Origin of the sequence: Serratia sp. CY33802, assembly GCF_052169095.1 — a bacterium.
Taxonomy (GTDB): domain Bacteria; phylum Pseudomonadota; class Gammaproteobacteria; order Enterobacterales; family Enterobacteriaceae; genus Serratia; species Serratia bockelmannii.
In genome coordinates this window covers 55,482-111,616 of record NZ_JBJNLL010000010.1, presented here as the reverse complement: position 1 = coordinate 111,616, position 56,135 = coordinate 55,482, and the positions used below count along the sequence as shown (strand labels likewise).

Here is a 56,135-nt window from a genome sequence, read left to right as displayed (position 1 = left end):
GGTCGAGAAAGCGGACCTGGGCTTTGGCCCTCGTTCATGGCGCTACTCGATGCTGGTGCGCAACGGCGTGGTCGAGAAAATGTTCGTCGAGCCGAACAAGCCGGGCGACCCGTTTGAAGTGTCCGACGCCGACACCATGCTGAAATACCTGGCGCCGGAATTCAAAGTGCAGGAATCGGTCTCCCTGTTCACCAAACCGGGCTGCCCATTCTGCGCCAAAGCCAAACAGATGCTGCAAGAGCGCGGCATTCAGTATGAAGAGATCGTCCTGGGCAAAGACGCCACCACCGTTAGCCTGCGCGCCGTCAGCGGCCGCGCCACGGTGCCGCAGGTGTTCATCGGCGGCCGTCACATTGGCGGCAGCGACGATCTGGAAACTTTCCTGTCAGCTTAATAAGTAATAACAAAGCCAACGTGAACTTTGGCGGGCTACGGCCCGCCCTTTTTTTACCTTTCAGGAGCGGATATGAAACTGTTGAACGTTGATGTTGCGGTCATCGGCGGCGGCACCGCAGGGCTCGGCGCCTATCGCGCGGCCAAACTGTCTACCCCCAGCGTGGTGATGATTGAAGGCGGGCCTTACGGCACCACCTGTGCGCGCGTTGGCTGCATGCCATCCAAATTATTGATCGCCGCCGCCGAAGCGGTGCATCAAATCGAACGTGCGCCGGGCTTTGGCGTGCACCCAACCGGCAAAACGCGTATCGACGGACGCGAGGTGATGGCGCGCGTCAAACGCGAACGCGATCGTTTCGTCGGCTTCGTGCTGGAAGGCGTGGACGAGATCCCGGCCGCCGACAAAATTCAGGGCTATGCCCGCTTTATCGACGACAACACGCTGCAGGTCGATGACCATACGCGCATCGTGGCGCAGCGCATCGTGATCGCCACCGGCTCTCGCCCCAGCTGGCCGGCGCCGTGGAACGAACTGGGCGATCGCCTGATCGTCAACGACGATCTGTTCAACTGGGATGACTTGCCGCAGTCCGTGGCGGTATTCGGCCCCGGCGTCATCGGGCTGGAGCTGGGGCAAGCGCTGCACCGCCTCGGCGTCGACACCAAGGTCTTCGGCATCGGCGGCGCCGTCGGGCCGCTGACCGACAGCGCCGTGCGCGATTACGCTGCGAAGGCGTTGGGAGAAGAGTTCTACCTCGACGCCGACGTGAAAGTGGAGATGATGCAGCGCGAAGGCGACCGCGTATTTATCCGCTATCAGGATCTGCAGGGCCAGTCGCAGGAGATCCTGGTGGACTACGTGCTGGCCGCCACCGGCCGCCGCCCCAACGTCGATCGGCTGGGTCTCGAAAACACCGACCTGCAGCTCGACGCTCGAGGCGTGCCGCTGGCCGACCGCCTGACGATGCAAACCAGCGTGCCGCATATCTTTATCGCCGGCGACGCCAGCAACCAGCTGCCGCTGTTGCACGAGGCCAGCGATCAGGCGCGCATCGCCGGCGCCAACGCCGGCAGCTTCCCGGAGATCAATCCAGGTCTGCGCCGCAGCGCGATTTCGGTGGTGTTCTCCGATCCGCAGATCGCCATGGTCGGCTCGACTTTCCGCGAGCTGAGCGAGAAGTTCAGCGCCTGCGGCTGCTTTGAAGTGGGCAAAGTCTCGTTTGAGAATCAGGGCCGCTCGCGGGTGATGCTGCGCAATAAGGGCATTTTGCACGTCTACGGCGAGCAAGGCACCGGCCGTTTCCTCGGCGCGGAAATGATCGGCCCCGACGCCGAACACATTGCGCACCTGTTAGCCTGGGCGCACCAACAGCAGATGACCGTCGATCAGATGCTGGACATGCCGTTCTATCATCCGGTGATCGAAGAAGGCTTGCGCACCGCGCTGCGCGATCTGCAGGCGAAGCTCAAACTCGGCACGGCCGAAATCGAGCGCTGCCAGCGCTGTCCGGGTGAGTAACCTCTTATTCTCCGTTTATATCCACCGGGCCTTCAGGCCCGGTTTTTTTGCGCAGCACTTTCCACAATTTCCTCCCTCCGCTTGCCTCACGGCCCGCCCGCGCTCATTTTTTATGCTTTGGCATTGAAGTGATACCAATAACGATACTAAAATGGAGGCGGCATGAACGAGATCAGGGATGACATCGCTGATTTGCAACAGCGGCAGAACAGCATCAAATTCGCCGAGTTAGCGAAAGTCTGCGTGTGATGGTTTGGGCCGCCGCGCATAAACGGTAGCAGCCATCACGTTTATCGCATGCCCTGGCCAGGCGATCCGCGCATCAATATCCAACGCGGCAACAACGGCGCGGCCAAGGCATATCAGGTTAAGCAGGTCATCGCCGCACTGGCCAGAATGGAGGAAGAACATGGAAAAGCATGAACACTATACCTATCGCATCACCTGGTCAGCGGAAGATCGTGAATATGTCGGGCTGTGCGCCGAATTCCCCTCGCTGTCCTGGCTAGCCGCCACGCGTACCGGCGCACTGGAGGGTATCGAAAAAGTCGTGAGCGAAACGATCGCCGACATGCTGGCGCAAGGTGAAACGCCGCCGCAGGCGCTGGCGGAAAAGAACTTCAGCGGAAAACTGGTGTTACGCATGACGCCGGAACAGCATCGCCGGCTGGCGATCGGCGCGATGGAGGAAGGCGTGAGCCTGAACCGTTATCTGTGCGCACGCCTGGCGGGGTAGAGGTGCAAGGGCGGCACCAGGCCGCCCTTATCGTCCTCAAGCTAAACGCTGTTTCGCTGCGGCGATTGCCGCGGCCACCTGCTGCGGCGCGACGCCGCCTTTGGCCGCACGTTTGTCCAGGCAAGATTGCAACGCCAGGATCGGATAGACGTCGTCGCCAATCGTCGCGCTGAACTGCTGCAAATCCGCCAGCGGCAGCGCTTCCAGCGGTTTGCCCTGGCGAATCGCCTCTACCACCGCCTCACCGACGATATGGTGCGCTTCGCGGAACGGCACGCCCTTGGCGACCAGGTAATCCGCCAGCTCGGTGGCGTTGGCATAGCCCTGCTCCGCCGCTTCCTGACAGCGCGGGCGCTTCACCTGAATGCCGTCCAGCACCAGCGCCGCCATCTGCAGGCAGTCCATCCAGGTGTCGAGCGCGTCGAACAGCCCTTCTTTGTCTTCCTGCATGTCTTTGTTGTACGCCAGCGGAAGGCCTTTCAGCGTCATCATCATGCCGGTCAGCGCGCCCTGTACGCGGCCGCACTTGCCGCGGATCAGCTCCAGCGCGTCCGGGTTTTTCTTCTGCGGCATCAGCGAAGAGCCGGAGGTCACGCGGTCAGACAGCTCGACAAACGCCGCTTCGCCGCTGTTGAAGAAGATCAGATCTTCGGCGAAGCGCGACAGGTGCACCATGCTGATGGCGGCGTTGGACAGCAACTCCAGCACGTGATCGCGATCGGATACGCTGTCCAGGCTGTTGCGGGTCGCCGAGGCGAAGCCCAGCCAGCCGGCCAGTTGCTCGCGATCGATAGGATACGCAGTGCCGGCCAGCGCGCCGCTGCCCAGCGGGCTGACGTCCAGCCGTTTCAGGGTATCCTGCAGTCGGCTCTCATCGCGCGCCAGCATCTCGACATAGGCCAGGCACCAGTGCGCGAAAGTCACCGGCTGCGCGCGTTGCAGGTGGGTATACCCCGGCATCACCGCATCCTGATTGGCTTCGGCGGTCTCCACCAGCGCCTGCTGCAGCTGGACGATCGCCTGATGCAGATCGCCGATCTGCTGTTTGCACCACAGCTTCAGATCGGTCGCGACCTGATCGTTGCGGCTGCGGCCAGTGTGCAGCTTCTTGCCCAAATCGCCGACCTTCTCGATCAGCTTCTGCTCCACCCAGCTGTGGATGTCTTCGGCATCGCTTTGGACGATCGCCAAAGGATCGGCCTGGACTTCCGCCAGCAAGGCATTCAGCGCCTGCTCCAGCTGCTGTTGCTCCGTTGCCGTCAACACGTTAACGGTCACCAGCGCCTTCGACCAGGCCACCGAGCCCACGATATCCTGCTCCGCCAGGCGATAATCGAACCGCAGCGAATCATTGAGTTGCTTGAACCGCTGATCCGCCGCCTGAGTGAACCGTCCGCCCCAAAGTGCCATACCTTTACTCCTGAATTTTTATGCGAAAGGGCGCAGCATGCTGCGCCCTTGCAGAGTCACGCCATCGGTTATTTATTCTTTTTCTCGTTCAACGCGCGGATGCGTGAAGACAGAGAGAACAGGCGGATAAAGCCGCCCGCGTGGCTGTGATCGTAAACTTCGTCTTCGCCGAAGGTGGCGAACTCTTCGGAGTACAGGCTGTTGGCGGATTTTTTCTGGGTCGCCGTCACCTGGCCTTTGTACAGCTGCAGCACGACTTCGCCGTTCACCTCTTCAGCCAATGCTTCGGCAGAGGCCTGCAGCGAGCGGCGCAGCGGCGCGAACCAACGGCCGTCGTACACCACATAGGACATCTCCAGGCCCAGCTGCTCGCGCCATTTGAAGCTGTCGCGATCCAGCACCAGCTGCTCGATGGCGCGCAGCGCCGCCACCATGATAGTGCCCCCCGGGGTCTCATAGCAGCCGCGGGATTTGATGCCCACCAGACGGTTTTCCACGATGTCGATCCGGCCGACGCCGTGCTTGGCGCCCAGCGCGTTCAGGGTTTCCAGGCACTGGTACGGCGACAGCGCTTTACCGTTAACCGCCACGACGCGGCCTTTCTCAACGGTAACGGTCACCTGCTCAGGCTGATCCGGCGCTTCCTGCGGATCGACGGTCCATACCCAGCAATCCTTGTTTGGCGCGTTCCACGGGCTTTCCAGCACGCCGCCTTCGGTGGAGATGTGCCAGGCGTTCTCATCGCGGCTATAGATTTTTTCCAGCGACGCGGTGGTCGGGATGTTGCGCTCTTTCAGGTAATCCAGCAGCGCTTCACGGGAACGCAGGTTCCACTCGCGCCACGGCGCCACCACTTTCAGCTGCGGCGCCAGCGCGGTGTAGGTGGTCTCGAAACGCACCTGGTCGTTGCCTTTGCCGGTCGCGCCGTGGCACAGCGCATCGGCGCCCACTTTCAACGCCAGCTCGACCTGCGCCTTGGCGATGATCGGCCGCGCCATCGAGGTACCCAGCAGGTAGCTGCCCTCGTACAGGGCGCCGGTCTGCAGCACCGGATAAACGTAATCGCGGATAAATTCTTCACGCAGATCGACCACGTGACATTCAGAGGCACCGGACTGCAGGGCTTTTTGCTCCACGCCTTCCAGATCGCTGCGCTCCTGGCCGATGTCCGCCACGAACGCCACCACTTCACAGCCGCCGTAGTTCTCTTTCAGCCATGGAATGATGGCCGAGGTATCCAGGCCGCCGGAGTACGCCAGAACGATTTTTTTGATGCCTTGGTTTTGCATGATCTATTCCTTTCTAATTCTAAAATTAAGCGAGGATCCGGGTGCCAATCGACACGCCGTTAAACAAAGCAGGAAGCTGATCGGCATGGCGCCAGCTGGCGATATCCACCGGGCGGCCGAGGGTGCGGGCGGCGTCGAGCGCCGCATTCACCTTCACCACCATACCATCGGTGATGATGCCTTGCGCGATCAGTTGTTCCGCTTTTTGCGCCGTCATTTCCGCAATGCGTTGCCCCTTGCCGTCGAGGATGCCGCTGACGTCCGACAGCAGGATCAGGTCCGCCCCCAGCGTCGCCGCCAGCGCCGTCGCCGCCTGATCGGCGTTCACGTTCATTAACTGCCCTTCGGCGGTGATGCCGATGGAGCTGATAACCGGCAGGTAGCCGGCGCCCAGCAGGGTATTGAGCAGCGCGGGCGAACCGGGCTGCGCGTTGCCGACGTGGCCCAATGCCGGATCGAGCGGGGTCACGACCGCGCTGCCGCCGTCCGCCAGGCTCAGGCCGACGGCGTTGATTTGATGTTTAATCGCCCACGCCAGCAGCGTTTTGTTGGCGGTGCCGGCCAGCGCGCCGGTGATGATGTCGATCTGATCGGCCGGCGTGACCCGCAGGCCGTTCTTTTTCACCACCGGCAAAGCGAGCTGCTTCATCAGTTCGTCCACCACGCAGCCGCCGCCGTGCACGATCACCAGCGGACGCTGATGCTGCTGGCGGTAGCTGTCCAGCGCGGTAAACAGACGCTCCAGCGCTTCTTCACTGTCTAATAACACGCCACCTAACTTGATAATTAACGGGTTCATTGCTGTTTACTCACGCTGGTTTAAAGGAGTGACTGGGTTTCCGGGAAGCCGAAACGGATATTCAGGCATTGCACCGCCTGCGCCGCCGCGCCTTTCAGCAGGTTGTCTTCCACCGCGACGGCGATCAGATGCTCGCCCTGCACCGCAAAACCGATATCGCAGAACGGCAACCCCACCACCGCTTTCAGCGCCGGCACGCCCTGGTCGTACAACCGCACCAGCGGCTTGTCGTCATAGGTGGCATGATAGGCGGCCGCGACGTCCTGCGCGGTCACGCCGGCCTTCAGGCGGCAGGTGATGGTTTCAAGGATGCCGCGCGGGAAGTTGCCCAGGTGCGGCGTAAAGATAACCGGCACGCCCAGGTGCGCGGCGATCTCCGGCTGGTGCCGGTGAGTGAAAATACCGTACGGCTGCAGGCTCACTTCGCAGAAGCTGGTGGTCATGCTGGCCTTGCGCCCGGCGCCGCTAACGCCGCTGGTGGCGTTGATCACCGGCCACTGGTCGAGGTTCAGCAGCTGTTTTTCGATTAACGGTTTCAGCGCCAGCTGCGCCGCCGTCGGGTAACAGCCCGGCACGGCAATCAGTTGCGCCTGTTTGATCTTGTCGCTCTGCCACTCCGCCAGGCCGTACACCGCCTGCTCCAGCAGGGCGCCATGCTGATGCTCGAAACCGTAGTACTGGCTATAAAAACCGGCGTCCTGCACGCGAAAGGCGCCGGACAGATCGAACACCACGCAGCCCGCCGCCAGGAAGGCCGGTGCGATATCGTGGCTGACTTCATGGGCGGTGGCGAGGAACACCACGTCGATGCCCTGCGCCGCCTTGGCAACGTCGGTCAACGGTTGCAGCGGCAGATCGACGATGCCTTTCAACTGGGGATGGAGATCGGAAAGCAACTTTCCTGCATCTGCACTTTGCGCTGAAACCGCTAAAGCGGTTATGTTCATGTGTGGGTGGCGATTCAGGTAAGCCGTGAGCTCCGCTCCGGCGTAACCGCTGGCACCAACGATCAGCGTATTCAACATGTGGCCTTTCACCTTCTAAACTGACGTGCGGTCGCTTGCGACCCAGGTAACAGGGCTAGCCAGCGTTGTTGCGCCGTTCACCCACGGAGCCAGGCGTTGATGCTTTTATAAACATCCGGGTATCGGGTTCCCTTACGCGTCGGCTTACTGTATTTTTATTCAAAATAAATGCATGAATATTGATACTATCCTAACCAAAGGCTGTCAACAGTGAAGATGAAATTACCTCCATTTATTGAGCTGTACCGGGCGTTGATCGCAACGAAGTCAATCAGCGCCACCGATGCCGGCCTCGATCAGAGCAATGAGGCGTTAATCAACTTGCTGGCCGGATGGTTTGCCGACCTGGGCTTTCGCGTCGACGTACAGCCGGTGCCGGAGTCGCGCCACAAATTCAACCTGCTGGCCAGCATCGGCGAAGGCAGCGGCGGCCTGCTGCTGGCCGGCCACACCGATACGGTGCCTTACGACGAAGGCCGCTGGACGCGCGATCCCTTCACCCTGACCGAGCACGACAACAAGCTCTACGGGCTAGGCACCGCCGACATGAAAGGCTTCTTCGCCTTTATTCTGGATGCGGTGCGCGATATCGACGCGAGCAAATTGACCAAGCCGCTGTACATTTTAGCCACCGCAGATGAAGAAACGACGATGGCCGGCGCGCGTTACTTCGCCGCCTCTACCGCCATTCGTCCAGATTTCGCCATCATCGGTGAGCCGACCTCGCTGCAGCCGGTGCGCGCGCACAAGGGCCACATGGCCAACGCCATTCGCATCGTCGGCCAGTCCGGCCACTCCAGCGATCCGGCGCGCGGCGTCAACGCCATCGATCTGATGCACGAGTCCATCGGCCGCCTGATGGAGCTGCGCAAAACCCTGCAGGAGCGCTACAACAACCCGGCGTTCGCCGTGCCTTATCCCACCATGAACTTCGGCCATATCAGCGGCGGCGACGCGGCCAACCGCATCTGCGCCTGCTGCGAGCTGCACCTGGATATCCGCCCGCTGCCCGGCATGACGCTCGACAACATCAACGAACTGATGCATCAGGCATTGGAGCCGGTGAGCCAACGCTGGCCGGGCCGCCTGACCATCGAAGAGCTGCACGCGTCGGTACCGGGCTACGAATGCCCGACCGACCACCGCATGGTGGCAGTGATCGAGGAACTGCTGGGCACCCGCACGCAGGTGGTCAACTACTGCACCGAAGCGCCGTTCGTTCAGCAGGTCTGCCCGACGTTGGTGCTCGGCCCCGGTTCCATCGATCAGGCCCACCAGCCGGACGAATACATCGACACCGCGTTTATCGAACCGACGCGCAAACTGTTGGGCCAGCTGATCAATCACTTTTGCCAGCAATAAACCCGACATTTAGCAGGGGAAATGCTTTATGCTTCCCCTAACTCAAAATAAGTAGAAGGCAGCGAAATAAGCCACGCTGATAACCCACGAGGCGTAATTAAATTTCAGAAAATGCGCCGATTTTGATGTTTTTTTGCTAAAAATAGTGTCAATTGACGATTGGACAGGAACGCGATGTGATCAGGCAGGCGGTCTGCGCCTGACGCGTGAAATTTATTTACAAGATAAAAATCATACAGAACTGGGTCAGGGGTTATATGAACGAACAATATTCGGCAATGCGCAGTAATGTCAGTATGCTCGGCAAATTGCTCGGCGATACCATCAAAGAAGCGCTGGGCGAGCATATTCTCGATCGCGTTGAGACCATCCGTAAGCTTTCCAAATCCTCACGCGCCGGCAACGAAGCGCATCGCCAGGAGCTGCTCTCCACCCTGCAGAACCTGTCCAACGACGAGCTGCTGCCGGTGGCGCGCGCCTTCAGCCAGTTCCTCAACCTGACCAACGTCGCCGAGCAGTACCACAGCATTTCGCCCAACGGCGAAGCCGCCAGCAATCCGGAAGCGCTGGCTCAACTGTTCAGCCGCCTCAAAGACAAAAAGCTCAGCGACAAAGAGCTGCAGCACGCGGTGTCGCAACTCTCCATCGAGCTGGTGCTGACGGCACACCCGACGGAGATCACCCGCCGCACCCTGATCCACAAGCTGGTGGAGGTCAACACCTGCCTCAGCCAGCTCGATCACAACGATCTGGCCGACTACGAGCGCAACAAGATCATGCGCCGCCTGCGTCAGCTGGTAGCCCAGTCGTGGCACACCGATGAAATTCGCAAACACCGCCCTTCTCCGATCGACGAAGCCAAATGGGGTTTTGCCGTCGTGGAAAACAGCCTGTGGGAAGGCGTGCCGGCGTTCCTGCGCGAATTCAACGAACAGCTGGAAAACTCCATCGATTACAGCCTGCCGGTAGAAGCGGTGCCGGTGCGCTTCACTTCCTGGATGGGCGGCGATCGCGACGGCAACCCGAACGTCACCGCCGAAATTACCCGCCATGTGCTGCTGCTCAGCCGCTGGAAAGCCTGCGACCTGTTTACCCGCGATATTCAGGTACTGGTCTCCGAGCTGTCGATGACCGAGTGCACCCCTGAGCTGCGCGCCCGCGCCGGCGGCGATGAGGTGCAGGAGCCTTACCGCGAAATCATGAAGCAGCTGCGCAGCCAGCTGATGAGCTCCCAGGCCTATCTGGAAGGTCGCCTGAAGGGCGAGCGCGTGCTGAAACCGCACGACCTGCTGGTGAACAACGAGCAGCTGTGGGAGCCGCTGTATGCCTGCTACCAGTCGCTGCAGGCCTGCGGCATGGGCATCATCGCCAATGGTCAACTGCTGGATACCCTGCGCCGCGTGCGCTGCTTCGGCGTGCCGCTGGTGCGTATCGACGTGCGCCAGGAAAGCACCCGCCATACCGAAGCCATCGCCGAGCTGACCCGCTATCTGGGGCTGGGCGATTATGAAAGCTGGTCGGAAGCCGATAAGCAGGCGTTCCTGATCCGCGAACTGAACTCCAAACGCCCGCTGGTGCCGCTGAAATGGCAACCGAGCGCCGATACGCAGGAAGTGCTGGAAACCTGCCGGGTGATCGCCGAAGCGCCGCAGGGTTCGATCGCCGCCTACGTGATTTCGATGGCGCGCACGCCTTCCGACGTGTTGGCGGTGCACCTGCTGCTGAAGGAGGCCGGCTGCCCGTTCGCGCTGCCGGTCGCCCCGCTGTTCGAAACCCTCGACGACCTGAACAACGCCGACGACGTGATGACCCAGTTGCTGAACATCGACTGGTATCGCGGCTTCATCCAGGGCAAACAGATGGTGATGATCGGTTACTCCGACTCGGCGAAAGACGCCGGCGTGATGGCCGCTTCCTGGGCGCAGTACCGCGCGCAGGACGCGCTGATCAAAACCTGTGAAAAGGCCGGCGTAGCGCTGACGCTGTTCCACGGCCGCGGCGGCTCCATCGGCCGCGGCGGCGCACCGGCGCATGCGGCGCTGCTGTCTCAGCCGCCGGGCAGCTTGAAGGGCGGCCTGCGCGTCACCGAACAGGGCGAGATGATCCGCTTCAAGTTCGGCCTGCCGGAAGTCACCATCAGCAGCCTGGCGCTGTATGCAGGCGCGATCCTCGAGGCCAACCTGCTGCCGCCGCCGGAACCGAAGAAAGAATGGCGGGCGCTGATGGACGACCTGTCCGAGACCTCCTGCCGGATGTATCGCGGCTACGTGCGTGAAAACCCGGACTTTGTGCCTTACTTCCGCGCGGCCACGCCGGAGCTGGAGCTGGGCAAACTGCCGCTGGGTTCACGCCCGGCCAAGCGCAAGCCGAACGGCGGCGTAGAGAGCCTGCGCGCCATTCCGTGGATCTTCGCCTGGACGCAGAACCGCCTGATGCTGCCGGCCTGGCTCGGCGCCGGCGCCGGATTGCAGGAAGCGGTGAAAGCCGGCAAACAGGCGGAGCTGGAAGCGATGTGTCGCGACTGGCCGTTCTTCTCCACCCGTATCGCCATGCTGGAAATGGTGTTCGCCAAAGCCGACCTGTGGCTGGCGGAATACTACGATCAGCGCCTGGTGGATAAAGCACTGTGGCCGCTGGGTCAACAGCTGCGCGATCAGCTGGAAAGCGACATCAAGGTGGTGCTGACCATCGCCAACGATGCGCACCTGATGGAAGACCTGCCGTGGATCGCTGAATCCATCGCGCTGCGCAACGTTTACACCGACCCGCTGAACGTCTTGCAGGCCGAATTGCTGCACCGCTCGCGCCAGCAGGAACAGCCGGACGCCCGCGTCGAGCAGGCGCTGATGGTTACCATCGCCGGCGTCGCCGCCGGGATGCGCAACACCGGCTAGTGAGCCTCATCGCGGCCCCGTTTATCGGGGCCGTTTTTTTATGCTTTTCCCCCACAAAAAAAGGGCGCCGCGGTAAAGCGGCGCCCTTTTCAATGGAGCAAGCCTGTCAGGCGGCGGCCACCGGGCGCACGCCCAGCGTGTGGCAGATCGCGTAGCTCATCTCTGCACGGTTCAGCGTATAGAAGTGGAAATCTTTCACCCCTTCGCGGCTGAGGATCTTCACCATGTCCATGGCGATATTGGCGCCGACCATTTTGCGGGTCTCCGCATCGTCGTCCAGCCCTTCGAACATGCTGGTCATCCAGCTTGGCACCCGCACGTTGGTCATGGTGGCGAAGCGCTGCAGCTGCTTGAAGTTGGACACCGGCAGAATGCCCGGCACGATTTCCACGTCGATGCCGGCGGCAACGCAGCGGTCGCGAAAGCGCAGATAGCTCTCAACGTCGAAGAAGAACTGGGTAATTGCGCGACTGGCGCCGGCATCGATCTTGCGTTTCAGGTTAATCAAATCGGCCTGGGCGCTTTTCGCCTCCGGGTGCACTTCCGGGTAGGCGGCGACGGAAATGTCGAAGTCACCCACGTCTTTCAGCAACGCCACCAGATCGGTCGCGTACATGTCCGGCTTGCCGCCGCCCGGCGGCAGATCGCCGCGCAGCGCCACGATATGGCGGATGCCGCTGTTCCAGTAATCGGTCGCAATGTCGCGCAGCTGCGCCGGGCTGGCGTCGATGCAGGTCAGGTGCGGCGCCGCCTCCAGGCCGGTGCGCTCCTTGATCCCCTTGATGATGCTGTGGGTGCGATCGCGCTCGCCGGAATTGGCGCCGTAGGTGACGGAAACGAATTTAGGTTTGAGGATGCTCAGACGATCGATCGACTGCCACAGGGTCTCTTCCATCTCGCTGGTGCGTGGCGGGAAGAACTCGAATGATACGTTAATCTGGCCGTTCAACTCCGCCAGACTCTGATTCAGCGCTTCCCGCTGGTTTGCGTGGAAAAAACTCATACCCTGCTCACCTCTTTATCGATCACTGTTTTTATTTCATCTTGATGAGCGTCTATACGTTTAGACGTCTAGATAGAAAATGCCGCATGTTGGCTAAAGAGTCAACAGGAAAATGAGGGGAATAAGATGATTAATCCTCACCCGCTCAACGAGGGAATTTCATGATCGCGGCAAAGATAAGTATGGCAGGAAAAGCAAAGGGGCGCGGTGAGCCCGCGCCCGCAGAGGATTAAAGCAGCTGCGCCAAACGGTTAAGGTCTGACTGGATAGCGCCGGCGGTCACATCGCGGCCGGCGCCCGGCCCGCGGATCACCAGCGGATTATCGCGATACCAGCGGCTTTCGATGGCAAACACGTTGTCGCACGGCAGCAGCGAGGCCAGCGGGTGCTCAGGGCGCACCGCCTCCACACCGACCCGCGCCTTGCCGTTGGCGTCGAAACGCGCCACGTGACGCAGCACCAGGCCCATTTCGCTGGCGGCCTCAAAGCGCTGCTGCATCTGCTGATTCAGCGCCTCACCGTTCTCGAAGAACTGATCGACGGAGCCCAGCTCGCAGCCCGCCGGCACCAGCGACTCGACCCGCACCTGGTTCGGTTCGATGTCGTAGCCCGCCTCGCGCGCCAGGATCACCAGCTTGCGCATCACGTCCTGGCCGGAGAGATCGACCCGCGGATCCGGTTCGGTCAGCCCCTGCTGCCAGGCCTGATCCACCAGCTCGGTGAACGGCACCGTGCCGTCATATTGCAGGAACAGCCAGGAGAGCGTGCCGGAGAAGATGCCGCTGATCGCCAGAATGCTGTCGCCGCTGTCGCGCAGATCGCGCACCGTGTGGTTGACCGGCAGGCCGGCGCCGACGGTGGCGTTATACAGCCAGTGGCGGCCGGTTTTGGCGAAGGCGTCGCGTATTTGGCGATAGCTGTCGCTGCACGAGGCCCCCGCCAACTTGTTGGCGCTGATCACGTGAAAACCGTAGCTGGCGAAATCCAGATACTGCCCGGCCAGCTCTTCGCTGGCGGTCACGTCGAGCACCACCAGATCGTCGAACGGGTGCGCGCGCATCCACAGGAACAGCGATTCTTCATCCAGCTCCTGCGCTTCGTCCTCAAAGAATGCCAGTGCGCGGCTGGCGTCCAGCCCGTCATAGTTCAGCAGGCTGCGGCGGCTGTCCACCACCCCCGCCAGGATAAATTCGAAGCCGCTGCGCGCGGAGATATTGGTCTGTTCACGGGCGAACAGCTCCAGCCAGCGCGACCCGATGTTGCCCTTGCCGAACAGCACCAGACCGATGCGCTTCTCGGCGCGGAACAGGCTTTGGTGCAGCCCCTGAATCAGCAGCGCGGTCGGCCCCTGGCGCAATACCGCCACCAGGCTGATGCCATCTTCCGCCTGCCAGATAAATTCGACCGGCTGATCTTTCAGCTGCTGATAGAAACGGTGGCTGTGCAGCGGGTTCTTGCATACCCCGGCGCCGACCATCGCCACCAGCGCCAACCCTTCACGCAGATGCAGTTCACCCGGCAGCGCCGAGGCCTGCAGGATCGCCAGTGCGCTGTTGACCACCTCGGAGGTGTAGCACAGCTGCACCCGATTGCGGTCAGGATGGATGCCCACCGCCAGCGGTTTGATCTGCGCGCGTTTGAGCACCAGATCCAACTCTTTCTGCGCCAGTTTGAAGTCATGCTGAGCGGCGACGTGCAGCTCAATCAGGCACACGTCATCGTGGCTGGTGACAATCTTGGCGCCGGTGCCGGACGCCAATACGCGCTCGATGCGCGTCGAGCCCTGCTCCGGCTGGTAGCTGCAGCGCAGCTGAAGATCGATATCGCTGCCGGAGACCGGCTGCAGGGTGCGGGTATGCAATACCGGTGCCGCCAGGCGTGCCAGCTCGCTGGCTTCGTCCAGGCGCAGCAGCGGCAGCAGGCAGGCGTCTTTCACCTTGCGCGGATCGGCGCTGTATACCCCGGCCACGTCGCTCCAGATGGTGACGCGCGCAGCGCCGGCCAACGCGCCGACCTGAGTGGCGGAGTAATCACTGCCGTTGCGCCCCAACAGCACGGTTTCCCCGGCGTCGTTGCGCGAAATGAAGCCGGTCACCACCAGGCGCTTGCCCGGATGTTGAGCCAACAATTGCTGCAGCAGCGGATAAGAACGGCCTTCATCCACCTGCGGCTGCGCGGCGCGTTCGGCGCGCAGGAAATCACGCGCATCCAGCCAGGCCGCCTGCATATCCAGGTGGTTGAGCACCGCCGCCATCAGGCGCGCCGACCAGATCTCGCCGTGCCCGACCACTTCGGCATAGCACACCTCGTCAGCTTTACCGTCCAGCAGCACCGCCAGACGTTCCAGATCCTGAATGAACTCGGCGATCAGCGGCTCGGCGCTTTCCGGCGGCAACAGGCCGCTGATAAGATCGCTGTGATAACGACGCAACGTCTGCTGCACCTGGTGCGCAGACAGGCGATCGCTCTGGCTGAGCTTCAGCCAGTTGATCAACTGGTTGGTGGTACTGCCGGCGGCCGATACCACCATCATGTCGCCCGGCTGGCTGTATTCCGCCATAATCCCGGCCACACGCAGATAACACTTCACATCCGCCAGACTGCTGCCGCCAAACTTGTGCAGTTGACGCCCGCTCACCGGCCCTGCTACAGCAATTGCATTCATGCTTACCTCGTTGCCGCCGCCTGGAAAGCGCGTTCCAGATCGGCAATCAAATCTTCACTGTCTTCAATACCCACGGAAATGCGCAGCAGGCTCTCGGAGATGCCGGCCGCTGCCCGCGCCTCCGCCGCCATGCCGGCGTGGGTCATGGTCGCTGCATGCGAGATCAGGCTTTCTACGCCGCCCAGCGATTCTGCCAGAGTAAACAGCTCAAGGGCAGAGAGAAAACGGCGCAGCACCGCTTCATCGCCGTCCAGTTCAAAACTCAGCATCGCGCCGAAACCACGCTGCTGCCGGCGGGCGATCTCATGCCCCGGATTTTCCGGCAGGGAGGGATGATACAGCTTTTTCACCAGCGGTTGCTGCTGTAAATAACCGACAATCGCTTCGGCGTTTTGCTGCGCCGCCTTGATGCGCGGCGACAGCGTGCGCATGCCGCGCAGCAGCAGATAGCTGTCGAACGCACCGCCGGTTACACCGATATTGTTCGCCCACCAAGCCAATTCGACCGCCAGCTCGGGATCTTTGGCAATCACCGCGCCGGCCACCACGTCCGAATGCCCATTCAGGTATTTGGTGCAAGAATGGACCACCAGATCGGCACCGAGTTCGATCGGCTGTTGCAGGGCCGGGCTGAGGAAGGTGTTGTCCACCACCGTCAACGCGCCCGCCGCGTGCGCGGCGGCGCAGATCGCCGCGATATCCACCACCCGCAGCAGCGGATTGCTGGGGCTTTCAATCAGCACCAGCTTCGGCTTTTGCGCCAGCGCCTGCTGCAGGGCGGCTTCATTACCCTGATCGACGAACAGCACGCGATAGGCGCCGCGCTTGCTCAGGCTGTCGAACAACCGATAGCTGCCGCCGTAGCAGTCGTGCGGCGCCACCAGCAGATCGCCGGGCTTCAGCAGCACAGTGGTCACCAGATGGATCGCCGACATCCCGCTGCCGGTCATCACCGCGCCGGCACCGCCTTCCAGCTCCGCCAACGCACGTTGCACCACGTCGCGCGTGGGGTTGCCGCGGCGCGAGTAGTCATGGGCTCGGGGTTGGTTGAAGTCGGTAAAGTTATAGGTGCTGGACAGATGAATCGGCGGGACGACGCAGCCGTACTGTTCGTCATCGTTCAGGCCGCTGCGTACGGCAATCGTGGCTGGTTTACGCGTCATGGTCTCGCTCGGCTCTCGGTTCGGTGAATGAGGCCTAAAGAGTAATCGCAGGATTGATAGACGTCAATACATCTGGACATCTAAACTTCTTTGCGTATAGATTGAGCAATGACACAATACCCGCTAAAATTATGCCGATATGACATGACGATAAGATGTTAAGCGGCAATGCCTGACCGAAGCGGGGCATTCAGTGACCCTGGTCGCGTAAAATTGACATTTATTTAGTGAGAACAGTGAAGATCGGGCATAATTGGCCGGTTTTTAGAATTTTGTAATTTTTCTGACAAAGTTAAGGTGTCCCATGGCTGAGTGGAACGGCGAGTATGTCAGCCCTTACGCTGAACACGGTAAAAAAAGCGAGCAAGTCAAAAAGATCACGGTATCCATTCCGCTGAAGGTCCTGAAAATCCTCACCGACGAACGGACCCGTCGCCAGGTGAACAACCTGCGCCACGCCACCAACAGCGAACTGCTGTGCGAAGCGTTTCTGCATGCCTTTACCGGCCAGCCGCTGCCGAACGATGAAGACCTGCGCAAAGAGCGCAGCGATGAAATCCCGGAAGCCGCAAAAGTGTTGATGCGCGAACTGGGTGTCGATCCCGATACCTGGGAATATTGAGAACCGCCCGGCGAACGCCGGCGGCAGAAACGAAAAAAGGCGCCCAAGGCGCCTTTTTCATCGGACGATAAGAAATCTTATTTCTTAGCGCCTGGTACGCTGAAACGCTTGTTGAAGCGGTCAACGCGGCCACCGGTAGCAACGTCACGCTGCTTGCCAGTGTAGAACGGGTGGCATGCGCCACAAACGTCCAGGTTCAGATCGTGGCCCACGGTGGAGCGGATCTTCATCACGTTACCGCAAGAGCAGTTAGCAGTAACTTCTTCGTATTTTGGGTGGATACCTTGTTTCATGGGAAACCTCAGTTAAGGCCGTGTCGCTATCCAGCCCTGTTTCGCCAGACACCACACGTGGTTGATAATAGAATTTTGGTATCGAATTATACCAAAGGCGGCAAATTATACAGCATTAGCCGAGGCGCGCAATCGGAACCGTACATTTGCCGATGCGCCGTGTAAACTGATGCCCACTTTTTTTCAATTTGGATGAGATCATGCCCGTCGTACACGTTGCCTTGCCGGTCCCCCTCGCCCGCACCTTCGACTATCTGCTGCCGCCCGGCATGCAGCCGGTGGCCGGCGCGCGCGTGGGCGTGCCCTGGGGCAGGCAGCATGCGATCGGCATCGTCACCGGCTGCAGCGACACCAGCGAACTGCCGCTGGATAAGCTCAAACCGATCGACAGCGTGATAGACGCCGAGTCGCTGTTCTCCCCCAGCCTGTGGCGCATCCTGCGCTGGGCCAGCGATTACTATCACTACCCCATCGGCGAAGTGCTGTTTCACGCGCTGCCGATCCTGCTGCGGCAAGGCAAACCGGCCGAAGCCGCGCCGCTGTGGCAGTGGTTCGCCACCGAAGAGGGGCGCGCCACCCCGCCCGAAAGCCTGAAACGCGCGCCGAAACAGCAGCAGGCGCTGGCGGCGCTGCTGCAACGCCCGGTCTATCGCCATCAGGTAAGCCAGCTGGAGCTGACGGAAAGCGCCCTGCAGGCGCTGCGCGCCAAAGGGCTGATCGATCTGCGCGCTCAGGTCGCGGATACGCACGACTGGCGCCCCAACTTCGCGGTGCTCGGCGAGCGGCTGCGGCTGAACACCGAACAGGCTACCGCCGTCGGGGCGATCAGAAGCGAGGATGAGCAGTTCGCCGCCTGGCTGCTGGCCGGGGTGACCGGCTCCGGCAAGACCGAGGTGTACCTCAGCGTGCTGGAAAACGTACTGGCCAAAGGCCGACAGGCGCTGGTGCTGGTGCCGGAAATCGGCCTGACGCCGCAAACCATCGCCCGCTTTCGCGAGCGCTTCAACGCGCCGGTGGACGTGCTGCACTCCGGACTGAACGACAGCGAGCGGCTGGCGGTTTGGCTGCGCGCGCGCAGCGGCGAAGCCGCCATCGTCATCGGCACCCGTTCGGCGCTGTTCACGCCATTCCGGCAGTTGGGCGTGATCATCATCGACGAAGAGCACGACAGCTCTTATAAACAGCAGGAAGGCTGGCGCTACCACGCCCGCGATCTGGCGGTGTTCCGCGCCCGGGAAGAAGACATCCCGATGGTGATGGGCTCCGCCACGCCGGCACTGGAAACGCTGCACAACGTGCAACTGGGCAAATATCGCCAGTTGAAGCTCACCCAGCGCGCGGGCAACGCCAAACCGGCGGCGCAGCACCTGATCGATCTGAAAGGGCTGCCGCTGAAGGTCGGCCTGTCGCAACCGCTTTTGAAAAGCATGCAGCACCATTTAAAAGCCGGCAACCAGGTGATGCTGTTCCTCAACCGCCGCGGTTACGCCCCGGCGCTGCTGTGCCACGAGTGCGGTTGGATCGCCGAGTGCCAGCGCTGCGATCACTACTACACCTTCCACCAGCATCAGCGTCAGCTGCGCTGCCACCACTGCGACAGCCAGCGACCGGTGCCGCACCAGTGCCCACAGTGCGGCTCCACCCATCTGGTGTCGGTCGGCGTCGGCACCGAACAGCTGGAGCATGAGCTGGCGCCGCTGTTCCCCGACACGCCGATCACCCGCATCGATCGTGACACCACCAGCCGCAAAGGATCGCTGGAGCAACACCTGGCGGATATTCATCGCGGCGAAGCGCGCATTCTGATCGGCACACAGATGCTCGCCAAAGGCCACCATTTTCCCGACGTCACGCTGGTGGCGTTGCTGGACGTGGACGGCGCGCTGTTCTCCGCCGACTTCCGCTCCGCCGAGCGTTTCGCTCAGCTGTATACCCAGGTCTCCGGGCGTGCCGGCCGCGCGGGCAAACAGGGTGAAGTGCTGCTGCAAACCCACCATCCGGAGCACCCGCTGCTGCAGGTGCTGCTGCAACAGGGTTACGACGCCTTCGCCAAACAGACGCTGGCGGAGCGCAACAGCGTGTTTCTGCCGCCTTACACCAGCCACATCATCGTGCGCGCCGAAGATCACGACAACCAGCAGGCCCCGTTGTTCTTGCAGCAGCTGCGCAATCTGTTGGAAGCCAGCCCGCTGAAGGACGACTCGCTGTGGGTGATGGGCCCGGTGCCGGCGCTGCAGTCGAAACGCGGCGGCCGTTTCCGCTGGCAGCTGTTGCTGCAACATCCGACGCGGCGCGTCCTGCAACAGCTGATGAAAAGCTCGCTGCCGCTGATCGGCACTCTGCCGCAAACGCGCAAGGTGAAATGGACGCTGGATGTCGATCCGATCGACAGCTGATCCCGGAAAAGTCCGATTTAGCTGCGGCAGTGCAAACGTTTACCCTTGAAATTGCGAGCGAACGCTAAAAAACCTTCTCAGGTCACATTTTTTATGCAAATTAGGTAACAAAGGCGGGGCGTATTCTGTTTAGAATGTCTGCGAGGGCAAATTTTGTCGCCACATCGCAGCGCGACGGAGTGCCCGAACGCGAGTGGCGCTCAATGACAACAATCCCGCCACCGCATGCCGGACATTGTGAGCAAACAGCAGTAGTGGCGTCGGCATGGGGCTGACGCAAGGAGAAAGGCGTTGGAACACAAGAAAGAGTTATCCATGGCGACCATGAAAGACGTCGCCGAAATGGCGGGCGTTTCAACGGCTACCGTATCGCGTGCGCTGATGAACCCGGAAAAGGTGTCGACGCCAACGCGCCAGAAAGTAGAACAGGCCGTGCTGGCCGTGGGTTATTCTCCTCATGCTCTGTCACGCAATATCAAACGCAACGAATCTCGCACTATCCTGGTGATCGTGCCCGACATCTGCGATCCGTTTTTCGCCGATGTGATCCAGGGGATCGAACAGACCGCCGCCCAACAAGGCTATCTGGTGCTGATCGGCGACTGCGCGCAGCAAAACCAGCAAGAACGCACCTTCGTCAATCTGATCATCACCAAACAGATCGACGGCATGCTGCTGCTGGGCTCTAACCTGCCGTTCGACGCCAGCAAGGAAGAGCAGCGCAACCTGCCGCCGATGGTGATGGCCAACGAGTTCGCGCCCGAGCTGGAACTGCCGACGGTGCATATCGACAACCTGACCGCCGCCTTTGAAGCCGTGCATTATTTGCATCAACTGGGCCACCGGCAGATCGCCTGCGTCGCCGGGCCGGAACAGATGCCGCTGAGCCATTATCGGCTACAGGGTTACGTTCAAGCGTTACGTCGTAATGGCATTACCGTCGAAAGCAGCTATATTACCCGGGGTGATTTTACCTACGAAGCCGGCGCGCAAGCGCTGACCCAGTTGATGGCTCAGCCGAAACCGCCGACGGCGGTGTTCTGCCACAGCGATGTCATGGCAATCGGCGTGCTGTCCCAGGCGAAGAAAATGGGGCTGCGGGTACCGCAGGATCTGTCGATCGTCGGCTTTGACGACCTCAAGCTGGCGCAATATTGCGATCCGCCGCTGACCACGGTGGCGCAACCGCGTTTCCAGATAGGCCAACAGGCGATGTTATTGCTGTTGGAGCAGTTGAACGGCCAGACGGTGGCCAGCGGCTCCCGGCTGTTGGACAGTGAATTGATTATCAGAGGCAGCACCGCTGCCCCGAAACGCTAGTCAAATATTTTAGGGTTCAGTAACATGACGGACTTATCCTCTCATCAGGACACAGCGGAATAATAGTGGCACAAAAAGACTATGTAAGCCGTGGGCGCGCAGCAGGAGCTAAGCGTAAAACCCCCAGCCGTAAAAAACGCAGTTCTCCGAAGGTTTCCAAAACCGTGCTGGCGTTAGCCGCCGCGTTGCTGGTTATCTTTGTCGGTGGCCTCTATTTCATTACCCACAACAAGCCGGAAGACGCGCCGTTGTTGCCTGCGCACACCACGCGCCCCGGCAACGGCCTGCCGCCGAAGCCGGAAGAGCGCTGGCGCTACATCAAAGAGCTGGAAAACCGGCAGATCGGCGTGCAAACACCGACCGAACCGACGGCCGGCGGCGAGCTCAATTCCAAAACTCAGCTGACCGCCGAACAGCGGCAGTTGCTGGAGCAGATGCAGGCCGACATGCAGCAGCGCCCGACGCAGCTGAACGAAGTGCCGTATAACGATCCGGGCCAGGTCAACGCGCGCAGTAACCGCCAGCAGCAGCAGATGCAACAACAGCAAATGCAACAGCAGCCGGTACAGCAACAGCAGCAGGTTACCCAGGCGCCGCGCAACCCGTTCAACAACGGAGCCACCACCGCGCCGGTGCAGCAGCACCAGCAACCGAAGCCGATCACCCCACCGCCGGTGCAGGCGAAACAGCCTGAGCCGAAGCCGCAACCGAAGCCGGAGCCGAAACCGGAAGTGAAACAGGAAACGGCCAAGCAGGAAACCAAGCCGGAATCGAAACAGAAGTGGATGGTGCAATGCGGTTCGTTCCGCGCCACCGATCAGGCTGAATCCGTGCGTGCACGCCTGGCGTTCGAAGGCATCGAGAGCCGCATCACCGCCGGCGGCGGCTGGAATCGCGTGGTGCTCGGCCCCTACAGCAGCCGCGCAGCAGCGGATAAAACCCTTTCACGCCTGAAGGGCGTCGGCATGTCGAGTTGCATTCCCCTCTCCGTTGGGGGTTGAAAAGCGTCAATCCCCCCCCATCTATACTCTCAATATGCCTCGTAGCGTCTGCGAAAGCAGGCGCTGCGGGGACTTCTTTCCGTCTTTAACGAGGGTCTGCTCGTGACAACAATTGTAAGCGTACGCCGCAACGGCCAGGTCGTCATCGGTGGTGATGGCCAGGCAACCCTGGGTAATACGGTGATGAAGGGTAACGTCAAGAAAGTGCGTCGCCTGTATAACGACAAAGTGATCGCCGGTTTCGCCGGTGGCACCGCTGACGCCTTCACGCTGTTTGAACTGTTTGAACGCAAACTGGAAATGCATCAGGGCCACCTGGTGAAAGCCGCCGTCGAGCTGGCGAAAGATTGGCGCACCGACCGCATGTTGCGCAAGCTCGAAGCGCTGCTGGCAGTCGCTGATGAAACCGCTTCGCTGATCATCACCGGCAACGGCGATGTGGTGCAGCCGGAAAACGATCTGATCGCCATCGGTTCCGGCGGCCCTTACGCTCAGGCCGCCGCCCGCGCCATGTTGGAAAATACCGAGCTGAGCGCTCGCGATATCGTTGAGAAATCCCTCAACATCGCCGGTGACATCTGTATTTACACCAACCATTTCCACACCATTGAAGAATTGCCTTCCAAAGCGTAAGGATCGAATACCATGTCTGAAATGACCCCGCGCGAGATCGTCAGCGAACTGGACAGCTATATCATTGGCCAAAACAAGGCCAAACGCGCTGTCGCCATTGCCCTGCGCAACCGCTGGCGCCGGATGCAGCTCAACGAGATGCTGCGCCACGAAGTGACCCCGAAAAACATTCTGATGATCGGCCCGACCGGCGTCGGTAAAACCGAAATCGCCCGTCGTCTGGCGAAGCTGGCCAACGCGCCGTTCATCAAGGTTGAAGCCACCAAGTTCACCGAAGTGGGCTATGTGGGCAAAGAAGTGGACTCCATCATCCGCGATCTGACCGATGCCGCCATCAAAATGGTGCGTATGCAGTCGATCGAGAAAAACCGCACCCGTGCCGAAGAGTTGGCCGAAGAGCGCATTCTCGACGTGCTGATCCCGCCGGCCAAGAACAACTGGGGCCAGCCGGAAGAGCATCAGGAGCCGTCCGCCGCCCGCCAGGCATTCCGCAAGAAGCTGCGCGAAGGCCAGCTGGACGACAAAGAGATCGAAATCGATCTGGCCGCGGCGCCGATGGGCGTGGAAATCATGGCGCCTCCGGGCATGGAAGAGATGACCAACCAGCTGCAGTCGATGTTCCAGAACCTCGGTGGACAGAAGCAAAAACCGCGTAAGGTGAAGATCAAAGAAGCCTTCAAGCTGCTGGTGGAAGAAGAAGCCGCCAAGCTGGTGAACCCGGAAGAGCTGAAAGAGCAGGCGATCGAAGCGGTTGAACAGCACGGCATCGTGTTTATCGATGAGATCGACAAAATCTGTAAGCGCGGCGGCCAGAGCTCCGGCCCGGACGTCTCGCGCGAAGGCGTGCAACGCGATCTGCTGCCGCTGGTGGAAGGCTGCACCGTATCCACCAAGCACGGTATGGTGAAGACCGACCACATCCTGTTCATCGCTTCCGGTGCGTTCCAGACCGCCAACCCGTCGGATCTGATCCCAGAACTACAGGGCCGTCTGCCGATCCGCGTTGAGCTGCAGGCGCTGACTACCGAAGACTTCGAGCGCATCCTGACCGAGCCGAGCGCATCGCTGACCGAACAGTACAAAGCGCTGATGGGCACCGAAGGCGTCAATATCGAGTTCACCGCCGACGGCATCCGCCGCATCGCCGAAGCCGCGTGGCAGGTCAACGAAAGCACCGAGAACATCGGCGCGCGTCGTCTGCACACCGTGCTGGAGCGTCTGATGGAAGATATTTCCTACGATGCGAGTGAAATTAATGGCCAATCCATTACAATTGATGCGGATTACGTGCGCAGTCATCTGGATGAACTGGTGGCGGATGAAGATTTGAGTCGTTTTATCCTATAATCGCTCAATCATTGTCTTGTCAGTCATCTGTGTGGGAGGCATTGCCTCCCACAATTATTTCTAACGGACACCGCAACTTACTGACAGAAGCGAAACATGAGCTCATCAACCTCCACCACCCCGATTTCCGCCTGGCTGGAAAGTCTACGCCCCCGCACCCTGCCGTTGGCCTTTGCCTCCATCGTGGTCGGCTCGGCGATCGCCGCCTGGCACGGCAGCCTGAAACCTGAAGTGGCGCTGCTGGCGCTGTTGACCGCCGGTCTACTGCAGATCCTCTCCAACCTGGCGAACGACTACGGCGATGCGGTCAAAGGCAGCGACAAAGAAGATCGCATCGGGCCATTGCGCGGCATGCAAAAAGGCATGATCACCCAGGCGCAGATGAAGCGGGCGCTGGTGGTGACGGTGGTGCTGATCGCCCTCGCCGGCTGTTCGCTGATCGCCGTCGCCTGCGAGCAACCCAGCGACGTGGTGGGCTTCCTGGTGCTGGGCGGGCTGTCTATCGTGGCGGCGATCACTTACACCGTCGGCAACAAACCCTACGGGTATTTGGGGCTGGGCGACATCTCGGTGCTGGTGTTCTTCGGCTGGCTGAGCGTGGCCGGCACCTACTATTTGCAAACGCACACCTTCGACAGCGTCGTGATGCTGCCGGCCACCGCCTGCGGCCTGCTGGCGACGGCGGTGCTCAACATCAACAATCTGCGCGATATCGAGAGCGATCGCGAAAACGGCAAGAATACGCTGGCGGTGCGTCTCGGCCCGCACAAGGCGCGCATTTACCATGCCCTGCTGCTCGGCGGCGCGGTGCTGTGTTTCGCGCTGTTTACGCTGTTCAACCTCCACAGTCCGTGGGGTTGGCTGTTCGTGCTGGCGATCCCGCTGCTGGTGCGCCACGGCCTGCGCGTGCTGCGCGATCCGACGCCGGTCGGTATGCGGCCGATGCTAGAGCACATGGTCAAGGCGGCGTTGCTGGCCAACCTGCTGTTCGCCATCGGCGTGGCGCTCAGTTAAAAACTGATGATTTTGCCAACAGGGCGAATAAAGGGATATACTGAACATTCCTGCGGCAAACAGACGTAAAATCCTATGAAATACGATACTTCCGAACTTTGCGACATCTATCATGAAGAGGTGAACGTTGTTGAACCTCTGTTCTCCAATTTTGGCGGGCGTACTTCATTTGGCGGGCAGATCACCACGGTGAAATGCTTTGAGGATAACGGCCTGTTATTCGATCTGCTTGAAGAAAACGGCCGCGGCCGCGTGCTGTTGGTCGACGGCGGCGGTTCGGTTCGCCGGGCGCTGATCAACGCCGAACTGGCGCGCCTGGCCGCCCAGAACGAATGGGAAGGCATCGTGGTGTACGGCGCGGTGCGCCAGGTGGACGATCTGGAAGAACTCGACATCGGCATTCAGGCGATGGCGGCGATCCCGGCGGGTGCCGTAAGCGAAGGCGTGGGCGAAAGCGATATCCGCGTCAACTTCGGTGGCGTCACCTTCTTCTCCGGCGATCACCTGTATGCCGACAACACCGGCATCATCCTCTCCGAAGACCCGCTCGACATCGAGTGATTTTCGGACATGAAAAAGGGCGCCTGAGGCGCCCTTTTCGTTGCTGCATGGCGTGAGGAATCAGACCTCTTCCATTTTGCCCAGCAGCGCGCGCAGGCGATCTTGCCATACGTGCTGTTCTTCTTTCAGCTGTTGGTTTTCGCGCACCAGCGCTTCGTGGTTGCCGGAGGCAGCCTGAACTTCCTGCGACAGAGAGTTGTTTTTGTCTTTCAGCTCTTCAATTTCCATCTGCAACAAGGTGATGGTATCAATCGCCTGCTGTACTTTTGCTTCCAGTTTCTCAAATACTTCAAATGACATGCTTCAGTCCCCTCATGATAGCAAGGCGTACATCTATAAGTAGCGGCCGCAACGTCGGCTGCAGCTACTGCGAATATTGCATCGCGCTCAGTGACGCGCGCCGTTACGGAAGGCGCGCCAGTCTCGATTCGTTAAAAACGATTGTAAGTAGCCAGTCTCCGCCTGTCTAGCAACATACCGGATCATCGCGCAGTCTGTTGCAATTTTCCTGCCCTCACCATCAGTAAAAACTGAAAATCCCCACCATCATCGCCGCGAGTTGTTAACAACCCTCACCAAACCACTGGTCAGATCACACTTTTATGGCTCAGAAAGAACACTAAACGACGCGAAATCGCTCAATTTTATGACGCGCCACACACATTTTGATTTCGCTATTTCTCGTTTATGTTCGTTAACGATAAATTTACATCACGTCCTCATTCAATAATTGGACGAGATGAAAAAAACTGTGCCCATAGGCCGGATCTCTACCCAACTGAGCCTATAAACCAACAACCGCCGTTTTGCAGGACACCAACATTATGAGCCAAACCACCAGTCCGACATTAAAAGGCCAGTGCATCGCCGAGTTCCTCGGCACGGCGCTGCTGATCTTCTTTGGCGTAGGCTGCGTTGCCGCACTGAAACTGGCGGGCGCCAGCTTCGGCCAGTGGGAAATCAGCATCATTTGGGGCCTCGGCGTCGCCATGGCCATCTATCTGACCGCCGCCATTTCCGGCGCGCATCTCAACCCGGCGGTCACCCTCGCCCTGTGGCTGTTCGCCTGCTTCGACGGGCGCAAAGTGGTGCCTTACATCATTGCGCAGATCGCCGGCGCCTTCTGCGCCGCCGCCCTGGTTTACGGGCTGTACTACAACCTGTTCTTCGACTTCGAAGCGGCGCACCACATGGTGCGCGGCAGCAACGAAAGCCTCGAACTGGCCGGCATCTTCTCGACTTACCCTAACGCGCACATCTCCGTCGGCCAGGCCTTCCTGGTAGAAATGGTGATCGCGGCAATCCTGATGTGCCTGATCCTGGCGCTGACCGACGACGGCAACGGCATTCCGCGCGGCCCGCTGGCACCGCTGCTGATCGGTATTCTGATTGCCGTGATCGGCGCCTCCATGGGACCATTGACCGGCTTTGCGTTGAACCCGGCGCGTGACTTCGGCCCGAAACTGTTCGCCTACCTGGCCGGCTGGGGCAAAGTCGCCTTCACCGGCGCACGCGACATCCCATACTTCCTGGTGCCGATCTTCGCTCCTATCGTCGGCTGTGGCCTGGGCGCTTTCGGTTACCGCGCGCTGATTGGCCGCCACCTGCCGTGCGACGTCTGCGTGACGGAAGAAGAGCCCGACGCCAAGACCCAGCAGCGCAAAGCGTGATGGGTGCAGTTTTACACGGTTAACAACAGCAGGATAATTACCATGACTGTAGAAAAAAAATACATTGTCGCACTCGACCAAGGGACCACCAGCTCACGCGCCGTCGTGCTCGATCACGACGCCAACATCGTTGCGGTATCGCAGCGCGAATTCCCGCAGATCTATCCAAAGGCCGGCTGGGTTGAGCACGACCCGATGGAAATCTGGGCGTCGCAAAGCTCGACGCTGGTAGAAGTGCTGGCGAAAGCCGACATCAATTCCGATCAGATCGCCGGCATCGGCATCACCAACCAGCGCGAAACCACCATCGTCTGGGAAAAAGAGACCGGCAAGCCTGTCTACAACGCCATCGTCTGGCAGTGCCGCCGCACCGCCGATATCTGTGAGAAGCTCAAGCGCGACGGCCTGGAAGAGTACATCCGTCACAACACCGGCCTGGTGGTTGACCCGTACTTCTCCGGCACCAAGGTGAAGTGGATCCTGGACAACGTCGAAGGCGCCCGCGAGCGCGCCAAACGCGGCGAACTGCTGTTCGGCACCGTCGATACCTGGCTGGTGTGGAAGATGACCCAGGGGCGCGTACACGTCACCGATTACACCAACGCCTCACGTACCATGATGTTCAACATCCACGAGCTGGACTGGGACGAGCGCATGCTGGAAGTGCTGGATATCCCGCGCGCCATGCTGCCGAAAGTCCGTCCTTCCTCCGAGGTGTACGGCCAGACCAACATCGGCGGTAAGGGCGGCACGCGTATTCCTATCGCCGGTATCGCCGGTGACCAGCAAGCGGCATTGTACGGCCAGCTGTGCGTTCAACCGGGCATGGCGAAGAACACCTACGGCACCGGCTGCTTCCTGCTGATGAACACCGGCAAAGAAGCGGTGCGTTCGAAAAACGGCCTGCTGACCACCATCGCCTGCGGCCCACGCGGCGAAGTGAACTATGCGCTGGAAGGCGCGGTGTTCATCGGCGGTGCGTCTATCCAGTGGCTGCGCGACGAGCTGAAACTGATCAGCGACGCCGCCGACTCCGAATATTTCGCCACCAAAGTGAAAGACAGCAACGGCGTCTACGTGGTGCCGGCCTTCACCGGCCTGGGCGCGCCCTACTGGGATCCGTATGCCCGCGGCGCCATCTTTGGCCTGACCCGCGGCGCCAACAGCAACCACATCATCCGCGCCACGCTGGAATCCATCGCCTTCCAGACTCGCGACGTGCTGGACGCCATGCAGGCCGACGCCAACACCCGCCTGCAATCGCTGCGCGTGGACGGCGGCGCGGTCGCCAACAACTTCCTGATGCAGTTCCAGTCCGATATCCTCGGCACCCGCGTAGAGCGCCCTGAAGTGCGTGAATCGACGGCGTTGGGCGCCGCGTTCCTGGCGGGCCTGGCCATCGGCTACTGGAACGATCTGGATGAGGTGAAGAGCAAAGCGGTGATTGAGCGTGAATTCCGCCCAAGCATCGAAACCACCGAACGCAACTACCGCTACAGCGGCTGGAAAAAAGCGGTGGCACGCGCGCAGGCGTGGGAAGATCACGACTAAACCCAGCCTTGCCGTTACCCCCCAAATTGCGCTGCCTGCGGGCGGCGCTTTTTTTTGCCCCGCCCCGCCGGCGCCGCGCTGTGATAGACTTTGCCGATATTTTCTTCCCTTTCTCACAGACAGGTTTGCCATGAAACGTGAATTAGCCATCGAATTTTCCCGCGTTACCGAAGCCGCTGCGCTGGCGGGCTACAAATGGCTGGGACGCGGCGACAAGAACGCCGCCGACGGTGCGGCGGTCCACGCCATGCGCATCATGCTCAACAAAGTGGACATCGATGGGCGCATCGTGATCGGCGAAGGCGAGATCGACGAAGCGCCGATGCTGTATATCGGCGAACAGGTCGGCAGCGGCCAGGGCGACGCGGTCGACATCGCTGTTGATCCGATCGAAGGCACCCGCATGACCGCCATGGGCCAATCCAACGCGCTGGCGGTCTTGGCGGTGGGCGATCGCGGCACCTTCCTGCACGCGCCGGACATGTACATGGAGAAGCTGGTGGTCGGCCCGGCGGCGCGCGGCGCCATCGATCTCAATCTGCCGCTGGCGGAGAACCTGCGGAACGTCGCCGCGCGGCTGAGCAAACCGCTGTCACAGCTGACGGTCATCGTGTTGGCCAAACCGCGCCACGACGGCGTCATCGCGCAGATGCAGCAGCTGGGCGTGCGGGTATTCGCCATTCCTGACGGCGACGTGGCGGCCTCCATTCTCACCTGCATGCCGGAAAGCGAGGTCGATGTGATGTACGGCATCGGCGGCGCGCCGGAAGGGGTGATCTCAGCCGCAGTGATCCGCGCGCTGGACGGCGACATGCAGGCGCGTTTGCTGCCGCGCCATAAGGTGAAAGGCGACAGCGCCGAAAACCGCCGCATCGGCGAACAGGAGCTGGCGCGCTGCCGGGAAATGGGTATCGAAGCCGGTCAGGCGCTGCGTCTGGATCAGATGGCGCGCAACGACAACGTGATCTTCTCCGCCACCGGCATCACCAAGGGCGATCTGCTGGAGGGCATCAGCCGCCAGGGCAACATGGCCACAACCGAAACCCTGCTGATCCGCGGCAAGTCGCGCACCATCCGCCGCATCCGTTCAACCCACTATCTGGATCGCAAAGACCCGGCGCTGCACGAGTTTCTGCTGTAACGAAACAGGGCGCCGAATGGCGCCCTGATGATTGATGGCAAACCTCATGCCCTTGCCGGGTTGGCAGAGAGCAGCGAATAGAAAACAAGGAAAATCAATTTATTGATTTTCGGCTAATAGCCACGAAGGGGAGAAAAACCACGCTTTTTCTCCCTTTTGTCAACGGTATGAGGGCGCCGAATGGCGCCCTGTCGTTATGCGGTGTGTCCCTGATGCTGCATCCGGTTGGACAGCGGCCACCAGCACAGCAGGATCAACAGCGCCATCGCGAACATCAGCAATCCGAGGCTGAACTGCCCGGTTTGCGGCAGCATGGCGGAAAGCCAGGTCGCCAGACCGGACCCCATGTTCTGCATACCGCCCACCAACGCGCCCGCCGCGCCGGCCAGGTAAGGGAACGGCTCCATCGCCCCGGTGGTCGCCAGCGGGAACAGCATGCCGGCGCCGAAGAAGAACAATGCAGCCGGCACGATCAGCGTCCAGATATTCATCACGCCGAACCAGCCCGGGATCCACATCATCGCTCCCGCCAATAGACAGCTCAGCACCGAATGCCACATCAGGGTGTGGAAGGTTTTGCCGTCGCGCCCGGCGTACCAGGCACCGAAAAACGCCGCCGGGATCGGCAGAATGAACAGGATGCTGACGGTCAGGCCGCTCAGCCCCAACACGCCACCCATCAACACGCCGCAGCTGGCTTCAAATACCGCAATCCCCGCCAGCGCGCCGATCAGCATCACCAGATAGCAACTGAAGGTGCTGTCGCTCAGCAGCTGGCGGAAACTGGCCAGCATGCGGCGTTTTTCAGTTTGCACCGGGCGGGTTTCCGGCAACCATCGGAACATCGCGAAGGCGACGCAGGCGCACAGCGCCAGCAGGAAGGCGTAACAGGCGCGCCAGCCGAACACCATTGCCAGCGCGCCGCCGATCACCGGCGCCAGCAGCGGACTGACCAAAATCCCCATGTTCAGCAGGCTGTTGGCATAGCGCAGCGCGGTGCCGGCATACAGATCGCGCGGCATGGTGCGCGCCATCACGCCCGCCACGCCGGTGCCCATCCCCTGGATGGCGCTGGCGGCGACCAGCATCGTCAGGTTGGTGGACAGCAACGCGCCCAGCGCGCCAACCAGGAAGATCATCATACCCGTCAGGATCACCGGACGACGCCCAATACGATCCGATATTGGCCCGTAAATCAGCTGGGAGAAACCGTAGGTTAGCAGATACGCCGCCATCACCCGTTGCACGGCGCCGGTACGAACCGACAGATCGTGGGCGATATCAGCAATCACGGGAACATAAATGGTTTGCGCCATCTGGCCGACGGCAACCAACAGGATAAGCATCACCAGCAGGTGAAAATTCTCTAGTTTTCTCATTATCTTCGTTAACGTTTCAACTCGTCACAGCGTCCCGGTATGGCCGTTGCAGCAGCCAGAACGGCGAGCAGCCCTCTATGGCGGCATAAACTAATCAAATCTGATTTTTTTAGCGAGTTTCAGGCAGATATTGATCCAGGTCACACTGGCAGCAAACCCGACCAGGCTCGTAAATTAAACTGTACGTCTAACGCTTTGGAGTTAAAAATAGCGCCCTTGCAGTAGCCGGGCTTTAGCATTTAATCGATAATTATTTTCATCAACTTGAAATAAAATAACACCATAGGGATTTGGTTCATGAAAACACCTGAGCTGATTTTATTGCAGTTAAAGGCTCTCGGCCCGCACTCGGCCAAAATGCTGGCGGAGCGTCTGGACATCACGCCGATGGGCATCCGACAACATCTGCAATCCCTGGAAAAACGTGAGTTGGTTTGTTACGAAGAAGCGCGCAGCAAGGTCGGCCGCCCGACGCGCTACTGGTCGCTGACCGAACGGGGGCACGCCTATGTGGCCGCCGATCAGGAGCGGCTGCGGGCATCCGCGCTGCAGCTGTTTGGCGGCGCCGGCGTGGAACCGTTGCTCAGCGCGCGCGAAGAGCAGCTTTATCTGCGTTACACCGAAGAGCTGTCCGCCGAACGCAGCCATCAGGACCGGTTAACCCGCCTAGTGCGTCTGCGGCAACACGACGGTTACATGGCAGAATTGCTCGACCATCCGCACGGTGCGCTACTGGTGGAAAACCACTGTCCGATCGGCGTGGCCGGTTCCAACTGCAGCAGCCTGTGCAATTCCGAACTGCAGCTGTTTCATCGCCTGTTCGGCAACAACTACCGGGTAGAGCGCACCGCGCACGCCATTTCCGGCTCACGACATTGTGCTTATTTGATTCGACCACGGGAGCTTTAGAGTATGGCTGAATGGGTAAACGGCAAAGTTACGCAGGTAAAACAATGGACCGACGGGCTGTTCAGCCTGGTGGTCAATGCCCCCATCGATCCTTTCACCGCCGGGCAATTCGCCAAACTGGCGCTGGAGATCGACGGCGAACGGGTGCAACGCGCCTACTCCTACGTCAATGCCCCCGACGACGCCAACCTGGAGTTCTATCTGGTGACGGTGCCGGAAGGCAAACTGAGCCCGCGCCTCAATCAGCTACGGCCGGGGTCGGATGTAATGGTGACCAAAGAAGCGGCCGGCTTCTTCGTGCTGGACGAAGTGCCCGATTGCGACACGCTGTGGATGCTGGCGACCGGCACCGCCATCGGCCCCTATTTATCGATTCTGCAGCAGGGCATCGGACTGGAGCGCTTTAACAACCTGGTGCTGGTGCACGCCGCGCGTTTCGCGCGCGACCTGAGCTACCTGCCGCTGATGCAGCAACTGCAGCAACGCTACAACGGCAAGCTGCGCATCCAGACCGTCGTCAGCCGCGAAGAAACGCCCGGCTCACTGACCGGCCGCGTGCCGGCGCTGATCGAGGACGGCCGGCTGGAAGCGGCGACCGGCTTGACCATCGACGCCGAAACCAGCCACGTGATGCTGTGCGGCAACCCGCAAATGGTGCGGGACACCCAGCAAACGCTGAAAGACCACCGCCAAATGCGCAAACACCTGCGCCGCAAACCGGGCCACATCACCAGCGAGCACTACTGGTAACCCGGCGAGGGTCAGCGGAACTTCACCGGTTCGGCTTCCGGGCCGAACCGATTGCTCCCCGGCGTGCCGACGAAGGCACCCAGATCGATCATCATCATCACGATAATCAGCGTCGGAATGAAACGTCCGACGCCCCATTGCCAGATCGGCGCCAGCATCTGCCAGTTCCCTGCCGCCAGCATCCACGCCAGGATCAGCAGCAGCGCCCACCAGCCGGCCTTGTTGCGATCGTGCAGGCGTTTGACCAGCACCGCCGCCGTCGGCCACAGCAGCGCCACGATAAAGAAGGCGATGGATTGGATGGCGATCAGCTGATAATTGGCCAGCGTAAACGCCGCCGCCATCAGCACCAACCACAGCCCCATCCAGATCCAGAAGTCGCGCCGCCCGATGCGACCCTTAAAAGAAAAACACCACTGTTGTAACGTCATCGATTCCTGCGCTCTAAGCCTGCCCATATTCTGCGCCGCAGTGTAACATAGGCGCTGCCGGGCCGAGTTTTCCGCCTCGCATAACGCGGTGCGCCGCACAGCTTTCTCGTCAGCGAACCGATAATGGCGTGGGATCTTTGACAAGGCCCGCGAGTTATCGCTTTAATCGGAGCCATCTTTGTCCTTGATGCCATACGCCATGCTGAGAAAAACCCTCGTCATCGCCTGCCTGTTGCAGGCCGCCGCCAGCGCCTGGGCCGATCCGCCGCCCGCCGATGCAGCACCCGCCGCACCTTACCTGCTGGCCGGGGCGCCGACGTTCGATCTGACGGTGGTCAAATTCCGCGAAAAATACAATCGCGACAACCCGAAGCTGCCGATTGGCGAATTCCGCGCCATTCCGGCCACCGAAGACGATTCGCCGCTGCTGACGCGCGCCGCCAGCAAACTCAACGAAAACCTGTATGCCTCCACCGCGCTGGAGAAAGGCACCGGTAAAATCAAAACGTTGCAGATCACTCATCTGCCGCTGCAGCAGGCCAATGAAGAAAAAGCCGCGCGCGCCATCGCCATCAGCTACATGGCGGCGCTGATGCGCCAGTTCGAACCGGCGTTGACGGTGGAGCAGAGCCAGAACAAGGTGAACAGCCTGCTGGAAAAAGGCAAAGGATCGCGCTTTTACCAACAGCAGGTCGGCGCCATTCGCTATGTCGTCTCAGACAACGGCGATAAAGGCGTAACCTTCGCGGTTGAACCGATTAAGCTAGCGCTTTCCGAGCCGTAACGGCGCGGCATTTAATGACGAAAAGCAAAGCCTTCGCGCTTAATGATCTCTATACTGTTGGGCAGGTAAACTGCCGGTCCGGCAGTTGTCATTTCGACTCTCGCGTTCCCTAGTTGGAGGAAAAAACATGCGTCATCCATTAGTTATGGGTAACTGGAAGCTTAACGGCAGCACTCACATGGTCAACGAACTGATCGCCGGTCTGCGCAATGAGCTGAGCAGCGTTGACGGCTGTGGCGTCGCCATCGCCCCGCCGGTGATGTATCTGGATCAGGCCAAGCACGCGCTGGCCGGCAGCCGCATCGCGCTGGGCGCGCAGAACGTGGACGTTAACCTGTCCGGCGCCTTCACCGGTGAAGTTTCCGCCAACATGCTGAAAGACGTCGGTGCCCAGTACATCATCATCGGCCACTCCGAGCGTCGTACCTACCACAAAGAAAGCGACGAAGTGATCGCCGAGAAATTCGCCGTGCTGAAAGAAGCCGGCCTGATCCCGGTACTGTGCATCGGTGAAACCGAAGCGGAAAACGCCGCGGGCAAAACTGAAGAAGTGTGCGCGCGCCAGATCGACGCCGTGCTGAAAACCCTGGGCGCACCGGCGATGAAAGGCACCGTGATCGCCTATGAGCCGGTCTGGGCCATCGGTACCGGCAAATCCGCGACCCCTGCACAGGCACAGGCCGTGCACAAATTTATCCGCGATCACATCGCCAAACACGATGCCGCGGTTGCCGCTGAAATCATCATCCAGTACGGCGGTTCGGTGAACGACAAGAACGCCGCAGAGCTGTTCTCCCAGCCGGACATCGACGGCGCGCTGGTGGGCGGCGCCTCGCTGAAAGCCGACGCTTTCGCCGTGATCGTCAAAGCCGCTGCCGCAGCAAAAAAAGCCTGATTGCCCTAGGCTTGCCATAAAAAAACCCCGGCTTGCCGGGGTTTTTTATTGCCGCTCAAACGGCATCAGCGTTTGCTTATTTCGTCGAACACGCCGCCGGTAGCGAAGTGCACCTTCTGCGCTTCGGTCCAGCCGCCGAAAGTGTCATCCACGGTGAACAACTTCAGCTGCGGGAACTGCCCGGCGAACTTGGCCGCCACCGCCGCATCGCGCGGGCGATAATAGTTCTGCGCCGCAATAGTCTGCCCTTCCGGTGAATACAGATACTTCAGGTAGGCGGTCGCCACGTCGCGGGTACCACGTTTATCGACGACCTTATCCACCACCGACACCGTCGGTTCGGCCAGGATCGATTCGCTCGGCGTAATAATCTCGAACTTGTCTTTGCCCAGCTCTTTCTCCGCCAGCAACGCTTCGTTTTCCCAAGCGATCAGCACGTCGCCGATGCCGCGCTCAACGAAGGTGTTGGTCGAGCCGCGCGCGCCGGAATCCAGCACTTCGACGTTCTTGTACAGGTTTTTGACGAAGTCCTGCGCCTTGGCCTTATCGTTGTTGTTGTGGTGCAACGCGTAGCCCCAGGCGGCCAGGTAGTTCCAGCGGGCGCCACCGGAGGTTTTCGGATTCGGGGTGATCACCGACACGCCCGGCTTAATCAAGTCAGGCCAGTCATGAATTTGCTTCGGGTTGCCTTTGCGCACCAGGAAGACGATGGTCGACGTGTAAGGCGCCGAGTTGTCCGGCAAGCGTTTGATCCAGTCTTTCTCAATGCGCCCGCGTTCGGCGATGGCGTCAACGTCATAGGCCAGCGCCAGCGTCACCACGTCGGCCTCGATGCCGTTGATCACCGAGGTCGCCTGTTTGCCGGAACCGCCGTGCGACTGTCGTACCGTCACCTTGTCGCCGGTTTCCGCCTGATAGTGCTTGCTGAATGCCGTGTTGTAAGCCTGATAGAACTCACGCGTCGGATCGTATGACACGTTCAGCAACTGAATATCCTTCGCCATGGCGCCGGACGCCAACAGCACCAATGTCAGACCTACACCCCATTTACGCATCGACAGGCTCTCCCAGAAAATTAACGCAACCTCAATCGGTTGATTTAGCATCAGAGCCTGCCAGAAACTTTCCCGGCAATTAAAGAATAAAAAATTTTGGGATAGATGATTCTGGAATATGTCGCCGACAAGCATAAAAAAGCCCCCGCAAGCGGAGGCTTTCGGCGCGCGGAGAGCGGCGAATCAGTACAGCTTTTTCGCCGTTTCCAGCCAGTCGCCCTTGAACGGACGCTTCATGTTTTCGATCGCGTCGATGATGTCGTGATGCACCATTTTTTCGTTCTGGATACCGACGCAGCGGCCGCCGTAACCCTGCAGCAGCAGTTCGATGGCGTAGGCGCCCATGCGCGAGGCCAGGATGCGGTCGTAGGCGACCGGTGAACCACCGCGTTGAATGTGGCCCAGCACGGTGGCGCGGGTTTCACGCTTGGTTTCCTGCTCGATGTGGCGCGCCAGCTCATCGATGTCGCAGATGTGCTCGGTGATCGCCACGATGGCGTGTTTTTTACCCTTGGCGATACCGGCCTTGATTTCGCACACCAGATCTTCGCGATTGAATTCGATTTCAGGCAGCACGATGAATTCGCAACCGCCGGCAATCGCCGCCGCCAGCGTCAGATCGCCGCAGTAACGGCCCATCACTTCCACGATGGAGATACGCTGGTGCGACGAGGAGGTATCGCGCAGGCGGTCGATCGCTTCCACCACGGTTTCCAGCGCGGTGAAGTAACCGATAGTGTAGTCGGTACCGGCGACATCGTTATCGATGGTGCCTGGCAGGCCGATGCACGGGAAGCCTTCTTCCGTCAGGCGTTTGGCGCCCATGTAGGAACCGTCGCCGCCGATCACCACCAGCGCGTCGATGCCGCGATTCTTCAGGTTTTCAATCGCCTTGGCGCGCACGTTTTCATCCCTGAACTCCGGGAAGCGGGCCGAGCCGAGGAAGGTGCCGCCGCGGTTGATCATGTCGGACACGCTATAGCGGTCCAGCTGCTCCATGCGATCTTCGTACAAGCCAAGGTAGCCATCGTAAATACCAAAAACTTCCAGACCTTCTGAAAGCGCAGAACGCACAACGCCGCGGATTGCAGCGTTCATACCCGGCGAATCACCGCCGCTCGTCAGTACACCGATTTTCTTGATCATGACTACCTCTGAACTGTGTAGATGCAATTTCTTAAGAATTCTGTCTCCGCCGATCGTCTTGAAACCTCTCCGGCTGCAGAAAACCAGCTTTACGGCTTATTGCTGGATATTATATCAAAAACACCCAGCTGAATTGATTCAAGTCACGCAATATAACGGTAAAAACACCGCATGGCACGCTGAGCTAACTCAGATATTCATGATAATACTTCGCGCTATGCCTCTATCTGATTATAGCTCCCAATGCCCCTGCCTACCCGGCGGCACCACGGAGCACGGATCCAGGTGAATGATGACGTCCGCCCCCGCAAAACGGTGTCGCAACGCCTGTTCCACCTGATCGGCCAACCGATGCGCCTCACGCAGCGGCAGCGTGTCTTCCATCTCCAGATGCAGCTGGATGAAACGCGTCGGCCCCGACTGACGCGTGCGCAGATCGTGCGCGCCTTTCACCCCGGGCCAGGAGGAAACCACCTCGATAATCGCCTGGCGTTCGTCATCCGGCAACGCCCGATCCAGTAGCGACTGCACCGCTTCGTAGCCCATGCGCAGCGCGCTATAGAGGATGTATACGCCGATGCCCAGCGCGAACAGCGCATCTGCCCGGTGGAAGCCGTACCAGCTTAGCCCAAGAGCGATAAGAATAGCACCATTCATCATGACATCTGACTGATAATGCAGCATATCTGCGCGCACCGCCTGGCTACGGGTTTTTCTGACCACCCAACGTTGATAGGTGACCAGAATCAGGGTGCTGATTAACGCGATCACCGTCACGACGACCCCAACGCCAGGATCGCGCAGCGTTTGCGGCGCATACAGGTGCTGGAAGCCGGTGAGGAACAGAAACAGGGCGGAGCCGGAAATAAACATGCTTTGCGCCAGCGCCGCCAGCGACTCCGCTTTGCCGTGGCCGAAGGCGTGCTCAGCATCGGCCGGCTGCAGCGAATAGCGCACCACCAGAAGGTTGGTCAGCGAGGCGGCGATATCGACCAACGAATCCACCAGCGCCGCCAACAGGCTGACCGAACCGGTGTGGTACCAGGCGACGATTTTGATCAACAGCAGCGACGACGCCAACGCAGTTGCGGCCAACGCAGCGGACTTTACCAGGCGAGCATAACGCTGTTCCATTAAGGGATCCCGGTCAAAAGGTGTGGCGCTCAATATAGCGAAATGTCGGATAAAAAAAACCCCGCCATCATGGCGGGGAAGACAGGGATGGTGTCTATGGCAAGGAAAAACAGGGGACTACTCAGTCGTACTTCACTTCTGGGCAGAAGCTTGCTGCAAACCAGAAATTTGTTGCTCCATCTGCTGCATACGCTGCTGATGTTTCTGGTCTAAAACACTTTTTTGCTCTGGCGTCAGCAGGTTATACATTTGGTTGCGCACCCGGGCCATTTCGACCTGGCGCTTGACCTGCTGTTGGGCCATCTTCTCCGCCTGGGCGTACACGGCGGCTTCGTCAAATTTCTCTGCGGTCACCAGTTTATGCATGGCTTCCATTTCAGCTACATTGACACCAGGCAGATCGTGCCGGGCCTGGCGCATCAAATCGCGCATTTGCTGGCGCTGCTGTTCGCTGAGGCTGACACCGTCGAACATATGGTGCTGGCCGGGTATTCGGGTCATCGCGTCGTTGCCGGGAGGTTGGGCTGTGTCCGGTATAGTGTCGGCAGCGAAGGCAGCGGTCGAACCAATTGCCAGCAGTGATGCCATAACTAATGCGGTCACCTTACGCATTTCAACTCCTCAAGCTTTCTCACTTTGCGAATCAACGAGGAGCAGTGTACCGCTACACCTGAAAACCTGCGTCAGTGCATGTAAAACTACGTAAAGTCATGGAATGGCAACAGTTGATGACGTATTTTGCGTCTGGAGGTAAATCATAATGAACAAGATTCTGTTAGTTGACGACGACCGCGAGTTGACCTCGCTGTTAAAAGAACTGCTTGAAATGGAAGGTTTTAATATCGTCGTCGCGCACGATGGCGAGCAGGCGTTGTCGCTGCTGGACAGCTCCATCGATCTGCTGCTGCTCGACATCATGATGCCGAAGAAAAACGGCATCGATACGCTGAAAGAACTGCGCCAACATCACCAGACACCGGTCATCATGCTGACCGCGCGCGGCAGCGAACTGGACCGCGTGCTGGGCCTGGAGCTGGGCGCCGATGATTACCTGCCGAAACCCTTCAACGATCGCGAGCTAGTCGCGCGTATTCGCGCCATTCTGCGCCGTTCCAACTGGAGCGAACAGCAGCAGCAGGTCGACAGCGGCGCCCCGACGCTGGATGTCGATGGCCTGCAGCTGAACCCCGGCCGCCAGGAGGCCAGCTTCGACGGCCAGGTGCTGGATCTGACCGGCACCGAGTTCACCCTGCTGTATCTGCTGGCGCAGCACCTCGGGCAGGTGGTATCGCGCGAACTGCTGAGCCAGGAAGTGCTGGGCAAACGCCTGACTCCGTTCGATCGCGCTATCGACATGCACATCTCCAACCTGCGGCGTAAGCTGCCGGATCGCAAAGACGGGCATCCGTGGTTCAAAACCCTGCGCGGGCGTGGTTATTTGATGGTATCTGCAACATGATCAACAGTTTGACGGCACGCATCTTCGCCATTTTCTGGTTTACGTTAGCCCTGGTGCTAATGCTGGTGCTGATGGTGCCCAAGCTCGACTCCCGCCAAATGACCTCGCTGCTCGACAGCGAGCAGCGGCAGGGGTTGATGCTGGAACAGCACGTCGAGGCCGAGTTGCAAAACGATCCGGCCAACGATCTGATGTGGTGGCGCCGCCTGTTCCGCGCCATCGACAAATGGGCGCCGCCGGGCCAACGCCTGTTGCTGGTCACCAGCGAAGGCCGGGTGATCGGCGCGCAGCGCAACGAAATGCAGATCGTCCGCAACTTCATCGGCCAATCCGATAATTCGGATCATCCCAAGAAGAAAAAGTACGGCCGCGTCGAGCTGGTCGGGCCGTTCGCGGTGCGCGACGGCGAAGACAACTACCAGCTGTACCTGATCCGTCCCGCCAACAGCCCGCAATCCGATTTCATCAACCTGATGTTCGACCGGCCGCTGCTGCTGCTGATCGTCACCATGCTGATCAGCGCCCCGCTGCTGCTGTGGCTGGCCTGGAGCCTGGCGAAACCAGCACGCAAGCTGAAGAACGCCGCCGATGACGTGGCGCGCGGCAACCTGAAGCAGCATCCGGAACTGGAGGCCGGCCCGCAGGAGTTCCTGGCCACCGGCGCCAGCTTCAACCAGATGGTCAGCGCGCTGGAACGCATGATGAACGCCCAGCAACGGCTGATCTCGGACATCTCGCACGAGCTACGCACGCCGCTGACGCGCCTGCAGCTGGCCACCGCGCTGATGCGCCGCCGCCACGGCGAAGGGCACGAACTGGCGCGCATCGAAACCGAAGCGCAGCGGCTGGATTCGATGATCAACGATCTGCTGGCGCTGTCGCGCGGGCAGCAAAAGGGCGAGCTGGCGCGCGAGCAGTTGAAGGCCAACGAACTGTGGGCCGACGTGCTGGACAACGCCCGTTTCGAAGCGGAACAGATGGGCAAGCAGTTGGAGATCGCTGCGCCGCCAGGTCCGTGGACGCTGTTCGGCAACGCGAGCGCGCTGGACAGCGCGTTGGAAAACATCGTGCGCAACGCCCTGCGGTATTCACACACCCGCATTGCCGTGGCGTTCAGCGCCGACAATCAGGGCGTGACCATCCAGGTTGACGACGACGGCCCCGGCGTCAGCGCCGAAGACCGCGAGCAGATCTTCCGTCCGTTCTACCGCACCGATGAAGCGCGCGACCGTGAGTCCGGCGGCACCGGCCTCGGCCTGGCGATCGTCGAGGCGGCGGTCAACCAGCATCGCGGCTGGGTGAAGGCCGAAGACAGCCCGCTTGGCGGCCTGCGGCTGGTGCTGTGGCTGCCGCTGCATCATCAACGCCTATCGTCTAAGACAGAACAGTAAGAGTTTGCTATCCTGCGCCCCTCGTTCACGAGGGGCCTGCAACATGCTGAACATCGTTTTATTTGAACCCGAAATTCCACCCAATACCGGCAATATCATCCGCCTGTGCGCCAATACCGGCTTTAATCTGCATCTGATCGAACCGCTGGGTTTTCCGTGGGACGACAAACGCCTGCGCCGCGCCGGGCTGGATTACCATGAGTTCACCCGCGTCCACCGTCATGCCGACTACGCCGCTTTTCTCGCCGCCGAAAATCCGCAGCGGCTGTTTGCCCTCACCACCAAGGGCACGCCGGCGCACAGCGCCGTCAGCTACCAGGCCGGCGACTACCTGCTGTTCGGTCCGGAAACGCGTGGATTGCCTGCCGACATCCTCGATGCGCTGCCCGCGCAGCAAAAAATCCGCATCCCAATGCAGGCGCAAAGCCGCAGCATGAACCTGTCGAATGCCGTATCGGTGGTGGTGTATGAAGCCTGGCGGCAGTTGGACTATGCCGGCGCGCTGATCAAAGCGTAATCCGCGACAACGCGCCATACTGGAAGGGTTAACCTCTCCAGATACGGCACATGGCTTTCATCGCAGATATTGTTACCCAGCTTCGCCGGCTCGAATCGGCGCTGAACGAGGCGCTGTTGCGGCTGCCCCGGCGCAACGCGGCTCGATCGGGCCGCCGCCGAGTTGGGCAAGCTCACGACGCCTCTGCGCGATCTCGAGGTGCTGATCGTCGAATTGGCGCACCATCGCCTCGATTGGCAGGCCAACGTGCGCCAAAGCGATTTTCAGGCCCGCTGCCGCCAACTGCTCGCCAACCCGCTGCTCATCAGCTTCCCTTCGCTATTGCACGCCTGGCCGCACCGCTTTCGCCGCATCGCGCAGCGCCTCGCCAAACACCGTGTGAATCGACGCCTGCAGCGCCAGCAGCGGCAATTACGCCGGGCGTTGGCTGATACCGGCTACGATCGCCACCGTCTGCGGCTGCTGGTCAAACGCCTGCGCTACGCGGCCGAAGCCTACCCGCAACGCCTCCCCCTCTCTCCCGCCGCAATGGCGGGCCTGAAAGCGGTGCAAAACGCCCTCGGCGATTGGCACGACCGGGAGGTCTGGTGCCTGCAGGCAGAACATCAGGCGGATCTCTGGCCCTTGTTGCCCCGATGGCAAGCAGAGTAACACCAGGCGCTGGCCAGAGCGGACGTCTTGCTCGTTGCCTTATCACCCGCACTGGTGGCGAAAACCGGCGGCGCATCACGATCCTGAAAAAAGGCCGCAGCAGGGCACGCCCGGCCCCGAAAATGCCCGATGAGGCGCAGATAATGCGCTATGTTTTGTAAGGGTAATCACCACTCATCATAGGAAACCACATGAAAAAACAACGCTTGAGCGTTGCCATGGCCGTTCTGGCAGCGGGCCTGTTGCTGGCGGGCTGTTCGTCCAAAGTCACCCAAACGTCGCAATATTCGGGCTTCTTGTCCGATTACAGCAAACTGCAGGAAACCACCTCGCCAAGCGGTCATAAAACGCTGCGCTGGGTAGATCCGAGCTACAAGGAATCCAACTATCGCGGTATCTATTTCCAACCGGTGGTCTATTTCCCGGCGGAGAAACCTACGGCGCGCGTCAGCCAGGACACGCTGAACAAGATTAAGGCCTACGCGACCCAGCGAATCAAAACCGCGCTGCAGAACCGCTTTACCATTCTGCCAAGCCCGACGGGCTCGCGCGTTCTGGTGGCCAAACTCGCCATCACCGCCGTTTCGGCCGAAAACGAAGACATGAAGTTCTATGAAGTGGTGCCGGTCGCTGCAGTGGTTGCCAGCACCATGGCGGCTACCGGGCACCGGACGCAAAATACCGCGCTGTATATTGAAGGCGAGTTGATCGACCAGGATACCGGTAAAACGGTGATGGAAGTGGTACGCAAGGCCTACGGTAAAACCGTCAACAACGACAGCACGCCGGTCACGGCGGATGACGTCAAGGCGGCGATCGACGACATCGTTACCGATATCACCCAGTTCCCGAAACAGGGCTGACCGCCGCCTGAAAAACACAGGGGGAGCCAAAGCTCCCCCTGAATGGATACGCAAACGGCGTTCAAATGCCGTCGCCGTACTCGAAACCGTGGTTGGTACCGTTGAAGTATTGGTCCATATCCATCGACGGCGTATCGCTCTCCGGCCGCCCGACGATGCGCGCCGGCACCCCGGCGGCGGTGGTATGCGGCGGCACCGCCTGCAAAACCACCGAACCCGCGCCGATCTTCGCGCCCTTGCCCACTTCGATATTGCCGAGAATTTTGGCGCCGGCGCCAATCATCACCCCTTCGCGGATTTTCGGGTGACGGTCGCCGCTGGTTTTACCGGTACCGCCGAGAGTGACCGACTGCAGGATAGAAACGTTGTTCTCCACCACCGCCGTTTCACCGATCACGATGCCGGTAGCGTGGTCAAGCATGATGCCGCAGCCGATGGTCGCCGCCGGGTGGATGTCCACGCCGAAGGCGACGGAAATTTGATTTTGCAGGTAGATAGCCAGCGCTTGCCGCCCTTGCTGCCACAGCCAATGGCCGATGCGGTAAGCCTGCAGCGCATGGAACCCTTTGAGGTAAAGCAGCGGCGTGGAGTATTTATCGACCGCCGGGTCGCGCAGCCGCACCGCGAGGATATCGCGCGCCGCCGAAACGATCATCTGATTGTCGGACTTGTAGGCCTCTTCCACCACCTCGCGCACCGCGATGGCGGGCATGATCGGCGTTGCCAGCTTGTTGGCCAGCATATAGCTGAGCGCGCTGCCCAGATTCTCGTGCTTGAGCAACGTCGCATGGAAAAAGCTGGCCAGCATCGGTTCACAATCAGCCAGTGCTCGCGCTTCTGATTTAATGCTGTTCCAGACCTGTTCCAACTCTTCTGACGACATCACATACCCCTTTGCCTTGCCAAACGGGCCGCTTCACACGGTAGCGCGGAGCGGCCCAGGTCATTTGCGGGGTCAGCATTCCGCTGCCCCGACATATCGTTTTATGTCACGCGCTGGGTTTTTCGTCCTTTCGGGCTCGCCCCAGCAGGCTCAGCGCCGCTTCGCGGGCGTCTTTATGGCAGTAAAGCACCTGATAAATCTGTTCGGTGATCGGCATTTCCACGCCGTGCCGCTGCGCCAGCGCCAACACCTCTTTGGTATTACGATAGCCCTCGACCACCTGACCGATGCTGTCCTGCGCTTCCTGCACGCCTTTACCTTGCCCCAGCATAATGCCGAAGCGGCGGTTGCGCGATTGGTTGTCCGTGCAGGTTAGCACCAGATCCCCCAGCCCCGCCATGCCCATGAACGTCGAAGGATCGGCGCCCAGCGCAGAACCCAGACGGCTCATTTCCGCCAGCCCGCGCGTAATCAACGCGGTGCGGGCGTTGGCGCCGAAACCGATGCCGTCGGACATGCCAGCGCCGATGGCGATCACATTCTTCACCGCGCCGCCAAGCTGCACGCCGATAAAGTCGGGATTGCTGTAGACGCGGAAGCTCTTGCCGCAGTGCAACAGCTGTTGCAGATCGTCGGCGAACTGCGCATCGGTCGCCGCCAGCGCGATCGCCGTCGGCAGGCCGGCGGCCAGCTCTTTGGCGAACGTCGGCCCGGAGAGCACCGCCAGCGGGATCGTCTCGCCCAGCGCCTCACGCGCCACGTCCTGCAGCAATCGCCCGGTTTCCGCTTCCAACCCCTTGGTGGCCCACACGATGCGGGCGTCCGGGCGCAGATGCGGCTTCAGCTGACGCAGCACGTCGCCAAACACGTGGCTTGGCACCACCACCAGCACGTCGCGGCTGGCCGCCAGCGCACGCGCCAAATCGGCCTCAAGCAGCAGGGTATCGGGGAAAGGAACGTCGGGCAGAAACGCCTGATTGCAGCGATCTTGCTGCAACGTTTGAATTTGCGCGGGGTTGTGCCCCCACAGCACCACGGCATGGCCGTTACGCGCCAGCGTAATGGCCAATGCGGTGCCGTACGAGCCGGCACCGATAACAGTCATTGAAGCATTGACGGTGTTCATCAGGCATCCTGATGTGGTGCGGCACCTTCGCCTTCCGCCTGCTGCTGCAGATAGTTCATGAACAGCGCGTCAAAGTTGACCGGTGCCAAGTTCAGCTGCGGGAATGTACCGCGGGAAACCAGGCTGGTGATGCACTCGCGCGCATACGGGAACAGGATGTTCGGGCAGTATGCACCCAGGCAATGCGCCAGCTGCGTGCCTTCGATACCTGCTACCGAGAAGATGCCCGCCTGTTGCACTTCGCACAGGAACGCGGTCTCTTCGCCCAGGCTCGCCGTCACGGTTACGCGCAGTACCACTTCATACACTTCGTCAGCCAGCTGGCTGGACGCGGTATCCAGATCAAGTTTAACTTCCGGCTGCCATTCCTGCTGGAAAACCTGCGGCGCGTTCGGCGCTTCGAAGGAGATATCCTTGGTATAGATACGTTGGATCTGGAAAGCCATTTCGGTGCTGTTTTGTTCTGACATGTGAGTAATACCCTTGGTTAAACGTCCTTATTGACACTCGGTGAGCCGGCAAGCTGCTTAAAGCAGCGGATCCAGGCCGCCGCGAGCATCGAGTTCATATAAATCATCACAGCCGCCGATATGCCGGCCATCGATGAAAATCTGCGGCACGGTAGTGCGCCCGCTGCGCTCGATCATCACTTCGCGCTTGGCGCTATCGCCGTCGATGGCGATCTCGTTAAACGCCGCGCCCTTGCTGTTCAACAGCGCCTTGGCGCGATGGCAGAACGGACAGGTCGCTTTGGTGTAGATATCAATGTTAGCCATGGATTGCCACCTCAAATAGGTTAAACGGTTACTTACCGCGCACCAGCGGCAGGTTTTCTCCGCTCCAGCCGGCGATGCCGTCTTTCAGCATCGTCACCTTTTCAAAACCGGCCTTGCTCAGGTTCTCCGCCGGCTCGCGGGAGGCGGTGCCGTTGGCGCACACGACGATGATCGGCTGCGCTTTGTGTTTTTCCAGCTCGCCCAGGCTGCCGCTTTTGATTTCGCTGGCGGTCAGGTTGATGGCGCTGGCCAGGTGACCACGGCGGAAATCGTCGCGGCTGCGGGTGTCGACCACCACGGCTTCTTCTTTGTTGATCAGGCGGATAGCTTCACCGCGAGCGATCTCTTTGACCTTGGAGAAACGGCTTTTGAAGGTCATGACGATCACGGCGACCAGCAGAGCGATCCAAGCCAGGCTCAGAATCGGGTGTCTGCTTACGAATGGCATAATTTCTTGCAGCATGGGGTGTAACAACTCCCGTCAGTTAAGGGATAAATAAGTCAAGGTTCCAGAGTATACCTGCCGAGTGCGGCAAATACAGCCAATAAGCAAGCGCGATTGTAGAAACTGCGGGCTGCGCTGAGAAATTCCCGAGGTCAGAGCATAAAAGCCCGCGCGATTCGCCGCAACCTTGATCTCTTTGGGCTATTTCTCGCCGGCGGCGATGTAAAATCAGCCGGTTTTTCGAGGGCGAACAGCCATGCTTGCGGCGGGCGCATGGCTATTCGCAGCTTAAAAAGTTCATAAGAGGTCAATGCAATGTCGAGCAACAAAAAACCGATGGTACTGGTGATCCTGGACGGTTACGGCCACCGTGAGGAGCGGCAGGACAACGCGATCCTGAACGCCGGCACCCCGGTGATGGACCGTCTGTGGCGGGAGCAGCCGCATACGCTGATCGCCGCCTCCGGGCTGGATGTCGGCCTGCCCGACGGCCAAATGGGCAACTCCGAAGTCGGCCACGTCAACCTGGGCGCCGGGCGCATCGTCTACCAGGATCTGACCCGGCTGGACAAAGCGATCGCCGACGGCGACTTCTTCGCCAACCCGGTGCTGACCGCCGCGGTCGATAAAGCCGTAGCGGCCGGCAAGGCGGTGCATATCATGGGCCTGCTGTCGCCGGGCGGCGTGCACAGCCACGAAGAGCACATTCTGGCCATGATCAAGCTGGCCGCCCAACGCGGCGCCAAAGCCGTTTATCTGCATGCCTTCCTCGACGGGCGCGACACGCCGCCGCGCAGCGCCGAAGCCCCGCTGCAACGCTGCCGCGACGCCTTCGCCGCGCTGGGCGTCGGGCGCATCGCCTCGCTGATCGGCCGCTACTACGCGATGGACCGCGACAACCGCTGGGATCGCGTGCAGCTGGCCTATGACCTGCTGACCGCGGCCAAGGGCGACTACGTGGCCGACGATGCGATCGCCGGCCTGCAGGCCGCCTACCAGCGCGGTGAAAACGACGAGTTCGTCAAACCGACCGTCATTCGCGCCGCCGGTGAGGCCGATGCCGCGATGCAGGACGGCGATGCGTTGATCTTCATGAACTTCCGCGCCGACCGCGCGCGCCAGATCACCCGCGCTTTCGTGAACGCGGATTTCGACGGTTTCCCGCGCGCCAAGCGGGTGCAGTTCGGCGATTTCGTGATGCTGACCGAGTACGCCGCCGACATCGCGACCGCCTGCGCCTATCCGCCGGCGTCGCTGGCCAACACCTTCGGCGAATGGCTGATGAAGCACGACAAAACCCAGCTGCGCATCTCGGAAACCGAAAAATACGCCCACGTCACCTTCTTCTATAACGGCGGCGTGGAAGCGCCGTTCAAAGGGGAAGACCGCGTGCTGGTCAATTCGCCGAAGGTCGCCACCTACGATCTGCAGCCGGAGATGAGCGCCGCCGAGCTGACCGACAAACTGCTGAGCGCCATCCGCAGCGGCAAATACGACGCCATTATCTGCAACTACCCGAACGGCGACATGGTGGGGCATACCGGCGTGTATGAAGCAGCGGTCAAAGCGGTGGAGACGCTGGATGCCTGCATCGCCCAGGTGGTTGACGCGGTGCGCGACGTCGACGGCCAACTGCTGATCACCGCCGATCACGGCAACGCCGAGCAGATGCGCGATCCGGCCACCGGCCAGGCGCATACCGCCCACACCAGCCTGCCGGTACCGCTGATTTACGTCGGCAAACCGGCACGGGCGGTCGAAGGCGGCAAGCTTTCGGACATCGCGCCAACCCTGTTAACGCTGATGGGAATGGAAATCCCGCAAGAGATGACTGGTAAGCCGCTGTTCATCGTGGAATAATCCTTCTCCATGAGGGAGAAGGCGTTTTTTGCACTATCAAGGGTAACCCGAAGCGCAAACGCAGGCAGCCGGCCGCTGCCTGAACGCACCGCGCCAAGGACGTTCACCGCCATGTGCGCCAGCGTATTTTGCGCTGGCGTCTTGCTGTTGCCGCTCGCCGGCCAGGCGGCGGAAGACAATAAATCCCAGCTGAAAGACATCCAGCAGAGCATCGCCGAGAAAGAAAAAGCGGTGAAGCAGCAGCAGCAGCAGCGCAGCTCGCTGCAGGATCAGCTGCGTCAGCAGGAAAAAACCATCGCCCAGGCCAGCCGCCAGTTGCGCGACACCCAGGGCACGCTCACCCAGTTGAGCAAGGATATTTCCGGCCTGAACGCCTCGATAGCCAAACTGCAAAAGCAGCAATCGACCCAACAAAACCTCCTCGCCAAACAGCTCGACGCCGCCTTCCGGCAAGGGCAGCACAGCGCCGTGCAGCTGATCCTCAGCGGTGAAGAAAGCCAGCGCAGCGAACGTATTCTGGCCTATTTCGGCTATCTGAACGAAGCGCGCCAGAAAACCATCGAAGAGCTGAAACAGACCCGCGCCGAGCTGGCGAAGCAAAAAACCACGCTGGTGGCCAAACAGGGCCAGCAAAAATCCTTACTGAGCGAACAACAAACACAGCAGCAGAAGCTGGAGCAGGCGCGCGGCGCCCGCAAAAAAACGCTGACCGCGCTGGAAGCCTCGCTGGAAAAAGACCAACAACGCCTGGTGGAACTGCGCCAAAACGAAGCCCGCATGCGCGACAAGATCGCCCGGGCGGAGCGCGAAGCCCGTGCGCGCGCCGAACGCGAAGCGCGTGAAGCGGCCAAAGTGCGCGAACAGGTGCGCATCAAGGAACAGCAGGCGAAGAAAACCGGCACCACCTACAAACCTAGCGAAGCCGATCGCTCGCTGATGGCGCGCACCGGCGGTCTCGGTCGTCCGGCCGGCCAGCTGATGTGGCCGGTACGCGGCCGCACGCTGCACGGCTTTGGCGAACAGCAGCAGGGCGAGCTACGCTGGAAAGGCATGGTGATTGAGGCCCGCGAAGGTAGCGAAGTGAAAGCCGTCGCCGATGGCCGCGTGCTGCTGGCCGACTGGCTGCAAGGCTATGGCCTGATGGTGGTGGTCGAACACGGTAAAGGCGACATGAGCGTGTACGGCTACAACCAAAGCGCGTTGGTCAACGTCGGGGCGCAGGTGCGCGCCGGCCAGCCGATCGCGCTGGTCGGCACCAGCGGCGGCCAGGGAACGCCGTCGCTCTATTTCGAAATCCGTCGTCAGGGACAGGCGGTTAACCCACTGCCGTGGTTGGGAAGATAGATTTGCACTATGTCAAAACCCGTATAGCTCTGTTAATAGGCTGTCTGCTGCAGGTTTACGCTGCGCAGGCAGGAAAACTCTCCATCGTCATCGATGACGTGGGCTACCGCCCTCACGAAGAAAACGCAGTGCTGCAAATGCCAACGGCGATCTCGGTTGCGGTATTGCCCAACGCGCCGCATGCCCGCCTGATGGCCACTCGCGCCCACAGCCAGGGCCGCGAAGTCTTGATCCACATGCCAATGGCGCCGCTCAGCAAGCAGCCGCTGGAGCGCGATACCCTGCAGCCTGCCATGAGCAGCGACGAGATCCAGCGCATCATCCGCAACGCGGTGAACAATGTGCCTTACGCGGTCGGCATGAACAACCACATGGGCAGCGCCATGACCTCCAGCCTGCCGGGCATGCAGAAAGTGATGCAGGCGCTCGAAAGCTACCGCCTGTACTTCCTCGACAGCATGACCATCGGCAACAGCCAGGCGACCCGCGCCGCGGCCGGCACCGGCGTGAAAGTGATCAAACGCAAGGTGTTCCTCGACGATACCGCGAACGAAGCCGACATCCGCCGCCAGTTCAATCGCGCGGTTGAATTGGCGCGGCGCAACGGTTCCGCCATCGCCATCGGGCATCCACGTCCGGCGACGGTGAAAGTGCTGCAGCAGATGCTGCCGTCGCTGCCCGCCGATATCGTGCTGGTCAAACCGAGCGCGCTGCTGAACGAACCGCAGGGCAACGGCGGCGGCAGCTACGTTCCACCGCCGGTCAAACCGCAAAAACCGCAGCCGAAAAATCCGTTCAGCGGTGGCATCAAACAGTGCAAGGTCAAACCGCCGAAGGAAAAAGCCAACGCCGGCACCGCGCTGGGCGTCATCGCCGACAGCATAGCCACCTCGCCGCCGGTGACCTTCATCAAGCGTCATTGGCAACACTGGACGCAAGCCAAACCGCAAGCATAAAAAAAGGCCGGAATTCCGGCCTTTTTCACGTCTGCCGAGATTAATCCCAGCTCAGCACCACTTTACCCGACTTGCCGGAGCGCATGGCGTCGAAGCCCTGCTGGAACTCGTCGATCGAGAAACGGTGGGTGATGATCGGGGTCAAATCCAGGCCGGACTGGATCAGCGCCGCCATCTTGTACCAGGTTTCGAACATTTCGCGGCCGTAAATCCCTTTGATAAACAGCCCTTTGAAGATGACCTGGTTCCAGTCGATCGACATATCCGAAGGCGGAATGCCCAGCATGGCGATGCGTCCGCCGTGGTTCATGGCATTGAGCAGCGTGCGGAACGCCGGCGGCGCGCCGGACATTTCCAGACCGACGTCGAATCCTTCGGTCATACCCAGCTCGGCCATCACGTCGTTGAGGTTTTCCTTACTGACGTTCACCGCGCGGGTCACGCCCATCTTGCGCGCCAGTTCCAGACGGTATTCGTTAACGTCGGTGATCACCACATGGCGGGCGCCGACGTGTTTGCACACCGCCGCCGCCATGATGCCGATCGGGCCGGCGCCGGACACCAGCACGTCTTCCCCGACCAGATCGAACGACAGCGCGGTGTGTACCGCGTTACCGAACGGATCGAAGATCGAAGCCAGTTCGTCGGAGATGTTATCCGGGATCTTGAAGGCGTTGAACGCCGGGATCACCAGGTATTCCGCGAAGCTGCCCGGACGGTTCACGCCCACGCCGACGGTGTTGCGGCACAGGTGCGTGCGGCCGCCGCGGCAGTTGCGGCAGTGGCCGCAGGTGATGTGACCTTCACCGGACACGCGATCGCCGATGCTGAAGCCTTTGACTTCCTGACCGATCGCCACCACTTCGCCCACGTATTCATGGCCGACCACCATCGGAACCGGAATGGTTTTTTGCGACCATTCGTCCCAGTTGTAGATATGCACATCGGTGCCGCAGATCGCGGTTTTGCGGATTTTGATCATGATGTCGTTGTGGCCCAGCTCCGGCTGAGGCACGTCGGTCATCCAAATCCCTTCTTCCGCTTTCAGTTTTGACAGTGCTTTCATGGTTTTACCTTATGCAATAACGCCAAGATCCTTACCGATACGTGTAAACGCCGCCACTGCGCGTTCGATTTGCTCCGGGGTGTGGTCGGCGGACATCTGGGTACGGATGCGCGCCTGGCCTTTCGGCACCACCGGATAGAAGAAACCGGTCACATAGATGCCTTCCTTGAGCAACGCATTGGCGAATTCCTGCGCCAGCTTCGCCTCCCCCAGCATGACCGGGATGATGGCGTGATCGGCGCCGGCCAGGGTGAAGCCGGCGGCGGTCATTTTTTCGCGGAACAGACGCGCGTTGGCCCACAGGCGATCGCGCAGGGCGTCGCCCTCTTCCAGCAGTTCCAGCACTTTGATCGACGCGGCGACGATCGCCGGCGCCAGCGAGTTGGAGAACAGGTACGGACGCGAGCGCTGGCGCAGCCACTCCACCACTTCTTTCTTGGCGGCGGTGTAGCCGCCGGACGCGCCGCCCAGCGCTTTGCCTAACGTACCGGTAATGATATCGACGCGGCCCATCACTTCGCAGTATTCATGGGTGCCGCGCCCGTTGGCGCCGACAAAGCCCACCGCATGGGAGTCATCCACCATCACCAGCGCCTGATACTCGTCCGCCAGATCGCAAACCCCTTTCAGGTTGGCGATTACGCCGTCCATCGAGAATACGCCGTCGGTGGCGATCAGAATGTGCCGCGCGCCGTCGGCTTTGGCCTGTTTCAGCTGCGCGGCCAGCTCGGTCATGTCGTTATTGGCGTAGCGATAGCGCTTGGCCTTACACAGGCGCACGCCGTCGATGATCGACGCGTGGTTCAGCGCATCGGAGATAATCGCGTCTTCCGGGCCGAGCAGGGTTTCGAATAGCCCGCCGTTGGCGTCGAAGCAAGAGGAGTACAGGATCGCGTCTTCCATGCCCAAAAAGGCCGCCAGTTTCTGTTCCAGCTGCTTGTGGCTGTCCTGGGTGCCGCAGATGAAGCGCACCGACGCCATGCCGAAACCGTGGCTGTCCATCCCCGACTTGGCGGCGGCGATGAGCGCCGGATGGTTGGCCAGGCCCAGGTAGTTATTGGCGCAGAAGTTGATCACATGGCTGCCGTCGGCAACGGCGATATCCGCCTGCTGCGCGGAGGTGATGATGCGTTCTTCCTTGAACAGCCCTTCACTGCGAGTGGCGGCAAGCTGTTGTTCCAACTGCTGATAAAAAGACGCTGACATTCGGTTATCTCCAGGATTGGGCTATTTACGGCATATTTTACTGATTTGTAACCAAACTGACGAGAATGCGCGGGAGAGAATATTAAAATTGCAGCAGATATCACGGCAAAAAGCGGACTTCAATGGCAATGCGGGATATTCGGAGCCCTTACGCTGTTTGCCGCGGCATGAAATGCTATGATAACCGCCATTGAGCGTGGGGCATTGTGCCCCGCCAGCAGCTTAGCAGGGGTAACCCAATGATTATCGTCACAGGCGGCGCCGGCATGATCGGCAGCAACATCATTAAGGCACTGAACGACAAGGGATATCGCGATATCCTGGTGGTGGATAACCTGAAAGACGGCACCAAATTCGTCAACCTGGTCGATCTGGATATCGCCGACTATATCGATAAAGAAGACTTTATCGCCAGCATCGTGGCCGGCGACGATCTGGGCGAAATCGAAGCGGTGTTCCACGAAGGCGCCTGCTCCGCGACCACCGAGTGGGACGGCAAGTACATGATGGACAACAACTATCAGTACTCCAAAGATCTGCTGCACTACTGCCTGGATCGCGAAATCCCGTTCCTCTACGCCTCCTCAGCCGCCACTTACGGCGGCCGCGAAGAGTTTATCGAAGAGCGTCAGTATGAAGCGCCGCTCAACGTGTACGGCTACTCCAAATTCCTGTTCGATCAGTACGTGCGTGAGATCCTGCCGGAAGCGGACTCGCAGATCTGCGGCTTCCGCTACTTCAACGTTTACGGCCCGCGCGAAGGCCACAAAGGCAGTATGGCCAGCGTCGCCTTCCACCTGAACACCCAGATCAACCGCGGCGAAAACCCGAAACTGTTCGCCGGCAGCGAAAACTTCAAGCGTGACTTCATCTACGTCGGCGACGTGGCGGCGGTTAACCTGTGGTTCTGGGAAACCGGCAAATCCGGCATCTTCAACTGCGGCACCGGCCGGGCGGAAACCTTCCAGGCGGTGGCCGACGCGGTGGTGGACTTCCATCAGAAAGGCGCGGTGGAATACATCGAGTTCCCGGAAAAGCTGAAGGGCCGCTATCAGGCGTACACCCAGGCCGATCTGACCAAGCTGCGCGCCGCCGGCTACGACGCACCGTTCAAAACGGTCGCCGAAGGCGTGAAAGAGTATATGGCCTGGTTGAACCGCACCGCATAAGCTGAAGGAATTAACGCTGGGTATGAAAATACTGGTTATCGGCCCTTCTTGGGTTGGCGACATGATGATGTCGCAAAGTCTCTATCGCACCCTGAAGGCCGAATACCCGTCGGCGGAGATCGATGTGATGGCGCCGGCCTGGTGCCGTCCGCTGCTGGCGCGCATGCCGGAAGTCAATCAGGCGCTGGCGATGCCGCTGGGCCACGGCGCGCTGGGGCTCGGCGAACGCCGCCGCCTGGGGCGCGCCCTGCGCGCCAACCGTTACGATCGCGCTTACGTTCTGCCCAACTCGTTCAAATCCGCGTTGGTGCCTTTCTTCGCCGATATCCCGCAGCGCACCGGCTGGCGGGGCGAAATGCGCTACGGCCTGCTGAACGACGTCCGCGTGCTCGACAAGGCCGCTTTCCCGCTGATGGTGCAGCGCTATGTGGCGCTGGCCTATGACAAAGGCCGCGTTCAGCGCGCCGACGATCTGCCGCAGCCGCTGCTGTGGCCGCAGCTGCGGGTGAGCGACGAAGAGATCGCCGAAACTACTTCGGCCTTCAACCTGACCGACAGCCGCCCGATCGTCGGCTTCTGCCCAGGCGCGGAGTTCGGCCCCGCCAAGCGCTGGCCGCACTATCACTACGCAGCGCTGGCTCAACGGCTGATCGAGAGCGGCTATCAAATCGCGCTGTTCGGTTCGGCAAAAGACCACGAGGCCGGCGAACAGATCCGCGCCGCGTTGCAGGAAGACGCACGCGATTTCTGCCTTAACCTGGCCGGAAAAACCCAGCTGGAGCAGGCGGTGATCCTGATCGCGGCCTGCCGGGCGGTAGTCAGCAACGACTCCGGTTTAATGCACGTTGCCGCAGCGTTGAACAAACCGCTGATAGCCTTGTACGGCCCAAGCAGCCCCGACTTCACGCCGCCGCTCTCCGACAAGGCGCGGGTTATCCGCTTGATCAGCGGTTATCACAAGGTGCGTAAAGGAGATGCCGAGCAGGGATACCACCAAAGTTTGATCGATATTCAGCCGCAGCAAGTGTTGGATGCGCTGACGCCGTTACTTGTCGCCAGCGAGGAATAGTCATGCAGGTGTTAATCGTAAAAACGTCCTCGATGGGCGATGTGCTGCATACGCTGCCCGCCCTGACCGACGCGCTGCAGGCCATTCCCGATATCCGCTTCGACTGGGTGGTGGAAGAAGGTTTCAGCCAAATCCCCACCTGGCATCCGGCAGTGGATCGCGTGATCCCGGTGGCCATTCGCCGCTGGCGTAAAAATTGGTTCGGCAGCGACACCCGACAGCAGCGCTGCGACTTCAAGCGCGCGCTGCAAGAACGCCATTACGACGTGGTGATCGACGCGCAGGGCCTGATCAAAAGCGCCGCGCTGATCACCCGCGTCGCCAAAGGCAACAAACATGGCCCGGACTGCAAGAGCGCGCGCGAGCCGTTCGCCAGCTGGTTCTACAACGTGCGTCATGAGATAGACAAACAGCAGCACGCGGTGGAACGCACGCGCGAGCTGTTCGCCAAAAGCCTCGGCTACGATAAACCGGGCAGCTACGGCGATTACGCCATCGCCGCGCGTTTTCTCAGCCAGCCGCCGGTCGATGCCGGTCAATATCTGGTGTTTCTGCACGCGACAACCCGTGACGATAAGCATTGGCCGGAGCAGAACTGGCGCGAGCTGATCGCGCTGACGGCCGACAGCGGGCTGAAGATCAAACTGCCGTGGGGCGCAGAGCATGAACATCAGCGCGCGCTACGCTTGGCGGAAGGTTTTCCACATGTCGAAGTGCTGCCGAAGCTCAGCCTGCAGCAGGTGGCCGACGTGCTGGCCGGCGCCAAGGGCGTGGTCTCGGTCGACACCGGACTCAGTCATCTGACCGCCGCGCTCGACAAACCGAACATCACGCTGTTCGGGCCAACCGATCCCGGCCTGATCGGCGGCTACGGGCAAAATCAGCACTCGCTGATTTCGCCGGAAAAAAGCATGGCGACAATTGACGCCGATACGGCATGGCAGGCGTTGCAAAAGGTTATAGCATGAAAAAACTGCACATTATCAACCTGGGTAAAATGGGCGGCGTCGAGCGCCTGTTCCTGCAGTACATCAACGATACCACCGACGACAGCAACCAGG

General features: G+C 60.4%; 54 protein-coding genes (2 of these 54 cut by a window edge). 32 read left to right on the top strand and 22 right to left on the bottom strand.

Annotated elements, in window-relative coordinates; translation table 11 throughout:
- The 3 genes from ACJ8HA_RS22395 to ACJ8HA_RS22385 form a co-directional block, all read left to right on the top strand.
- Positions 1–394, top strand: partial view of a glutathione peroxidase gene (locus ACJ8HA_RS22395; RefSeq protein ID WP_015379403.1) — the 3' portion only. Its footprint begins 338 nt before the window's first position; the window shows 394 of its 732 coding nt (coding positions 339–732); its start codon lies beyond the left edge, outside the window; it ends in the stop codon at positions 392–394.
- Between the two features lie 72 nt (positions 395–466).
- Positions 467–1,915 (top strand): dihydrolipoyl dehydrogenase, encoded by a 1,449-nt coding sequence (locus ACJ8HA_RS22390; RefSeq protein WP_049205311.1) that lies wholly within the window; start codon positions 467–469, stop codon positions 1,913–1,915.
- 409 nt (positions 1,916–2,324) lie between these two features.
- On the top strand, positions 2,325–2,651 hold the full coding sequence (locus tag ACJ8HA_RS22385) for a type II toxin-antitoxin system HicB family antitoxin (protein ID WP_019452249.1): 327 nt from the start codon (positions 2,325–2,327) through the stop codon (positions 2,649–2,651).
- Positions 2,652–2,687: 36 nt separating this feature from the next.
- On the opposite strand, the gene argH is transcribed toward ACJ8HA_RS22385, so the two are convergent.
- From argH to argC, 4 genes are all read right to left on the bottom strand, one after another.
- Complete coding sequence (gene argH, locus ACJ8HA_RS22380) at positions 2,688–4,061, bottom strand: argininosuccinate lyase (RefSeq protein WP_025304654.1); 1,374 nt, start codon at positions 4,059–4,061, stop codon at positions 2,688–2,690.
- 68 nt (positions 4,062–4,129) lie between these two features.
- On the bottom strand, positions 4,130–5,350 hold the full coding sequence (locus tag ACJ8HA_RS22375; protein ID WP_004931061.1) for an argininosuccinate synthase: 1,221 nt from the start codon (positions 5,348–5,350) through the stop codon (positions 4,130–4,132).
- A gap of 25 nt (positions 5,351–5,375) precedes the next feature.
- Positions 5,376–6,149 carry an acetylglutamate kinase gene (gene argB, locus ACJ8HA_RS22370; RefSeq protein ID WP_016929723.1) on the bottom strand — a complete coding sequence of 258 codons (774 nt, stop codon included), beginning with the start codon at positions 6,147–6,149 and terminating at the stop codon, positions 5,376–5,378.
- Between the two features lie 20 nt (positions 6,150–6,169).
- Positions 6,170–7,174: an N-acetyl-gamma-glutamyl-phosphate reductase gene (gene argC, locus ACJ8HA_RS22365; RefSeq protein ID WP_164100111.1), complete on the bottom strand. Its 1,005-nt coding sequence runs from the start codon at positions 7,172–7,174 to the stop codon at positions 6,170–6,172.
- A gap of 216 nt (positions 7,175–7,390) precedes the next feature.
- Between argC and argE the strand changes: the two genes are divergently transcribed.
- On the top strand, positions 7,391–8,536 hold the full coding sequence (gene argE / locus ACJ8HA_RS22360; protein WP_164068515.1) for an acetylornithine deacetylase: 1,146 nt from the start codon (positions 7,391–7,393) through the stop codon (positions 8,534–8,536).
- Between the two features lie 257 nt (positions 8,537–8,793).
- Positions 8,794–11,430 carry a phosphoenolpyruvate carboxylase gene (gene ppc, locus ACJ8HA_RS22355; RefSeq protein WP_025304657.1) on the top strand — a complete coding sequence of 879 codons (2,637 nt, stop codon included), beginning with the start codon at positions 8,794–8,796 and terminating at the stop codon, positions 11,428–11,430.
- Between the two features lie 106 nt (positions 11,431–11,536).
- On the opposite strand, the gene metF is transcribed toward ppc, so the two are convergent.
- The 3 genes from metF to metB all read right to left on the bottom strand — a co-directional run bounded on the left by metF (position 11,537) and on the right by metB (position 16,261).
- Positions 11,537–12,433, bottom strand: coding sequence for a methylenetetrahydrofolate reductase (gene metF, locus ACJ8HA_RS22350; RefSeq protein WP_004931071.1), 897 nt, complete (start codon positions 12,431–12,433; stop codon positions 11,537–11,539).
- Positions 12,434–12,662: 229 nt separating this feature from the next.
- Complete coding sequence (locus tag ACJ8HA_RS22345) at positions 12,663–15,098, bottom strand: bifunctional aspartate kinase/homoserine dehydrogenase II (RefSeq protein ID WP_043140969.1); 2,436 nt, start codon at positions 15,096–15,098, stop codon at positions 12,663–12,665.
- A 2-nt stretch (positions 15,099–15,100) separates the two neighbouring features.
- Positions 15,101–16,261, bottom strand: coding sequence for a cystathionine gamma-synthase (gene metB / locus ACJ8HA_RS22340; RefSeq protein ID WP_025304659.1), 1,161 nt, complete (start codon positions 16,259–16,261; stop codon positions 15,101–15,103).
- Positions 16,262–16,565: 304 nt separating this feature from the next.
- On the opposite strand from metB, the gene metJ reads away from it, so the two are divergent.
- Positions 16,566–16,883, top strand: coding sequence for a met regulon transcriptional regulator MetJ (gene metJ / locus ACJ8HA_RS22335; RefSeq protein WP_006317756.1), 318 nt, complete (start codon positions 16,566–16,568; stop codon positions 16,881–16,883).
- A gap of 77 nt (positions 16,884–16,960) precedes the next feature.
- Here the strand turns inward: metJ and rpmE are convergent, their stop codons facing one another.
- On the bottom strand, positions 16,961–17,176 hold the full coding sequence (gene rpmE / locus ACJ8HA_RS22330) for a 50S ribosomal protein L31 (protein WP_004931078.1): 216 nt from the start codon (positions 17,174–17,176) through the stop codon (positions 16,961–16,963).
- Between the two features lie 200 nt (positions 17,177–17,376).
- On the opposite strand from rpmE, the gene priA reads away from it, so the two are divergent.
- The 7 genes from priA to rraA all read left to right on the top strand — a co-directional run bounded on the left by priA (position 17,377) and on the right by rraA (position 25,448).
- Positions 17,377–19,572 carry a primosomal protein N' gene (gene priA / locus ACJ8HA_RS22325; RefSeq protein WP_049205326.1) on the top strand — a complete coding sequence of 732 codons (2,196 nt, stop codon included), beginning with the start codon at positions 17,377–17,379 and terminating at the stop codon, positions 19,570–19,572.
- A gap of 291 nt (positions 19,573–19,863) precedes the next feature.
- Positions 19,864–20,892 (top strand): DNA-binding transcriptional regulator CytR, encoded by a 1,029-nt coding sequence (gene cytR / locus ACJ8HA_RS22320; RefSeq protein WP_025304661.1) that lies wholly within the window; start codon positions 19,864–19,866, stop codon positions 20,890–20,892.
- A 65-nt stretch (positions 20,893–20,957) separates the two neighbouring features.
- Positions 20,958–21,893 (top strand): cell division protein FtsN, encoded by a 936-nt coding sequence (ftsN, locus tag ACJ8HA_RS22315; protein WP_025304662.1) that lies wholly within the window; start codon positions 20,958–20,960, stop codon positions 21,891–21,893.
- Between the two features lie 102 nt (positions 21,894–21,995).
- Positions 21,996–22,526, top strand: a complete 531-nt coding sequence (gene hslV / locus ACJ8HA_RS22310; RefSeq protein ID WP_004931085.1) for an ATP-dependent protease subunit HslV — start codon at positions 21,996–21,998, stop codon at positions 22,524–22,526.
- Between the two features lie 12 nt (positions 22,527–22,538).
- Positions 22,539–23,873 carry an HslU--HslV peptidase ATPase subunit gene (gene hslU, locus ACJ8HA_RS22305; protein WP_025304663.1) on the top strand — a complete coding sequence of 445 codons (1,335 nt, stop codon included), beginning with the start codon at positions 22,539–22,541 and terminating at the stop codon, positions 23,871–23,873.
- 96 nt (positions 23,874–23,969) lie between these two features.
- The gene (locus ACJ8HA_RS22300) at positions 23,970–24,887 is read left to right on the top strand and encodes a 1,4-dihydroxy-2-naphthoate polyprenyltransferase (protein WP_015379416.1); all 918 of its coding nucleotides are present in this window, start codon (positions 23,970–23,972) and stop codon (positions 24,885–24,887) included.
- A 75-nt stretch (positions 24,888–24,962) separates the two neighbouring features.
- Positions 24,963–25,448 (top strand): ribonuclease E activity regulator RraA, encoded by a 486-nt coding sequence (gene rraA / locus ACJ8HA_RS22295; protein ID WP_004931090.1) that lies wholly within the window; start codon positions 24,963–24,965, stop codon positions 25,446–25,448.
- A 60-nt stretch (positions 25,449–25,508) separates the two neighbouring features.
- Here rraA and zapB read toward each other — a convergent pair whose 3' ends face one another.
- Entirely contained in the window at positions 25,509–25,748 is a 240-nt protein-coding gene (gene zapB / locus ACJ8HA_RS22290) for a septal ring assembly protein ZapB (RefSeq protein WP_004931092.1), read from the bottom strand.
- Positions 25,749–26,272: 524 nt separating this feature from the next.
- Here zapB and ACJ8HA_RS22285 point away from each other — a divergent pair.
- The 3 genes from ACJ8HA_RS22285 (at position 26,273) to glpX (ending at position 29,810) form a co-directional block, all read left to right on the top strand.
- Positions 26,273–27,118 carry an MIP/aquaporin family protein gene (locus tag ACJ8HA_RS22285; RefSeq protein ID WP_004931095.1) on the top strand — a complete coding sequence of 282 codons (846 nt, stop codon included), beginning with the start codon at positions 26,273–26,275 and terminating at the stop codon, positions 27,116–27,118.
- A 42-nt stretch (positions 27,119–27,160) separates the two neighbouring features.
- Positions 27,161–28,669 (top strand): glycerol kinase GlpK, encoded by a 1,509-nt coding sequence (gene glpK / locus ACJ8HA_RS22280; RefSeq protein ID WP_025304664.1) that lies wholly within the window; start codon positions 27,161–27,163, stop codon positions 28,667–28,669.
- 130 nt (positions 28,670–28,799) lie between these two features.
- A complete protein-coding gene (glpX, locus tag ACJ8HA_RS22275; protein ID WP_025304665.1) occupies positions 28,800–29,810 on the top strand; it encodes a class II fructose-bisphosphatase in 1,011 nt (336 codons plus the stop codon).
- 194 nt (positions 29,811–30,004) lie between these two features.
- Here glpX and emrD read toward each other — a convergent pair whose 3' ends face one another.
- Complete coding sequence (gene emrD, locus ACJ8HA_RS22270) at positions 30,005–31,189, bottom strand: multidrug efflux MFS transporter EmrD (protein ID WP_025304666.1); 1,185 nt, start codon at positions 31,187–31,189, stop codon at positions 30,005–30,007.
- Between the two features lie 297 nt (positions 31,190–31,486).
- Between emrD and ACJ8HA_RS22265 the strand changes: the two genes are divergently transcribed.
- Positions 31,487–32,098, top strand: coding sequence for a helix-turn-helix transcriptional regulator (locus ACJ8HA_RS22265; RefSeq protein WP_043140982.1), 612 nt, complete (start codon positions 31,487–31,489; stop codon positions 32,096–32,098).
- 3 nt (positions 32,099–32,101) lie between these two features.
- Positions 32,102–32,848 carry a ferredoxin--NADP(+) reductase gene (fpr, locus tag ACJ8HA_RS22260; protein WP_043140987.1) on the top strand — a complete coding sequence of 249 codons (747 nt, stop codon included), beginning with the start codon at positions 32,102–32,104 and terminating at the stop codon, positions 32,846–32,848.
- An 11-nt stretch (positions 32,849–32,859) separates the two neighbouring features.
- Here fpr and ACJ8HA_RS22255 read toward each other — a convergent pair whose 3' ends face one another.
- Entirely contained in the window at positions 32,860–33,279 is a 420-nt protein-coding gene (locus ACJ8HA_RS22255) for a DUF805 domain-containing protein (RefSeq protein ID WP_043140990.1), read from the bottom strand.
- Between the two features lie 199 nt (positions 33,280–33,478).
- Between ACJ8HA_RS22255 and ACJ8HA_RS22250 the strand changes: the two genes are divergently transcribed.
- Positions 33,479–34,063: a DUF1454 family protein gene (locus ACJ8HA_RS22250; RefSeq protein ID WP_060435280.1), complete on the top strand. Its 585-nt coding sequence runs from the start codon at positions 33,479–33,481 to the stop codon at positions 34,061–34,063.
- 127 nt (positions 34,064–34,190) lie between these two features.
- Positions 34,191–34,958 (top strand): triose-phosphate isomerase, encoded by a 768-nt coding sequence (gene tpiA, locus ACJ8HA_RS22245; protein WP_004931113.1) that lies wholly within the window; start codon positions 34,191–34,193, stop codon positions 34,956–34,958.
- Between the two features lie 65 nt (positions 34,959–35,023).
- On the opposite strand, the gene ACJ8HA_RS22240 is transcribed toward tpiA, so the two are convergent.
- The 4 genes from ACJ8HA_RS22240 to cpxP form a co-directional block, all read right to left on the bottom strand.
- Positions 35,024–36,013: a sulfate ABC transporter substrate-binding protein gene (locus tag ACJ8HA_RS22240; protein WP_043140999.1), complete on the bottom strand. Its 990-nt coding sequence runs from the start codon at positions 36,011–36,013 to the stop codon at positions 35,024–35,026.
- A gap of 183 nt (positions 36,014–36,196) precedes the next feature.
- On the bottom strand, positions 36,197–37,159 hold the full coding sequence (pfkA, locus tag ACJ8HA_RS22235) for a 6-phosphofructokinase (protein WP_004931116.1): 963 nt from the start codon (positions 37,157–37,159) through the stop codon (positions 36,197–36,199).
- A gap of 231 nt (positions 37,160–37,390) precedes the next feature.
- Positions 37,391–38,293: a CDF family cation-efflux transporter FieF gene (fieF, locus tag ACJ8HA_RS22230; protein ID WP_141999164.1), complete on the bottom strand. Its 903-nt coding sequence runs from the start codon at positions 38,291–38,293 to the stop codon at positions 37,391–37,393.
- 132 nt (positions 38,294–38,425) lie between these two features.
- Positions 38,426–38,905, bottom strand: coding sequence for a cell-envelope stress modulator CpxP (gene cpxP, locus ACJ8HA_RS22225; RefSeq protein WP_004931122.1), 480 nt, complete (start codon positions 38,903–38,905; stop codon positions 38,426–38,428).
- 148 nt (positions 38,906–39,053) lie between these two features.
- On the opposite strand from cpxP, the gene cpxR reads away from it, so the two are divergent.
- The 5 genes from cpxR to ACJ8HA_RS22200 all read left to right on the top strand — a co-directional run bounded on the left by cpxR (position 39,054) and on the right by ACJ8HA_RS22200 (position 43,174).
- Positions 39,054–39,752, top strand: a complete 699-nt coding sequence (cpxR, locus tag ACJ8HA_RS22220; RefSeq protein WP_025304671.1) for an envelope stress response regulator transcription factor CpxR — start codon at positions 39,054–39,056, stop codon at positions 39,750–39,752.
- The gene (gene cpxA / locus ACJ8HA_RS22215) at positions 39,749–41,143 is read left to right on the top strand and encodes an envelope stress sensor histidine kinase CpxA (protein WP_015379421.1); all 1,395 of its coding nucleotides are present in this window, start codon (positions 39,749–39,751) and stop codon (positions 41,141–41,143) included. The genes cpxR and cpxA overlap by 4 nt, the downstream gene beginning before the upstream one ends.
- Before the next feature lie 43 nt (positions 41,144–41,186).
- On the top strand, positions 41,187–41,660 hold the full coding sequence (trmL, locus tag ACJ8HA_RS22210) for a tRNA (uridine(34)/cytosine(34)/5-carboxymethylaminomethyluridine(34)-2'-O)-methyltransferase TrmL (protein ID WP_025304673.1): 474 nt from the start codon (positions 41,187–41,189) through the stop codon (positions 41,658–41,660).
- A gap of 162 nt (positions 41,661–41,822) precedes the next feature.
- Positions 41,823–42,311, top strand: coding sequence for a CHAD domain-containing protein (locus ACJ8HA_RS22205; protein WP_442515522.1), 489 nt, complete (start codon positions 41,823–41,825; stop codon positions 42,309–42,311).
- Positions 42,312–42,502: 191 nt separating this feature from the next.
- Entirely contained in the window at positions 42,503–43,174 is a 672-nt protein-coding gene (locus ACJ8HA_RS22200) for a DUF3313 domain-containing protein (protein WP_025304675.1), read from the top strand.
- 61 nt (positions 43,175–43,235) lie between these two features.
- Here the strand turns inward: ACJ8HA_RS22200 and cysE are convergent, their stop codons facing one another.
- From cysE to ACJ8HA_RS22175, 5 genes are all read right to left on the bottom strand, one after another.
- Positions 43,236–44,057 carry a serine O-acetyltransferase gene (gene cysE, locus ACJ8HA_RS22195; RefSeq protein ID WP_025304676.1) on the bottom strand — a complete coding sequence of 274 codons (822 nt, stop codon included), beginning with the start codon at positions 44,055–44,057 and terminating at the stop codon, positions 43,236–43,238.
- A 106-nt stretch (positions 44,058–44,163) separates the two neighbouring features.
- A complete protein-coding gene (gpsA, locus tag ACJ8HA_RS22190; protein ID WP_025304677.1) occupies positions 44,164–45,183 on the bottom strand; it encodes an NAD(P)H-dependent glycerol-3-phosphate dehydrogenase in 1,020 nt (339 codons plus the stop codon).
- Positions 45,183–45,653, bottom strand: coding sequence for a protein-export chaperone SecB (gene secB, locus ACJ8HA_RS22185; protein ID WP_025304678.1), 471 nt, complete (start codon positions 45,651–45,653; stop codon positions 45,183–45,185). Before secB ends, gpsA begins: the two co-directional genes overlap by 1 nt.
- A 57-nt stretch (positions 45,654–45,710) precedes the next feature.
- Positions 45,711–45,959: a glutaredoxin 3 gene (grxC, locus tag ACJ8HA_RS22180; RefSeq protein WP_019452217.1), complete on the bottom strand. Its 249-nt coding sequence runs from the start codon at positions 45,957–45,959 to the stop codon at positions 45,711–45,713.
- 28 nt (positions 45,960–45,987) lie between these two features.
- Complete coding sequence (locus ACJ8HA_RS22175; RefSeq protein ID WP_016929700.1) at positions 45,988–46,422, bottom strand: rhodanese-like domain-containing protein; 435 nt, start codon at positions 46,420–46,422, stop codon at positions 45,988–45,990.
- Positions 46,423–46,719: 297 nt separating this feature from the next.
- Here ACJ8HA_RS22175 and gpmM point away from each other — a divergent pair, with 297 nt between their 5' ends.
- From gpmM to ACJ8HA_RS22160, 3 genes are read left to right on the top strand one after another with little or no spacing between them, the layout of a single operon-like run.
- Positions 46,720–48,264 carry a 2,3-bisphosphoglycerate-independent phosphoglycerate mutase gene (gene gpmM, locus ACJ8HA_RS22170; RefSeq protein ID WP_043141013.1) on the top strand — a complete coding sequence of 515 codons (1,545 nt, stop codon included), beginning with the start codon at positions 46,720–46,722 and terminating at the stop codon, positions 48,262–48,264.
- Positions 48,265–48,273: 9 nt separating this feature from the next.
- Positions 48,274–49,608, top strand: a complete 1,335-nt coding sequence (gene envC, locus ACJ8HA_RS22165) for a murein hydrolase activator EnvC (RefSeq protein ID WP_025304680.1) — start codon at positions 48,274–48,276, stop codon at positions 49,606–49,608.
- A gap of 2 nt (positions 49,609–49,610) precedes the next feature.
- Entirely contained in the window at positions 49,611–50,564 is a 954-nt protein-coding gene (locus ACJ8HA_RS22160; protein WP_442515521.1) for a divergent polysaccharide deacetylase family protein, read from the top strand.
- A 40-nt stretch (positions 50,565–50,604) separates the two neighbouring features.
- On the opposite strand, the gene tdh is transcribed toward ACJ8HA_RS22160, so the two are convergent.
- Both tdh and kbl read right to left on the bottom strand, forming a co-directional pair.
- Positions 50,605–51,630 (bottom strand): L-threonine 3-dehydrogenase, encoded by a 1,026-nt coding sequence (gene tdh, locus ACJ8HA_RS22155; protein ID WP_025304682.1) that lies wholly within the window; start codon positions 51,628–51,630, stop codon positions 50,605–50,607.
- Positions 51,631–51,639: 9 nt separating this feature from the next.
- Positions 51,640–52,836 carry a glycine C-acetyltransferase gene (gene kbl / locus ACJ8HA_RS22150; protein WP_004931154.1) on the bottom strand — a complete coding sequence of 399 codons (1,197 nt, stop codon included), beginning with the start codon at positions 52,834–52,836 and terminating at the stop codon, positions 51,640–51,642.
- Positions 52,837–53,075: 239 nt separating this feature from the next.
- Between kbl and rfaD the strand changes: the two genes are divergently transcribed.
- The 4 genes in view from rfaD to ACJ8HA_RS22130 are tightly spaced (at most 22 nt apart) and all read left to right on the top strand, a layout consistent with a single transcriptional unit that may run on beyond the window.
- Positions 53,076–54,005 (top strand): ADP-glyceromanno-heptose 6-epimerase, encoded by a 930-nt coding sequence (gene rfaD / locus ACJ8HA_RS22145; protein WP_025304683.1) that lies wholly within the window; start codon positions 53,076–53,078, stop codon positions 54,003–54,005.
- A 22-nt stretch (positions 54,006–54,027) separates the two neighbouring features.
- The gene (gene rfaF / locus ACJ8HA_RS22140) at positions 54,028–55,074 is read left to right on the top strand and encodes an ADP-heptose--LPS heptosyltransferase RfaF (protein ID WP_025304684.1); all 1,047 of its coding nucleotides are present in this window, start codon (positions 54,028–54,030) and stop codon (positions 55,072–55,074) included.
- 2 nt (positions 55,075–55,076) lie between these two features.
- A complete protein-coding gene (rfaC, locus tag ACJ8HA_RS22135; RefSeq protein WP_025304685.1) occupies positions 55,077–56,042 on the top strand; it encodes a lipopolysaccharide heptosyltransferase RfaC in 966 nt (321 codons plus the stop codon).
- A protein-coding gene (locus ACJ8HA_RS22130; protein WP_043141021.1) for a glycosyltransferase family 4 protein crosses the window boundary here: on the top strand, positions 56,039–56,135 show its 5' portion. It continues 1,070 nt past the right edge of the window; only the first 97 of its 1,167 coding nucleotides appear in the window; it begins with the start codon at positions 56,039–56,041; the stop codon falls past the right edge of the window. The genes rfaC and ACJ8HA_RS22130 overlap by 4 nt, the downstream gene beginning before the upstream one ends.

Bases quoted from the DNA above. Each gene is read 5' to 3' on its own strand.
- ACJ8HA_RS22390 (WP_049205311.1), top strand. From the start codon at position 467: ATGAAACTGTTGAACGTTGATGTTGCGGTCATCGGCGGCGGCACCGCA.
- ACJ8HA_RS22385 (WP_019452249.1), top strand. From the start codon at position 2,325: ATGGAAAAGCATGAACACTATACCTATCGCATCACCTGGTCAGCGGAA.
- argH (WP_025304654.1), bottom strand. From the start codon at position 4,061: ATGGCACTTTGGGGCGGACGGTTCACTCAGGCGGCGGATCAGCGGTTC.
- ACJ8HA_RS22375 (WP_004931061.1), bottom strand. From the start codon at position 5,350: ATGCAAAACCAAGGCATCAAAAAAATCGTTCTGGCGTACTCCGGCGGC.
- argB (WP_016929723.1), bottom strand. From the start codon at position 6,149: ATGAACCCGTTAATTATCAAGTTAGGTGGCGTGTTATTAGACAGTGAA.
- argC (WP_164100111.1), bottom strand. From the start codon at position 7,174: ATGTTGAATACGCTGATCGTTGGTGCCAGCGGTTACGCCGGAGCGGAG.
- argE (WP_164068515.1), top strand. From the start codon at position 7,391: ATGAAATTACCTCCATTTATTGAGCTGTACCGGGCGTTGATCGCAACG.
- ppc (WP_025304657.1), top strand. From the start codon at position 8,794: ATGAACGAACAATATTCGGCAATGCGCAGTAATGTCAGTATGCTCGGC.
- metF (WP_004931071.1), bottom strand. From the start codon at position 12,433: ATGAGTTTTTTCCACGCAAACCAGCGGGAAGCGCTGAATCAGAGTCTG.
- ACJ8HA_RS22345 (WP_043140969.1), bottom strand. From the start codon at position 15,098: ATGAATGCAATTGCTGTAGCAGGGCCGGTGAGCGGGCGTCAACTGCAC.
- metB (WP_025304659.1), bottom strand. From the start codon at position 16,261: ATGACGCGTAAACCAGCCACGATTGCCGTACGCAGCGGCCTGAACGAT.
- metJ (WP_006317756.1), top strand. From the start codon at position 16,566: ATGGCTGAGTGGAACGGCGAGTATGTCAGCCCTTACGCTGAACACGGT.
- rpmE (WP_004931078.1), bottom strand. From the start codon at position 17,176: ATGAAACAAGGTATCCACCCAAAATACGAAGAAGTTACTGCTAACTGC.
- priA (WP_049205326.1), top strand. From the start codon at position 17,377: ATGCCCGTCGTACACGTTGCCTTGCCGGTCCCCCTCGCCCGCACCTTC.
- hslU (WP_025304663.1), top strand. From the start codon at position 22,539: ATGTCTGAAATGACCCCGCGCGAGATCGTCAGCGAACTGGACAGCTAT.
- ACJ8HA_RS22300 (WP_015379416.1), top strand. From the start codon at position 23,970: ATGAGCTCATCAACCTCCACCACCCCGATTTCCGCCTGGCTGGAAAGT.
- rraA (WP_004931090.1), top strand. From the start codon at position 24,963: ATGAAATACGATACTTCCGAACTTTGCGACATCTATCATGAAGAGGTG.
- zapB (WP_004931092.1), bottom strand. From the start codon at position 25,748: ATGTCATTTGAAGTATTTGAGAAACTGGAAGCAAAAGTACAGCAGGCG.
- ACJ8HA_RS22285 (WP_004931095.1), top strand. From the start codon at position 26,273: ATGAGCCAAACCACCAGTCCGACATTAAAAGGCCAGTGCATCGCCGAG.
- glpK (WP_025304664.1), top strand. From the start codon at position 27,161: ATGACTGTAGAAAAAAAATACATTGTCGCACTCGACCAAGGGACCACC.
- glpX (WP_025304665.1), top strand. From the start codon at position 28,800: ATGAAACGTGAATTAGCCATCGAATTTTCCCGCGTTACCGAAGCCGCT.
- emrD (WP_025304666.1), bottom strand. From the start codon at position 31,189: ATGAGAAAACTAGAGAATTTTCACCTGCTGGTGATGCTTATCCTGTTG.
- ACJ8HA_RS22265 (WP_043140982.1), top strand. From the start codon at position 31,487: ATGAAAACACCTGAGCTGATTTTATTGCAGTTAAAGGCTCTCGGCCCG.
- fpr (WP_043140987.1), top strand. From the start codon at position 32,102: ATGGCTGAATGGGTAAACGGCAAAGTTACGCAGGTAAAACAATGGACC.
- ACJ8HA_RS22255 (WP_043140990.1), bottom strand. From the start codon at position 33,279: ATGACGTTACAACAGTGGTGTTTTTCTTTTAAGGGTCGCATCGGGCGG.
- ACJ8HA_RS22250 (WP_060435280.1), top strand. From the start codon at position 33,479: ATGCTGAGAAAAACCCTCGTCATCGCCTGCCTGTTGCAGGCCGCCGCC.
- tpiA (WP_004931113.1), top strand. From the start codon at position 34,191: ATGCGTCATCCATTAGTTATGGGTAACTGGAAGCTTAACGGCAGCACT.
- ACJ8HA_RS22240 (WP_043140999.1), bottom strand. From the start codon at position 36,013: ATGCGTAAATGGGGTGTAGGTCTGACATTGGTGCTGTTGGCGTCCGGC.
- pfkA (WP_004931116.1), bottom strand. From the start codon at position 37,159: ATGATCAAGAAAATCGGTGTACTGACGAGCGGCGGTGATTCGCCGGGT.
- fieF (WP_141999164.1), bottom strand. From the start codon at position 38,293: ATGGAACAGCGTTATGCTCGCCTGGTAAAGTCCGCTGCGTTGGCCGCA.
- cpxP (WP_004931122.1), bottom strand. From the start codon at position 38,905: ATGCGTAAGGTGACCGCATTAGTTATGGCATCACTGCTGGCAATTGGT.
- cpxR (WP_025304671.1), top strand. From the start codon at position 39,054: ATGAACAAGATTCTGTTAGTTGACGACGACCGCGAGTTGACCTCGCTG.
- cpxA (WP_015379421.1), top strand. From the start codon at position 39,749: ATGATCAACAGTTTGACGGCACGCATCTTCGCCATTTTCTGGTTTACG.
- trmL (WP_025304673.1), top strand. From the start codon at position 41,187: ATGCTGAACATCGTTTTATTTGAACCCGAAATTCCACCCAATACCGGC.
- ACJ8HA_RS22200 (WP_025304675.1), top strand. From the start codon at position 42,503: ATGAAAAAACAACGCTTGAGCGTTGCCATGGCCGTTCTGGCAGCGGGC.
- cysE (WP_025304676.1), bottom strand. From the start codon at position 44,057: ATGTCGTCAGAAGAGTTGGAACAGGTCTGGAACAGCATTAAATCAGAA.
- gpsA (WP_025304677.1), bottom strand. From the start codon at position 45,183: ATGAACACCGTCAATGCTTCAATGACTGTTATCGGTGCCGGCTCGTAC.
- secB (WP_025304678.1), bottom strand. From the start codon at position 45,653: ATGTCAGAACAAAACAGCACCGAAATGGCTTTCCAGATCCAACGTATC.
- grxC (WP_019452217.1), bottom strand. From the start codon at position 45,959: ATGGCTAACATTGATATCTACACCAAAGCGACCTGTCCGTTCTGCCAT.
- ACJ8HA_RS22175 (WP_016929700.1), bottom strand. From the start codon at position 46,422: ATGCTGCAAGAAATTATGCCATTCGTAAGCAGACACCCGATTCTGAGC.
- gpmM (WP_043141013.1), top strand. From the start codon at position 46,720: ATGTCGAGCAACAAAAAACCGATGGTACTGGTGATCCTGGACGGTTAC.
- envC (WP_025304680.1), top strand. From the start codon at position 48,274: ATGAGGGAGAAGGCGTTTTTTGCACTATCAAGGGTAACCCGAAGCGCA.
- tdh (WP_025304682.1), bottom strand. From the start codon at position 51,630: ATGAAAGCACTGTCAAAACTGAAAGCGGAAGAAGGGATTTGGATGACC.
- kbl (WP_004931154.1), bottom strand. From the start codon at position 52,836: ATGTCAGCGTCTTTTTATCAGCAGTTGGAACAACAGCTTGCCGCCACT.
- rfaD (WP_025304683.1), top strand. From the start codon at position 53,076: ATGATTATCGTCACAGGCGGCGCCGGCATGATCGGCAGCAACATCATT.
- rfaF (WP_025304684.1), top strand. From the start codon at position 54,028: ATGAAAATACTGGTTATCGGCCCTTCTTGGGTTGGCGACATGATGATG.
- rfaC (WP_025304685.1), top strand. From the start codon at position 55,077: ATGCAGGTGTTAATCGTAAAAACGTCCTCGATGGGCGATGTGCTGCAT.